The organism is Bradyrhizobium australafricanum (genome assembly GCF_020329495.1).
In the GTDB taxonomy this organism is placed as follows: Bacteria; Pseudomonadota; Alphaproteobacteria; order Rhizobiales; family Xanthobacteraceae; genus Bradyrhizobium; species Bradyrhizobium australafricanum.
Map to the genome: position 1 here is coordinate 107,748 of NZ_JAGKJL010000011.1, position 55,531 is coordinate 163,278.

The window sequence follows — 55,531 nt, forward strand, 5'->3', positions numbered from 1 at the left end:
AGCGCCGCGACCGCCGGCAAGTCCGCGCGCCGCGGCCACTTCGCCCCGAGCAGGACCGCGGCGGGCAGCACGCAAAGAAAGCCGATCGCCCAGCGCAGGATCGCCAGTGTGATCGGGTCGGCATTGCCCGCCAGGTAACGGGTGATCGCCGCGGCGGTGCCGCCGAGGCAGCTCGAGACCAAGGCAATCGCAACGCCGATCCACTCGCCCATCCCGATCCCCATGCGTTTCGCATTCGCTTGTGGCATGTTGCCCAGCGAGATCATTCCGGCAACTACTTCACAGGTATTCATGTCGCAGCAGCGCGATTTTGCAGCCAGCCTGCGCTGGTGGCGGCAGCGCAAGGGCCACTCGCAACTCGAGCTCGCCGGGCGCGCGGATATCTCCCAGCGCCATCTCAGCTTTCTCGAGCTCGGCCGCGCCGCACCGAGCCGCGACATGGTGATCCGGCTTGCCGCGGCGCTCGACGTGCCGTTGCGCCAGCAGAACGCGCTCTTGGTCGCGGCCGGCTTCGCGCCGGTCTGGCGGCAAACCGACCTCGCCGCGCCGGAGCTCGCCCAGATCCGCTACGCGCTCGATTTCATCCTGGCACAGCAGGAGCCCTTCCCGGCGGTCGTGGTCGACCGGCACTGGAATCTGCTGCTCGCCAATGCAGGCGCAAGCCAACTGGTGGAATTCCTGGTCGGGCCGCTGGCGCCAGGCACGGCGGTCAATCTCGCCGACGCACTGGTCGCGCCCGGCGTATTGCGCCCCTATCTCACCAACTGGACCGAGGTTGCCGGCTACTTCGTGCGCAGCGTCGAGGCCGATGCCGCCGCCGACGGCACCACCGCGACGGCGGAATTGCTCAAGCGCCTGCTGGCCTATGACGGTGTCGAGGCAGCGTTGGCCGCGCCTGCGGGGCCCACATCGGGGCCAGTGCTGCCGATGCTATTCCGCAAGGGCGACGTCAGCCTGCAATTGTTCACCACGATCGCGACGCTGGGAACGCCGCAGGACGTCACGCTGCAGGAGCTGCGCATCGAAAGCTTCTTTCCGATGGACGAGGAGACCGCGCAGATTTTTCGAAACTGGTCGAAAGCGAATACCGCCAAGGCGGCTCAGTCGTAGAACTCCGGCGACATTTTCAGCCCGTCGCGCTGCGCCTTGTCGTGGTTGATCCAGAGCTGCGCCTTGTCTTTCATCAGCGTGTCGGCGATCTTCTGCATCGAGGCCAGCGTCTGCTCCTTGCTGGCGTTCATGCTCGGCGCGCGCCGATTGTCCCAATTATCCCTGAAGTGAACGGCATCGCCGGTCAGCACGATCGCACCTGTCTTCGGCAGCTTCACCAGCAGCGACTGGTGACCGGGCGTATGGCCCGGCGTCGACAGGATGGTGACGCTGCCGTCGCCGAACACGTCGCGGTCGCCTTCGAGCTTGGTCACGGGATGCTCGGGCTTGAAGCGCGGCGCGTTGTTGGCGCCGGGCCATTCATATTCCGCCTTCTGCACATACAGCATCGCGGCCGGGAACAGCTCGACATTGCCGATGTGATCGGGATGGGTGTGCGACACGGCGATCGCCTTGATGTCGGACGGCTTGACGCCGAGCTGCTCGAGCTGCGCGGCGAGTGTCTTCGGCCGCCGCCAGGTGACCGCCTTCGGGTCGGCAGGCGCAAGGCCGTTCGGCATTGCCGCCACCGCGTCGGGAATCCCGGTATCCCACAGGAACCAGCCCTGGGCATGCTTGATCAGGTAGCAATTGTCGACGAAGTCCATCGACTTGCCTTCATTGACGCCGGGCGACCAGCGTGAAATGTCGCCGGCAACGCCTTCGCCGCAGTTGAGGATGTAGAGCTTCTCGACGCCTGATTTCGCCGGCTCGGCGTCCGCATGCGGCAGCGCGCCCACGGCGAAGAACAACATTGCAAGACCGATTGCCTTCTTCACGTCGCCCTCCGTTGATTACGCCAGCCATTCGCGCGGTCGCAATGTGCCGTGTCGTCGCCGCCCGTGGAAGACGTGGACATGGGTCGATCGATCAATTGAATGCGAGTGCGTGGCGGCCGCGTCGGCTAGACCATTTCCGCCGGCGCCAGCCGGCAGGTCTCGCTGCTGATCTCGACCTGCAGCGTCGCGTGGTGGATGCTGAACCGCTCCGAGAGCTCGGCGCAGACGTGATGCAGGAAGACATCGTCGTGTCCGCCGGGCCGCACCAGATGCGCGGTCAGCGCGGTCTCGCTGGTGCTCATCGCCCAGATGTGCAGGTCGTGCACCTCGGTGACGCCTTCGAGCGCGGCGAGATAGTCCCTCACCTCTTTGAGATCGATCCCCCTCGGCACCGCGTCGAGCGCGAGGTTGACGCTGTCGCGCGCGAGCTCCCAGCCGCTCAGCAGCACCACCACGGCGATCACCAGGCTGATCGCGGGATCCAGCCACTGCCAGCCGGTCGCCATGATCAGTAGCGCGGCGATCACGACGCCGAGCGAGACGCCGGCATCCGCCGCCATGTGCAGATAGGCGCCGCGGACATTGAGGTCGCTGTCGCGGCCGCGCATGAACAGCAGCGCGGTGCCGCCATTGATCAGGATGCCGAGCGCCGCGACCCAGACCACGGTCCAGCTTGCGACCTCGGCCGGCTCGCGCAAGCGGTTGATCGCCTCGACCGCGATGCCGCCGACCGCGATCAGGAGCAACCCGGCATTGAACAGCGCCGCCAGGATCGAGGCGCGACGGTAGCCATAGGTGTGGGTATCGGTCGGCCGCCTGCCGGCGAGCCATGCCCCGCCCCAGGCCAGCAGCAGCGCGATGACGTCGGAGAGATTGTGAATCGCGTCGGAGACCAGTGCCAGCGAGTTGGCGGAATAGCCGAAGATCAGCTCCGCGACGACGAAGGCGGTGTTCAGCGACGCGCCGACCGCAAACGCCGTGCCGAAACTGTCGGGCGCGTGGCTGTGCCCCGCATGGGAATGCCCGGCATGTCCGTGAGAATGACCGCTGTGGTCGTGGTCGTGATTGTGCGCCATGGCAACCGTCGCCCGATGTCGTCGGCGACGGTTATAGCGCGTTGAAATGTGGATACTATCACACCGCGCAAGTTAACCGCGTAGCCCGGATGGAGCGAAGCGCAACCCGGGATCGTTGCCAAACGCGAAAGCGGCCCCGGATTTCGCTGCGCTCCATCCGGGCTACAACACCGCTACTCCACGCCGCGATTGAACTTGTTCGACTTCGGCAGGCCGTGGGCGAGCCGGCCGGCGTCGGCGCGGTTGCCGCGCCAGTCGGCCAGTTCCTTCATGGTCATGCTGTGCTCGCGGCCGGCGGAATCCTTCCAGGTCAGGCCGGCCTTGGCGTCGAACACCGCAACGTCAGACAGCGACGCGCTGGTGTATTTCTGGAGGCGCACGCCGCGGCCGCGCGCCATCTCCGGCACCTGGTCGAGACCGAACAGCACCATCTTGTGGTTGGTGCCGATCACCGCGACGGTGTCGCCGTTCACGGTCGTGATCGCGCGGGCCTCGTTCGGCATTTCGACGTTGAGCACCTGCTTGCCCTTGCGGGTGTTGCCGACGCAGTCCTCTTCCTTGACGACAAAACCCTGACCCTCGCTGCTCGCGATCAGGAACTTGCGCTCGCCCTTGTTGACGAACAGCGAGATGATCGCGGCATCCTGCTCGAGGTCGATGAACATGCGGATCGGCTCGCCATGGCCGCGGCCGCCCGGCAGTTTTGCCACGTCGAGCGAGTAGAACTTGCCGTTGGTCGCGAACAGCAGCAGCTTCGAGGTGGTCTCGGCAAAGAACGAATGCTCGAGCTTGTCGTCGGTCTTGAAGGCAAGCCCCGAGAGATCCTCGACATGGCCCTTCAGCGTCCGCACCCAGCCCTTCTCTGATATCACGACGGTGCACGGCTCGCGCTCGACCAGCGCCTCCTCGATCGCGGCGAGGTCATGCTCGGGCGCATCGGCGAAGGTGGTGCGGCGCTTGCCGAGCGGCGTCTTCGGCCCGAAGATATCGCGGACTTTGCGCACCTGATCGCTGACCTTGGCCCATTGCTCCGTCTCGGAACCGAGCAGGCCCTCGATGCCCTTCAGCTCCTTGCGAAGATCCTTGTCCTCGGTGCGGATCTCCATCTCCTCCAGGCGGCGCAAATTGCGCAGGCGCATGTTGAGGATGGCGTCGGCCTGGATCTCTGTGAGCTTGAAGGTCTTCATCAAGACCGGCTTCGGCTCGTCCTCGGTCCGGATGATCTTGATCACCTTGTCGAGGTTCAGATAGGCGACGAGGTGGCCGCCCAGCACTTCCAGGCGGTGCTCGATCTGGGTCTTGCGGAATTTGGTCCGCCGGACCAGCACGTCGCGCAGATGGTCGAGCCATTCACGCAGGCACTCGGCAAGGCCGACCACCTTGGGGATGCGGCCCTTGATCAGCACGTTGAGGTTCAGCGAGATCTTGCTTTCCAGCTCGGTCAGCCGGAACAGCGACTCCATCATCAGCGCCGGATCGACCGTGCGCGATTTCGGCTCGATCACGAGCCGGACGTCCTCGGCCGACTCGTCACGGACGTCGGCGACCAGCGGCAGCTTCTTCTCGTTGATGAGTTCGGCGATCTTCTCGACGATCCGCGACTTCTGCACCAGCCACGGAATCTCGGTGACGACGACCACCCAGGTGCCGCGGGCGCCCTCCTCCTGGGTCCAGCGCGAACGGGTGCGGAACGAGCCGCGCCCCGTGGTGTAGGCCTCGACGATCGCTTCCTTGGAATCGACCACGATGCCGCCGGTCGGGAAGTCCGGGCCCTTGACCCATTTCAGCAGCGCCTTCGACTTGGCGTCGGGCTTCTCGATCAGATGCAGCGCGGCGTCGCAGAGCTCGGCGGCGTTGTGCGGCGGGATCGAGGTCGCCATGCCGACCGCGATGCCCTGCGCGCCGTTGGCGAGCAGGTTCGGGAAGCCGCCGGGCAGCACGACAGGCTCTTTCGACTGGCCGTCGTAGTTGAGACGAAACTCGACGCCGTCCTCGTCGATGCCTTCGAGCAAGAGGCGCGCGACCTCGGTCATGCGCGCTTCGGTGTAGCGGTAGGCGGCCGGGTTATCGCCGTCGATATTGCCGAAATTGCCCTGGCCGTCGACCAGCGGGTAGCGCGACGAGAAATCCTGCGCCAGGCGCACCATGGCATCATAGATCGCCTGGTCGCCATGCGGATGGAACGAGCCCATCACGTCGCCGACGATCTTGGCCGACTTCTTGAACGCGGCGCGCGGGTCGAGCCCGAGCAGGTCCATGCCGTAGAGGATGCGCCGGTGCACCGGCTTCAGCCCGTCGCGGGCGTCCGGCAGCGCGCGGTGCATGATGGTCGAGAGCGCATAGGCGAGATAGCGCTCCTCGAGCGCATCACGCAGCGGCACCTCGTGAATTTCGGCCGGCTCTTCCGGCGGTATCTGTCGTTTTCCCATGGGGAGGCGTTAAACCTTGGCGCTGAATCGGGCAAGCCGCGAATCAGCGGGAATTTAAGGCCCGAATCGGCCTTACGGAACCGCGCTCCGGCCCCGTCGCCTCGTCACGGCGTTGATAAATCCGGCGCGGGCGTCGGAATGGCCCTGGCCGCGAGGCTCCAGCACGTGGCGCAGCAGGAACAGGCCGGTGATCTGGAAGCCGTCGAGCAGGTCCTGGTCCGACCAGCTGTTGGCGCCACCCTCGCCTTCGCGCAGGAACGCCGGCAGCGGCAACAGGCGGTCGCGCCACGGCTCGCCGGCGGCGCGCGACACCGCGCCGCCGGATTTCGGCGACACGTAGATCAGGTCGGTGGTCTCCCCGCTGGCCGCGCAGTTTTCCAGGTCGAGCCCGAAGCCGAGCTCGGTCAGCATGGCGAGCTCGAACCGGATCAGGTGCACGGCGGCAACGCCTGCGTCCTCGAAATCGTCGAGCGTCCCGTGCAGCATCCAGTAGATGTCCTCATGCGGATCGCGCTCGGGCAGCAGCCGGGCCAGCGCCGCCAGATGCGTGACGCCATAGACCGCATGCGACGAGCCGAGCAGCGTCGCCGCGCGCAGCCGCGTACCCTCCAGCGCATACATGCCGAGATGCTCGTCGAGCCGCGCCCGCCACACCGCGGTGACGCTGTTGCCGGGCTGCAGCAGCGGCCGCATCCGCGAGCTGGCGCCGCCGCGCACCAGGCCGAGATGGCGGCCGTGCTCGCGCGTCAACAGCTCGACAATGGCGGAGGATTCGCCATGCCGCCGCACGCCCAGCACGATGCCTTCGTCGGTCCATTCCATGCGCGGAGTCTAGCAGGATTCCGCGGATGAACGCAGCTTTCCGCACGCGTCATTCGCTACGCGTTGAACCAGCCCCGCGCGTCGCCGGTGAAGGAATAATACAGCCCGGCCGTGGTTAGGATGCATGACACCACCTCGATGGCGCTGTCGATCTCCATGCCCCTTGCGCCGATGACCTGCAGCAGGGACATCACCGACAAGACGAGCACCGCGAGCAGCGCCCAGCGCGGCCAGTTCTTGCGGTGCTGCGCGGCAAGCCGGACGAAATACATCAGGAGCAGGATCATGCAGCCGGCCGTCAGGGTCTCGCCCATGATCACCTGCTCGGTCTTCAGGACGGTCGGCGTGCGGTCCTGGAACGCCACCGACAGCGCATCCAGCGTCAGCGACAGATAGAGCAGAACCTCAAACCACAGCACGTTTCTGGGCACGTTCATGCAAGCGTCGACTCTTATTCCTTGGGGAATTCCAGTCCCATTTCCTTGTAGCGGTCGGGATCGTCACCCCAGTTCTCGCGCACCTTGACGAACAGGAACAGATGCACGGGGACGCCCATGATCTCGGCGATCTCGGCACGCGCCTGCGCGCCGATCGACTTGATGGTGGCGCCGCCCTTGCCGAGCACGATCTTGCGCTGGCTCTCGCGCTCGACAAAAATCGTCTGCTCGATGCGGATCGACTTGTCCTTGCGGTCGGTCCAGCTGTCGGTCTCGACCGTCGACTGGTACGGCAGTTCCTGATGCAGATGGCTGTAGATCTTCTCGCGCGTTATCTCGGCCGCCAGATGCCGCATCGGCGCATCCGACATCTGGTCCTCGGGATAGAGGAACGGCCCTGCGGGCACCAGCTTGGCGAGCGTCTGGCGCAAATCGGCAACGCCGTCGCCGGATAACGCCGAAATCATGAAGGTGTGCTCGAAGCGCATCCGCTCGTTGGCGGCCTGCGCCAGCGCCAGCAGCTTCTCGCGCTGCACGAGATCGACCTTATTCAGCACCAGGATCTTCGGATGGGCGACGGTTTCGAGCTTGGCCAGGATCGCGTTGGCCTCTTCGTCGAGGCCCGACTTCGCATCGAGCAGCACGCAGACGAGATCGGCGTCGTGCGCGCCGCTCCAGGCGGTCGATACCATGGCGCGGTCAAGCCGGCGCCGCGGCGCGAAGATGCCGGGCGTGTCGACAAGGATGATCTGCGCGTTGCCTTCGATCACGATGCCGCGGATCAGCGCGCGCGTGGTCTGCACCTTGCGCGAAACGATCGTGACCTTGGAGCCCACCAGCGCATTGACCAGCGTCGACTTGCCGACATTGGGCGCACCGATCAGCGCGACGAAGCCACAGCGCGTCGCGTCCCCTTGCCCTTTGGCCTCGTCAGTCATTGGTGCCGACGCCTTCGCGCTCGATCATCGCGGATGCCGCCGCCTTCTCGGCCGCGCGCTTGTTGCCACCGAGGCCCTCGGCGGAGGCCAGGCCCGGCAGGTCGACCGCAACGCGGAATTGTGGATCGTGATGCGGGCCGGTGCGTTCGACCTCGCGATAGACCGGCGTCGGCAGCCCCTTGCCCTGGGCCCATTCCTGCAACACGGTCTTGGGATCGCGCAGCGGCCGGCGCAGCTTGTGCATCCGTTCGGTCCAGTTGCGCTCGACGAACTGGCGAGCGGCCTCGTAGCCGCCGTCGAGAAAGATCGCCCCGATCACCGCTTCGCAGATATCGCCGAGCACGGACTTGCGCAGCCGGGCGCCCTCGACCGCCTTCACCATGCCGAGCTTGATGTCCTCGAGCAGCCCGAGCGCCTTGGCGACGTCGGCGCAGCTCTCCTTGCGCACGAGGTCGGCGAGCCGCTTCGACAATTCGCCCTCGTCGGCCTTGGGGAACGACCGGAACAGCATGTCCGATACGATCAGCCCGAGCACGTGGTCGCCGAGGAACTCCAGCCGCTGGTAGCTGTCGGCGCGGTTGCGGGTGGCGGGCTTCAGCGCGGACACGTGGGTGAACGCAGTGGTCAGCAGCGCGGGATCCTGGAACGTGTACCCGATCCGCGCCTCGGTGCCTGCGATCGCGGCCTTCTCCTCAGCGGCCTTGACCGCCTTGCTGCGCCGCTTCTTCGGCGCGGCTGTGCTGTCGGCGGCAGGCGTCTGGCTCGGCTCGCCGGTCGGCGCTTGATCGTTGATGGATGCGGTATCGTCGTTCATCGCACGATAGAGAATAAGCGATTCCACCGCACGGCAAGCGGCCAGCGCCAGATCATCCAGGCCTGCTCGCCCTCGGCGATCGAGAAGAAGATCATCTGGGCTCGCCCGATGATGTTCTCGAACGGCACGTAGCCGACCTGCGACAGGAAGCGGCTGTCGGTGGAGTTGTCGCGGTTGTCGCCCATCATGAAGAAATGCCCGGGCGGAACGGTGTAGACGATGGTGTTGTCCATGTAGCTGTTGTCGGTGCAGTCCAGCGTCTCATAGCTGACGCCGTTCGGCAGCGTCTCCTTCCAGCGCTTGACGCGGGCGGTCGCATCCGCCGAGCCGCAGGGATCCTCGCCGACGAAATCGCTCAGCCGCTCCCGCTTGATCGGCTCATCGTTGATGTAGAGCAGCCCACTCTTCACCTCGATGCGGTCGCCGGGCAGCCCGATGACGCGCTTGATGTAGTCGGTGGAGTCATCCCGCGGCAGGCGAAACACCACGATGTCGCCGCGGTTCGGCTCCGAGCCGAAGATGCGGCCCGAGAAAATGTTCGGCGAGAACGGGATCGAATAGTGGCTGTAGCCATAGGAATATTTCGAGACGAACAGGTAGTCGCCGACCAGGAGCGTCGCCTTCATCGACCCGGAGGGGATGTTGAACGGCTGGAACAGGAAGGTGCGGATGACGAGCGCGATCAGAAGAGCATGGATGACGACGCGGATGGTCTCGCCCAAGCCGCTTTCAGATTTGGTCCCGGTGGTCACGCTCATTGCTTTCCCAATTCCCGTGGACTGATGTCCACGCGGTGGCAGAACGTTCTCTTCGCGCGAAGCGTTCGGCCTTCGCGTGAGGAAAATGGCCTTGATTCTGATCTTGAGGGCAAATTCCGGCCTAAACCCGGAATCAGCGTCTCGCTCGATATAACCCTGCGGCGTTTTAGACGGTTGTTCGCAGGGGCGCAATCAATCGCCGCCTCAAAACTTCGCAATTCATTGAAATATCAATGATTTTTTAGTTTGCTGAAGTTTTCCGGCAGAATCCGGCACCGCGGGATCATCTGGCGGGGGCAACCGCCGAAATTATGACGAAGGCCTGGGCCAACGGCCAATCGTCGGTGATCGAAAGGTCGATCTGCGCCTGCATGCCCTCGGGCGTCAGTTCCTGCAGCCGGGCCAGCGCCCCGCCGGTCAGCCGCATCGTCGGCCGCCCGCCCGGCAGGTTCACGACGCCCATGTCCTTCCACCACACCCCGCGCCGGATACCGGTGCCGAGCGCCTTGGAGCAAGCTTCCTTGGCGGCAAAGCGCTTGGCGTAAGTTGCGACCACCATCTTCTCGTTGTTGGCACGGCGCATCGCCTTGGCGCGCTCGGCATCGGTGAAGATGCGGTCGAGGAATCGCTCGCCATGGCGCTCGATCACCTTGGCCACCCGGGTGATGTCGATCAGGTCGGAGCCGATGCCGATGATCATGCGCTGACCGCACCCTGCGCCCTGGCGCGGCCGCGGTCCATCGCCGCACGCATCTCACGCACCGTTGCGGCGATGCCGACGAACAGCGCCTCGCCCATCATGAAATAACCGATGTTCAACTCCCGGATTTCGGGCAGCGCGGAAATCGTCTCCGCGGTGTCATAGTCGAGCCCGTGGCCGGCATGGACCTCGAGCCCGGCCGCCTGCGCGAGCTTGGCGCCGGCAACGATGCGCTTCCATTCGGCCTCCGCCTTGTCCTGGTGGCCGTCGACCACGGCGTCGCACCAGCCGCCGGTGTGGATCTCGATCACGGGCGCCTTCAGCTTCGCGGCCATCTCGATCTGCCTGGGATCGGCGGCAATGAACAGCGAGACGCGGATGCCGGCGTCACCCAGCCGCGCGATGAACGGCGCCAGTGCGTTGTGCTGGCCGACCACGTCGAGGCCGCCCTCGGTGGTGAGCTCCTGGCGCCGTTCCGGCACCAGGCAAACCGCGTGCGGCTTGGTGGCGAGCGAGATCCGCAGCATATCGTCGGTCGCCGCCATCTCGAAATTCAGCGGCTTGGAGATCTCGGCCTTGAGCCGCGCCATGTCCTCATCGCGGATGTGGCGGCGATCCTCGCGCAAATGCGCGGTGATGCCATCGGCGCCGGCCGCGATCGCGGCAAGCGCCAGCCGCACCGGATCGGGCCGCGCTCCGCCCCGCGCGTTGCGCAGGGTGGCGACGTGATCAACATTGATACCGAGACGCAGCGGCGGAGACGACATCAAATCACTCTCTGATAAACCAGTTGAACCATCCCCTCATCCTGAGGAGCGGCGTCTGCGCCGCGTCTCGAAGGATGTGGCCCCGTCTCGGGCCGCATGGTTCCCGAGCGATGCGAAGCATCGTCCGGAGACGGCGCTGACGCACCTCCTCACCATGAGGGCCGATGACAGGCGAAACCCTAACCATTGACGCGCTCGACCCGAGCGACGACGGCCTTGGCGCGCAACTGGGCGATGATAGCGCTGAGATGCTTGAGGTCATAGACCTCAAGATCGATGGTCAGCTCCGTGAAATCGGGCGATTGGCGCGACATGTGGATGTTGTCGATATTGCCGTCGTGCTCGGCGATCACGGTCGCGATCTGGGCGAGGCTGCCGGGCTCGTTGACATTGTGGACTAGGATACGGGCCGGGAAGCGCTGCGGCATGGTCTCGTCGATATCCCAGCGCACGTCGAGCCAGCGCTCCGGCTCCTCCTCGAAATCTTTCAGCGCCGGCGACTGGATCGGATAGATCGTGATCCCCTCGCCCGGCGTGACGATGCCGACGATCCGGTCGCCCGGCACGGCGCCGCCGTTCGGCGCGAACTTCACCGGCAGGTCGGAATTTATGCCGCGCACCGGGATCACCGAGGTGGCGCGCGCCGGATGCGGCGGGTTCTGCGTCTTCAGCTTGGCGGCGAGGCCCTTCTTGGCGCCGTAGCGCACCAGCCGCTCTTCCTTGTAGTCGGGATACATCGCGCGTGCGACGTCGGAGGCCTTGATCTCGCCGCGCCCGACCGAGGCCATCACGTCCTCGATCGAGCTGCGCGCGAGCCGCGGCAACGCGCCCTTCAGCTTGTCGTCGGCATATTCGATCTTGGCGCGGGCAAACAGGCGGTCGACGATGCGGCGGCCAAGGCCGGCATACTGGTCGCGCACCGCGTCGCGGGTGGCACGGCGGATCGCAGCCCGCGCCTTGCCGGTGCGGGCGAGCGCCTCCCAGGCCGACGGCGGCGCCGACTGTGCCTTCGAGGTCAGCACCTCGACCTCGTCGCCGTTCTGCAGCTCGGAGGACAGCGGCGCGAACTTGCCGTTGATCTTGCAGCCGACCGCGCTGTTGCCGACACCGGTGTGAACGGCATAGGCGAAATCGATCACGTTGGCGTTGCGCGGCAGCGCGATCAGCTTGCCCTTCGGCGTGAAGCAGAACACCTGGTCGTGGAACAGCTCGAGCTTGGTGTGCTCGAGGAATTCTTCCGGATTGGCGCTTTCCGAGAGGATGCCGATGGTGTGGCGCAGCCAGGCGAAGGCGTTGGACTCGTGCTTCAGCCGTTCGTGCGGCGAGCCCGCGCCTTCCTTGTAGAAGGCATGCGCGGCGATACCGAACTCGGCGATCTGGTTCATGTCCTCGGTGCGGATCTGCAGCTCGACGCGCTGCTTGCCCGGCCCGATCACCGTGGTGTGGATCGAGCGGTAGTCGTTCTGCTTCGGGGTCGAGATGTAGTCCTTGAAGCGGCCCGGCACCACCGGCCAGGTGGTGTGGACGATACCGAGCGCGCGGTAGCAGGCGCCGACATCGTCGAGGATGATGCGGAAGCCGTAGATATCGGACAGCTGCTCGAAGCCGACCGACTTGCGCTCCATCTTGGTCCAGATCGAAAACGGCTGCTTGCGGCGGCCGAACACCCGCGCGGTGATGCCGTTCTTCTGCAGGTTCTTGGAGAGCTGGGTTTCGATCTCGCCGATCAAATTGCGGTTGCGCTCGGCCAGCGAGTCGAGCCGCTGCTTGACCACCGCATAGGCCTCGGGATCGAGCACGAAGAACGACAGGTCCTCGAGTTCCTCGCGCATCTCGTGCATACCCATGCGGCCGGCTAGCGGCGCATAGATATCCAGCGTCTCCTCGGCGATGCGCCGGCGCGAGGCCGGCGGCACGAATTCCAGCGTGCGCATGTTGTGCAGCCGGTCGGCGAGCTTGATCAGCAGCACGCGGACGTCGTCGGCGATCGCAAGCAGCAGCTTGCGCAAATTCTCGGCCTGCTTGGCCTCGCGCGACACCAGTTCCAGCCGCTTCAGCTTGGTCAGGCCTTCGACCAGCGCGCCAATCTCGTGGCCGAACACATTGTCGATCTCGGCCCGCGTCGCCTCGGTGTCCTCGATCGTGTCGTGCAGCAGCGCCGCCACGATCGTGGCGTCGTCGAGCTTGAGGTTGGTGAGGATCGCGGCGACCTCGAGCGGATGCGAGAAATAGGGATCGCCGGAAGCACGGGTCTGCGTGCCGTGCGCCTTCATGGCGTAGACATAGGCGCGGTTGAGCAGGTCTTCGTTGGTGTCGGGGTTGTAGGAGCGGACGCGCTCGACAAGGTCATATTGTCGCATCATTCGCGTCCGCGGCTTGGCCGGCCTCTCCGCCGTGGACGACGTCGGCGCCACCGCGACCGTTTCGGTTGCAGCCTGCATCTGGATGGAACTGAGGCGTCGATACGCCATGAACTCGCTGCCTCTCGCGCGGGACCGGAACGTCCCACCTTTCCTCAATCTAGTGCGCTTTCCAATGAAGCAGCACCCCGCGCGGGCCCTGGAACCATTCAATTTCCCGCGTCCGCGTAGGACGCACCGTAACAGCAAAATTGTCAACAAAAGCAAAGGCCCGGAGCAATGCCCGGGCCTTCGGCGAATCTGTTCGAAACGACGGCGAGCTTACTCGTCTTCCTCGGGCTGCTCCTCCGGGGGCGCCAGTCCCTCGAGGCCCTTCAGCAGCTCTTCCTCGGTCATCCGCTCGACCGCCACCTCGGTGTCGTCGGCGTCGACGCTGGCACCGGCGGAACCGATCAGCGGCACGGTGTCGGGCTCGGGCTCGTCGACCTCGACGAACTTCTGCAGGGAGTGCACGAGTTCCTCTTTCAGGTCTTCCGGCGAGATCGTCGAATCGGCAATCTCGCGCAGCGAGACGACCGGATTCTTGTCGTTGTCGCGATCAACCGTGAGTTGCGACCCCGAGGAGATCATCCGGGCGCGATGCGCGGCCAACAGGACGAGGTCGAAACGATTGTCGACCTTGTCAATGCAATCTTCGACGGTGACGCGAGCCATCTCGAGGCGCTCCGTGGTAAAAGGGACCGAACATGTAGGTTATGAGGGTTAGTTATAGGCCTAGCCCCGGTTTCGCAAGGTAAAATTTGTGATTTGCCTTCCGAACAGGCTCTGATAACCCGGTCTGACGGGGGCCAGAAGGGCCGGAGCGTCTGACGACATGGCCAGGTTGCTGTCCCAGGCGAGTAAATCTCTTCATTGCAATGTCAAGGGTCTAGGCTTTTTGCCCTCGCCTCACCATAATTGCGGTGGTGACTGTCGTGGGGAAAGATTCACAGAACTTTAGGCAGCAACGCCGGAAATTGCGCGCGGTTGATCACCGCCGCGCTAAGAACACTAACAACCACGCGAGAACACTTTGATGTCGTCACCTGTTTCCAACAAGATCGCGCTCTTCATCGACGGAGCGAATCTTTACGCCACCGCAAAGACGCTGGGCTTCGACATCGACTACAAGCGCCTCCTCAAGGAGTTCCAGAGTCGCGGCACCCTGCTCCGTGCGTTCTACTACACGGCGATCATCGAGGATCAGGAGTATTCGTCGATCCGCCCGTTGATCGACTGGCTCGATTACAACGGCTACACCGTCGTCACCAAGGCGACCAAGGAATTCATCGACGCCAGCGGCCGCCGCAAGGTGAAGGGCAACATGGACATCGAGCTTGCCGTCGATGCCATGGAACTCGCCGAGCATATCGACCAGATGATTCTGTTTTCCGGCGATGGCGACTTCCGTTCGCTGGTGGAGGCCGTGCAGCGCCGCGGCGTTCGCGTCACGGTCATCTCCACCATCGCCAGCCAGCCGCCGATGATCGCCGACGAGCTGCGCCGCCAGGCCGACGTCTTCACCGACCTTGTCGAGCTGCAATCCAAGCTTGGCCGTGATCCGTCCGAACGCCCGGCCCCGCGCGAACCGCGTCACCACTCCCCGCAATTCCTGCAGCGCGCGACCACCATGGCCCCACGGGGAGCCGATGACGATTTCGACGAGTAACCTCGTCGCTGCTGCTACGCGCCCCGACAGCAACTGTCAGCTTTGTGTCAGGCTGGCCGACTTCCGCGCGCAGGCGCGCGCACTGCATCCGGACTGGTTCAACTCGCCGGTGGAATCGTTCGGCGATCCGAATGCGCGGCTGTTGATCGTCGGGCTCGCGCCGGGCCTGCAGGGCGCCAACCGCACCGGCCGTCCCTTCACCGGCGACTACGCCGGTGATCTGCTCTACGCGACCTTGCTCGAATATGGTTTTGCCAGCGGCGTCTATCAGGCGCGGCCGGACGACGGCCTGAAGCTGGTCGACGCCCGGATCAGCAATGCGGTACGCTGCGTGCCGCCGCAGAACAAGCCGCTGCCGGCCGAGATCAACACCTGCCGGCAATTCCTCCGCGCCACCATCGCCACGATGCCGAAGCTGCGCGCGATCGTGCTGCTCGGACGAATCGCCCACGAATCGACTCTCAAGGCACTGGATGTTCGCTTGGCGGCCGCACCCTTTGTGCACGGTGCCGTGCATAGTGCGGGCAAATTCAAGCTCTACGACAGCTACCACTGCTCGCGCTACAACACGAACACCGGCGTGTTGACGACCGATATGTTCCGCAAGGTGTTCGCGACCGTGCGCAAGGAGCTCGGCTAGCGCCCCTTCCGGTATCCGCTTTGCGAACCGCTATCCAAAGCCTGCAGATGCACAGGACACTCGCGCGAATTCGGAATAATAGAAAATATCCCTGAGTTGCCCGACGTGTCAAGTTGCCTGGGCGAACGCCGGCCGCCGCCAGCTACTTTGCATGGGGTTGTTCTCGATATTTTGGCAACGCCCGCTGCGACGACCCCATGACTTCTCTAGTCCGTCCGCGGATTGGCCTTCAGCCATTCCAGCACGTCTCCGGCGTTCCGGTCGGGCGGGAACACCGGATAGAACACGTGGCTGATGCGCGCGTCGTCGATGATCAGCGCGAGCCGCTTGATCAGGGTCAGCCCCGCCACCGACATCGTCGGCAACTTCAGCGTGTGCGTCAGTTCCAGCGCTTCGTCGGACAGCACCGGGAACGGCAGATGCAGCCGCGAGGCCATCTCGGTCTGGTACGCATTGCTTTGCGTCGACAGCCCGAATACCTGGGCAGCGCCGGCCGCCTTCAGTTCGGCGAACAGGTCGCGGAACGCGCAGGTCTGCGGCGTGCAGCCGCGGGCGCCCGGGATCATGTCCCAATCGTCGACCAGCCCGATCTTGCCGGGCTCGCCGGTTCGCGGATAGGCGAACACCACGGTGCGGCCCTTGAGCGCCGACAGCGCCACCGCGGTGTCGTCGGTGGCGCGCAGCCTGACCGGCGGGATCGTCATGCCAGCCAGATGCGCCGCGCCGCCGTCATCCGTCGGCGCCGGGATCTTGCTCCAGTCGACGTCGGTGAGGCTCGATTGGCTCATGACCCAAATCTCCCTCGGTCGTCATTGCGAGCGAAGCGAAGCAATCCATAGAGACGCGCACTGGACAGATGGATTGCTTCGTCGCTTCGCTCCTCGCAATGACGACTTGAACGCTATCCCCGCGCCCGCATCAGGCGGCCCTTCTCGCGGCTCCAGTCGCGCTTCTTCTCGGTCTCGCGCTTGTCGTGCAGCTTCTTGCCCTTGGCGACCGCAAGCAGCAGTTTGGCACGGCCGCGCTCGTTGAAATACAGCTTCAGCGGAATGAGCGTCATGCCCTCGCGGTCGACCGCGCCGAGCAGCTTGTTGATCTGCTTGCGATGCAGCAGCAGCTTCCGCGGCCGCTTCGGCTCGTGGTTGAAGCGGTTGGCCTGCAGATATTCAGGAATATTGGCGTTGATCAGCCAGATCTCGCCGTTCTTGGAATCCGCATAGGATTCCGCGATCGTGCTCTTGCCGTTGCGGATTGATTTCACCTCGGTGCCGGTCAGCGAAATGCCGGCCTCGATCGTGTCCTCGATTGCGTAGTTGAAGCGGGCCTTTCGGTTTTCGGCAACAACCTTGATCGGGCGTTCGTTCTTCTCGGCCACTTTAGCTCTTCTTGAGGAGGTCGCGGATTTCCGTCAGTAGCACGACTTCGTCGGACGGCTTCGGCGGTTCGGCGGGCTTGGCCTCATCCTTGCGTTTGAACTGATTCATGAAGCGGACGACCATGAACAGCACGAAGGCGACGATCAGGAAATTGAGCGTCAGCGTCAGGAAGCTGCCCCAGGCCAGCACCGCGCCCTGCTTCTTGGCGTCGGCGAGGTTGGTCGCGTTCACGGCCTTGGAAAGCCCGGTGAAATAGTTGGAGAAGTCGAGTCCGCCCGTGATCGCGCCGATGATCGGCATGATGATGTCGCCGACCAGCGAGGTGACGATCGCGCCGAAGGCTGCACCGATGATGACGGCGACGGCGAGGTCGACGACATTGCCCTTCATGGCGAATTCGCGGAATTCCTTCAGCATGCCCATCCCCTTCTGCTCGACGTTGCGCACGGCACTGTTCACGGCGGTCGCGGTCCGGCTCAGTTGATCAGGCCGGCATGGACCATGGCGCTGCGGACCGCCTGGCGGGTCGCTTCGGTGACCGGCACCATCGGCAGGCGCAGCTTCTCGTCGAGCTTGCCGAGCAGCGACATCGCATACTTCACCGGCGCCGGATTGCTCTCGATGAACAGGTTGGTGTGCAGCGGCATCAGCTTGTCATGGATCTTCAGTGCCGTGGTGACGTCGCCCTTCTGCCAGGCGGTCTGGAACTCCGAGCACAGCCGCGGCGCGACGTTCGAGGTCACCGAGATGCAGCCATGGCCGCCATGGGCCATGTAGCCGATGATGGTGGCGTCCTCGCCGGAGAGCTGGTTGAAATCCTCGCCCATCGCCGCGCGCTGCTGCGAGACCCGCACCATACTCGCGGTGGCGTCCTTGACGCCGGCGATGTTCTTCAGCTCGAACAGCCGCTTCATGGTGTCGACCGACATGTCGATCACCGAGCGCGGCGGGATGTTGTAGATGATGATCGGGATGCCGATCGCATCGTTGATCGCCTTGAAGTGCTGATACATGCCTTCCTGGGTCGGCTTGTTGTAGTACGGCGTCACGACCAGCACCGCGGTGGCGCCGGCCTTCTCGGCGTGCTCGGCGAGCTCGATCGCCTCCTTGGTCGAATTCGAGCCGGCACCGGCGATCACGGGCACCCGGCCCTTGGCCTCCTCGATGCACCACTCGACGACCCGCTTGTGCTCGTCGTGGCTCAGCGTCGGGCTCTCGCCGGTGGTGCCGACCGGCACCAGGCCGTGGGTGCCCTCGGCAATTTGCCAGTTCACGAGGCCGCGGAACGCCGCCTCATCCACCGCGCCGTTTTTGAAGGGCGTCACCAAGGCAGTGAATGATCCCCGGAATTTTGTCTTGGCTGCCATGGACTTCCTCCAAACGCTTCAGGCTAAAGGCTAGGTCGACGGACCTTTGTTGTTGGCGTGCTTCACGTCCGTGCGACCGGCACCCGGTTGATGCGAAACGCCATGAAAGGCAATTCATATCGGGTCTGGCCGACAGGCGAAAGGGCCGTACCGTACCTATTCCCAACGGTAATCTGCGGCGCGCGAAATCGTTTCCAGCCGCGATTTTGCCGTTGTGCTGGCGCAAACAGCCGCACCGGCAGGCTTCTTAGTATTTTGTGTACGTTTTCAATCAAATAAGAACCCATGGCCCAAACGACCAGATGATTCGGGGCCGCAGAGGACTTCTGTGATCCGTTCCGTTCGTGCAGGCACATTGCGGTCGACGGCGCTGGCGACGAGCCTGGCGCTCGTTGTTGGCCTTGCCGCCATCACGGCAGATGCCTGGGCCGCCGAGGATGCTCCAACCGCGAAGCCGGCTGCCCAAGACGCGGCTTCCAAGCCTGCCCCTTCCAAGACCGCGCCAAAGTCTACTGCGCCGAAGGCGGCGGCTTCAAAGCCAGCGGCAACCAAACCCGGCGCCGCCAAGACTGACGCAGCCAAGTCCGACGCTGCCAAGACTGACACTCACAAGACCGAGGCTCACAAGACAACGTCTCCCAAGTCCGGCGCGGTCAAGACAGTCGGAGCCAAGGCCGCTCCTGCGAAGACCGAAGCTCACAAGCCAACGGCTCCGAAGCCCACGGAATCCAAGGGCACCACGGCCAAGACCACTGCGGCCAAGACCACCACGTCCAAACCCGCCGCTCCGGTTGCAACGGGAACTGTATCGAACAGGTCGGTGCCCGCGCCCGCACTGGTTCCGGCAACCCGCCAGCATGCCGCGCCGATCGCGCGCAAGCCGGTGCTGCCTGCGGCCGTGGCCGCGACATCCTCGACGTCGCACTCGGACAAGGAAGCGCTTGCAAGCGTCGTCGAGCTGCTGCGCAAGCGCAAGCCGGCGGACGCCACCGAGGCCGAGGCCTCGATCTCAGATCCGGTCGCGCGCAAGCTTGCCGAATGGCTGATCCTGCGCAGCGAGGACAACGGCGCCTCGGTCGAGCGCTACCGCGCTTTCCTCGATGCCAATCCGAGCTGGCCGTCGCAGACCTTCCTGCGTCGCCGCATCGAGGCCTCGTTGTGGGACGACCGCCGCGACGATTCCGCGGTCTGGGCCTGGTTCCAGAATGAATCGCCGGTCTCGGCCAAGGGCCGGCTCGCGCTCGCCAAGGTCATGATCGGACGCGGCGACCGCGGCAATGCCGAGCGCCTGGTCCGCGAGGCCTGGCGCAACGACGGGATGAGCGAGGACACCGAAAACACCGCGCTTGAGCTGTTCGGCTCCTTCCTGACTGCCGGCGACCACAAGGCACGCATGGACACCATGCTGTACGGCACCGACAACGAGGCCGCCGGCATGCGCGAAGCCAAGCGCCTTGGCTCCGGCTACGTGGCGCTCGCGAAGGCACGCATCGCCGCCACCCGCAAGGGTTCGAACCTGCGCGCGCTGCTGGAAGCCGTGCCGAGCGAACTCTCCGGCGACACCGGCTACTTGTTCGCCAGGATCCAGTTGCTCCGCCGCGAGGAGAAATTCTCCGAAGCCGCGCGGCTGATGCTGAGCGCACCGAAGGAAGCTTCCCGCCTCTACAACGTCGACGAATGGTGGATCGAGCGCCGGCTGCTGGCGCGCAAGATGATCGACACCAACGAGTTTCGCACCGCCTATCTGATCGCGCGCGACGCCGCGCTGCCGGCCCGCGACATCTACAAGACCGAGCAGGAATTCACCTCGGGCTGGATCGCGCTGCGCTTCCTCAACGATCCCGCCCTCGCCGCCCAGCATTTCGCGCGGATCGGCGTCGGCAGCGCTAATCCGACCGCGCTGGCGCGTGCCGGCTATTGGCAGGGCCGCGCCGCGGAAGCCGCCGGCCGCGGCCAGGAGGCGCGCGCCGCCTACGGACGCGCGGCCGAGCAGTCCACCAGCTATTACGGCCAGCTCGCGCGCGCCAAGCTCGGCCTGCCGCAGATCGAGCTGAACAGCGCGCCGCGCGGCCGCGGCGCCGAGCGGCTGGAGATCGTACGCGCGGTAGCGCTGCTCTACGAAATCGACGCGCGCGAGCTCGCGATCCCGATCTTCGGCGACATGGGCGACAATGGCGATCCGGAAGCCCTTGCCGGCCTCGGCGAGCTCACCGCGCGCCACGGCGATGCCCGCGGCATGCTGCTGATGGGCAAGGCCGCGCTCAACCGCGGACTGCCATTCGATCACTACGCCTATCCGGTGAACGGCATTCCGTCGTTCCGCCAGGTCGGGCCGGAGGTCGAGCAGAGCGTCGTCTACGCGATCGCGCGCCAGGAGAGCGCGTTCAATCCTGCGGTGGTGTCACCGGCCCAGGCCTACGGCCTGATGCAGGTGACGCCGGACGCCGGACGTTACGTCTGCAAGCGCGCCGGCATCGGCTTCGACCTCAACCGGATGAAGACCGACCCCGTCTACAACGCGATGCTCGGCGCCGCCGAGCTCGGCGGCCTGCTCGAGGATTATCGCGGCTCCTACATCCTGACCTTCGCCGCCTACAATGCCGGCCGCGGCAGCGTGCGGAAGTGGATCGAGCGCTATGGCGATCCGCGCGATCCCAAGGTCGACGCGGTCGACTGGGTCGAGCTGATTCCGTTCTCGGAGACGCGGAACTACGTCCAGCGGATCATGGAAAACCTGCAGGTCTATCGCGCCCGGTTCGGCGGCGGCACCAAATTGCAGATCGAGGCCGATTTGCGACGCGGCGCCAGCGTGGAATGAGCCGGCGCAACCGGTTTTCAACAGGCTGGGCGACCGCAGCTTCCAGCCTCGACCAAAGGTCCAGCTAATCTATTGTTATATCTTGCATTTTAAGCAACCGCGCGCTCCGATACGAGCCGATCGGCGCGGTTTATAAAGGCTTGGGGACGGCCGGCGGCCGAGCTGCCCTCAAATCACCTTGGCGCAATCTGAATCTGCCGCTTGCGGCTCAGCGCCCTCTCGGGCATATCGGCGCCATTGGAGACGTGGCCGAGTGGCTGAAGGCGGCGGTTTGCTAAACCGTTATAGGCTTGTAAAGGCCTATCGAGGGTTCGAATCCCTCCGTCTCCGCCAGCCAACTATTTGTCCAGCCCGGAGACATGGGTAACAGGTCGTACCTAAGACATGGGTGACAACCTCGTGCGAGAGCATGGTCAAATTCATCTCTCAGAATCGCGCCGATTTTCCGAAACTTGAGACGGCGATCAGTTCGACTGTTACTGCAAATATGACCGCGGCTGGATAAAGAAGCGCCGCCGGGACAATGCCATTTCGAGCCCGGCGGCGTACTTTTGGCGTGCTGAACGGCGCTCCCTTAAAGTTCAATCTCGATCGCCATGTTCGCGCGCACAAGGGTGGTCAAGCCCGCTTTCAATCTCTTCGCTTGCCAGGTCTGGAAAGCTGGATCGGCGTTCAGCTTATCAACCGCCGCGCCATAAGCCGAAAACGTCTCAAAATTTACTGAGAAAACGAAATTGCCGGCTTCACCGACGGCGACAGACCAGAACCTTGGTTTGCCACCATGCTTGCGCCAAAGCCCGGCACTCTCCTTTGCCAATTCCAGTATTCCTGCGAGGTCACCGCCTGGATTCGGCTTGACCACATACTGCACGACTACTGCCATGCTACCCTCCATTGAAATTACAGGAGGAGCGCATGCGAGGCTGTTTCTCGGTCGTTGGGTTTGATCTAGGTCAAGCAATCCAGCGACGCGGCACGGGTACTTAGCCGCCCCGGCGCGAACCGCGATGGCATAGTGCCTGCACTTTTGACCGTGCTGGGGATTTCAGTGTCCCAGTTCAGGAAGGAAACGCCGCCGGGCGTGTATTTTTGAGACCGGCGGCGTACTTTTTGGGGATTCGATCAGATCCGGTCGGTTGCCCAGCCGGGCAGACGGTCCGGAAGCGGCCTATCGAGCAGGCCAGCGACCAACACGGCGAGCGCCGCACCTTCGCCGTCGCTCCATCCGAAATGGAGGACCGCCGAGGCAATCGCCCGCATTCCCTCCAAAACGGTGTTGGCGTGCGACGCGCCGACTGTGACTTTCGAAAGTATTTTCCAGATCTCTTGTTCGTCCGGCATTGTCCATAAGCCACAGAAAAAGCAGCCCTTTACCGCTCTCATGAGCGGCGGTCCCAAGAGGGTCGTCGTGGAGGAATGCCGGCATCGGCCCTGGCCTGGACCGATTGTCACCTCCGCGTGAACGAAACATCATTCCCGGCGCCGCGAAGCGAGCACGCAACAAACCGCGCCCACCATCCCCGCATTGTTTATTTCACCTGAACATTTCCGGGGTAAGGCCATGCAGCAAGACAGTGGCATCCACTTCCAGGATACCGATAAGGTTCTGCGTAACGCCCGGCTTCGCCGATCCGCCGACTTAGGTCCCTGGTTACGGCAGCGCTTCTCATCCAAGGCAGGCAGGCTCGTGGTCGCAACTTCGCTGGCTTGCACGGTTGTTGTACTGGCGATCGCTGCTGCCCCGCGGCCGGTCTCGAGCGCTGCGCTTGGCAGCGAGTGGCAATGTAGCAAGGCTGCGTTTGTCCTGACGACCTGCCGTCAAGCCGCCCCTGCGCGTTCATAGCAAACAGCCGCATCGGGGACGTACGGTAGCGACGTCAATTGGCACTGGTGAAACCATCTGTCCGGCGACTCCGTAACTGGAACGCCGGCCTATTTCTTCCATTTTGGCACTACGGGCCGGCTGGGGCCGTTCGGTCTTTCCCAGTCACGAACGGCCCCACTTTTAGGTCCATCCATGAACCGCGTCAGCTTTCCCTCGGCTTGATTATTTGGCATCAAATGATCAGGGCGCCCGCACGAAGAATCCGCCGGCCGGTCGAGCTCGAGCTGAAGGCGAAGAAATAGATGGATGGCCCAAGTCGCGGTCTCAGGTCAGCGATCTGTTTCGCGCTGGTTCTCGTTCTGCCTGCTGCGCAGACGCCGCCGACGCTGCATTCGCGGGACGAGTGGCGTGTGGTTGACAAGGAATGCCGCGACGTCTTGCCTGCGCAGGCAAAGATACGGGCGTGTCTCAACCTGCTGAGCGATCGACGCCTCCCGACTGCTTATCTTGCGTCGATCACCGGCGAAATATCGAGTACCTTCCAAGGCTTGCGGGACTACGGCAACGCCATCAAGTACAAGAAGATCGAAATTGAACGCACCTCGGCGAGGCAACCTTCTTCGTCGGGTGACGCACTTCCTGCCAGTTTCGGCGCGATGTCTCTGCGTTACACGGAGCTCGGGACACTCCAGGCGCTCAATCGCCAAACCAATTTCGGCAGTCAGTCGGATGAAGCACGCCGAGGCGCCACTGAGGAGCAAAACAGCTACAACCTTGCGCTTCAGTACAACCCGATGAACTACAGGGCATATCGATACCGGGCTGAAATTCGCAGCCAATTCTGCGACAGCGCGTCCGCCGCTCAAGACATGGAAGCAGCGGTCAGGTTTGCCGAACAGGCAGGAGAACAGGACGCCGCGCGAGACTACAAGCGCGTCACGCTAGGTGCTTGCGTTCCGGCGTGGCGGCAAGAATAGTCCGAGCCATCAGACTGTCGCCACCCGGCGGCACACGCCGCGCCGCACCGCCCCGACAGTATTCTTACGGACCCCCAACTGGCAGGGAACTTGCGATGTATCCGTGAATAGTTCGGCGCCAGCTGTTCTCGGTGTGCCGAACTCAGACATTCGGAGCACGCAAATGAACATGCATCATCGTTTTGAGACAGCTGGCGGACGTGGCGGACGCGAGTCGACGGTCAGCAAGATGCTGTCCGATCTCATCCTGGCCTGCCAGCAGATCGAAGCCGACATCGCGACCGAAGAAGCGCGCGTGGGAATTTATGACCGATCGGACGCGAGGTATCCGATTTTGGCAAGGTCGCTCAATGAGCGGCACGCCAATCTCAAGGGAACGATTGCCACGCTCGAAAAGCGTGTCGCCGAGAGATCTCAGCACAAGCTGGTGACCGACGCAGCATAGCTCGGTCCTTGACCAGCTTCTTGCGCGCGGGCAGAGCCATCGACGTAATGAAGCTCAGTGCGGCGGTGACGACGTCAGCCGCTGCCGCGGGTGGATGGATCGAGGTTTCGATTCTCGCCGGGCGGGATCGGGCCAAAGCCCGGATAAACGTACCGGTCCGGAGGCACGACCTGTTCACTTGGACGGATGATGAGGTGCTGTCGCGCACGACGGTGATGCGCTGTTGCGGCGCCGGCAACCGAGCTCCACAGCATCACAAGCGGCAACGTCAAGGCCAAGGAAACAGGCAGGCATAGACGCAAGGCAACACGCATCGCGATCACTCCGTTTCACCCAACAGGTGATCACCGAGCGTAGCGCTGTATTCTGCCCTGGCCTCTCACATGCGATCAAAACAGCGAGATCGGCGATCCGTCACTTCGTTATCGCGCACCGATCGCGGCCTTCAGCGGCCGCGGCAAGGCTTGCGCGCAGGCGACACCGAGCAGCGCGAGGCCGCCGCCGATGACGTGGAAGGGCCTGACCGGCTCGCCGAGCATCACGATCGCGGCCGCGGCCGTCAGCACCGGCAAGAGATTCATGAAGATCGCGCAGCGGTTCGGGCCGAGCTGCGCGACGCCGCGGATCCAGAGGAACGGCAGCACGATCGAGGCGAGCGCGCCGGCATAGAAGATCAGCGGCAAAGTCTCGGCGTTGACCTGACGCAGCGGCGCCGGCGTCGCGAGGAAGGCGGGAAACATCACGGCCAGCGCGCACAGCGCTTGCATGTAGGTGGATTGCCATCCAGTGATCGGGAGATTCCAGCGTTTCAGCAGCACGCCGTACAGCGCATAGACGATCGCGGCCAGCAGCATCAGCGCGTCGCCCGCATGCACGCCGCTCTGCAACAGCGACGACAAGTCGCCGCCGCTGACGAGATAGACGAGGCCCGCAAACGACAGCGGTGCGCCGCAGATCATGCCAAGCGTCGGCGGTTCGCCGAGCAGCGCGGCACTGAGGGCGACCGTCAACAGCGGCGTCAGCGCGGTGAAGACAGCCATGTTGGTCGCGGTGGTGGTTTCGGCCGCCAGATACGACAGGCTCTGGAAGAGGCACATCGCAAGGAAGCCGAGGATCGCGAGCGGACCGAGATGCGGCCAGATCGCACGGCGATTGCGCCAGGCGCCGCGCGCCACAAACGGAGACATCAAGAGCACCGCGACCAGCAGGCGATAGAAGGTGATCGCCTGCGGACCGATCGTGTGCGCCGAGAGGCGAGAGACGATGACGTTGCCCGCCCACAGCACGATGGCAACGAAGGGATAGAGAAGTGCGACTTTCTGCTTGAACATGACCCGGCAGCGCGTTGGTGAAGGACACTCCAGCAACTACCTGTCGCCCTAACGTCCGTCTCACGCTAGAGTGAGCCCACCTAGCGAGATTGGGACATGCGAGACGAAGACGTGTTGGACGAGCTGATCACACGGCACCTCGACTATCACGCCACGGCGCGGCCGATGGCGGCGATGGAGATCGACTATCCGAGCGGCGCGTCGACCGGCCTGCACGCGCATCCGCGCGGCCAGCTGCTCTATGCGGTCGAGGGCGTAATGGTCGTGCGCTGCGCTGAAGGCACCTGGGTGGTGCCGCCCAACCGCGCGGTGTGGCTGGTGGCCGATCTCGCGCACGAGGTCCGGATGTGCGGCCCGGTCAAGATCCGCACCGTGTTCGTGGGCGCCGACGCGGCTCCCGATCTGCCGGAGGCCAGCTGCGTGTTCGCGGTCTCGCCGCTGCTGCGCGAATTGTTCGTCGCCGCGATGCGCGTCCCGCTGGACTATGCGCCCGCGACCTCCGACGAGCGCCTGATGCGCGTGCTGCTCGACCAGCTGCGCGAAGTCGATGTGCTGCCGCTGCACCTGCCGATGCCGCGCGACGAAAGGCTCGCGCGGATTTGCGCCGCGCTGGTGGCCCACCCGGACGATGGCTCCACGGCGGAGCAATGGGCGCGCCGGCTGAAGCTGACGTCGAAGACCATCCATCGTCTGTTCGCCAGGGAAACCGGCATGACGTTCGGCGAATGGCGTCAGCAGGCCCGCCTGCTGTTCGCGCTCGAACGCCTCGCGCGCGGCGCCCGCGTGGTCGATGTCGCGCTTGATGCCGGCTATGCCAGCCAGAGCGCCTTCACCGCGATGTTCCGCAAGCATTTTGGCGTGCCGCCCAACGCGTTCTATCGGTAAGCCGTCCACTGCCGCTGAGCTCCCTCTCCCCGTTCTTACGGGGAGAGGGTTGGGGTGAGGGGCTGCATCCGCAAAACAACTTCGAGTTAGACTCGCGGAGATTCCCCCTCACCCGGATCACATTGCGCCTCGCTCCATGCGATCCGACCTCTCCCCGCACACGGCAGGGCTATCGCATATGGGAGGAAATGGATTTGTCCGCACCGTCATGGCCGGGCTTGTCCCGGCCATCCACGTCTTTCTTCGCCTGCAAACAAAGACGTGGATGCCCGGGACAAGCCCGGGCATGACGAGTTTGTGGAGCGACCGAGCTCATATGCGATAGCCCTGCCGCACACGGGGCGAGATGAAGCAGAGTCCGTTGCTCGACCTGACATAATCTCGTCGCGCTTTAGTGCCCCGCCGCCGACTGAGCCTCCGGTCCCAGGATCCATTCCCTGAACGCCGCGATCTTCGGAAGCGACTGCCGGTTGTCGGGACAGACGAGATAGTAGGCGAACTCCTCCAGATGCGCGGTCTCGAGCAGCTGGATCAGTTCTCCGCTCGCGATCTCATGTGCCACCATCGCGGCCGGCAGCAGGCCCGCGCCCTGCCCCGTCAGCACGGCCTTCAGCAGAAGGCCGCTGTCATCGAACGAGGGTCCGCGCGGCGTGCGAACCTCCGCGATGCCGTTGGCCTGAAACCACAGGCTCCACCCCTTGCGATCGGCGTCATGCACCTGCGGCCAGCCCGCGAGTTCGCCCGGAGATGCCGGCCGGCCAAGTCGCTCCACCAGCGACGGCGATGCGACCGCCACCATCTCCACGGTGACGACGCGGTCGCTGCGCAGCCCCGGATAGCGGCCAAGGCCATGGCGCACCGCGACGTCAACGCCGCTGCGCGAGAAATCCACCACTGTGTTGCTGGTGACGATCTGCAGATCGATCTCGGGATGCGCGCCCTGGAACGAGGCCATGCGGGGTACCAACCAGGCCGACGCAAAGAATGGCGTGACGCTCACCGTCAGCGTACCGACATCGACGGATGCCGCGACGCGGCGCGAGGCATCCGCGATCTGGCGAAAGGCGTTGCGGATCGACGGCAGATAGTCGCGGCCGGCGTCGGTGAGATAGATGCCGCGCGGCACCCGCTCGAACAGCTTCACGCCGAGATCGGCTTCGAGCGTCTTGAGCATCTGGCTGACCGCGCCCGGCGTCACGCATAGCTCCTCGGCTGCGAGCTTCACCGAGAGATGGCGGGCGGCGGATTCGAACGCCTTGAGCGCGTTCAGCGGTGGAAGCCTGCTTTCCATGATTTAGATTTTCTAATCTCAATTGCCCAGCAAATCTGGTTTGCCAACTCGGCGTTACGGGCGCCCTATCAGCCTAATCCGATGCTGAAAGCCGCGTCAACGCAGAGAAAGTCGAACCATGGAACTTAGATTTTCTAACCTTCCTTGCCGCTCCCGACGGCTCCGTTTTCTTGATGGAGCAAGCCATGACTGAGGTCGCAAGCAAGCTTGCCATCCGCGAGATCGCTGCAGGCGGCCAGACCGGCCCGCTCGTCGAGCGCATCAACGCGTCGCAAGCCGGCAGCCTGCCCAGCCTCTTGGACTTTCAATGGCTCGAAGCCGGACGTGGCCACATCCGCGGCCGCTTCGAGATTGCCGCAAAACACTTCTCGCCGCACGGGCTGCTGCACGGCGCAAGCATCGTCGCATTGGCCGATACCGCATGCGGGTTCGGGTGCCTCGCGTCGTTGCCGGACGGCGCCATCGGCTTCGCCACCGGGGAGTTGAAGACCAACTTCATCGGCGCCGCGCGCGAAGGCGGCGTGAGCTGCGAGGCCCGCCTCGTTCACGCCGGGCGCACCACCCAGGTGTGGGACGCCGAGATCCGCAGCGAGGCGACAGGCAAGACCATCGCGCTGTTTCGCTGCACGCAGATGCTGCTCTACCCGCCGAGCACGGCCGGTGGTCATGCGGCACAGGGAGAACGATCATGAGGAATGCCGTCATGCACGCCGGTTATCAACGAGCCAGACCGTTCTACGGCTGGTACGTCGTCGCAGCAGCCTTCGTCGTCACATTGATCGGCTTCGGCAGCGCCTACACATTCTCGTCCTTCGTCGAGTCCCTGCAGCGGGAGTTCGGCGCCTCGCGCGGCTCGGTGTCGCTGGTGTTCTCCTTCGCTGGCTTCCTGTATTTCGGCCTGGGGATGATCTCCGGTCCGCTTGCCGATCGCTGGGGCGCACGCAGGCTCGCTGGCCTCGGAATGGCGCTGGTCGGTCTCGGCATGGTGCTGGCGGGACAGGCCCAGACCATCCTCCAGGTCTATGCCGCCTACAGCATCGGGATCGGCGCCGGCGTCGGTTGCGCCTACGTGCCGACCTTGGGCGCCCTGCAGCGCTGGTTCGTCAGGCGGCGCGGTTTTGCGTCGGGCCTCGCCGTCAGCGGGATCGGGGTCGGCACGCTGGTGATGCCGCCGCTCGCGACCTGGCTGATCACAAGCCTCGGCTGGCGCGATGCCTATGTCGTGCTGGGTGTTGTCGCCGCCGTCGCCGGGATCGGTGCATCGCTGCTGATCGCGGACGATCCGCGCCGCTACGGCACCGGACCGGACGGCGATCCGCTCGAGACGGTTTCGGGCGCGCCGCTCCGCCAGGGCGTCTCGATCCGCGCTGCGGTACGGGGCGCGCGCTTCGCCGGGCTCTATGCCGCCTGCCTGATCAGCGCGTTCGGCGTGTTCGTGCCCTTCGTTCACCTCGTGCCGTTTGCGGTCGATCGTCAGGTCGCACCGACGCTTGCCGTGCTGCTGCTCGGGATGATCGGGGTCGGCAGCACAGCCGGCCGTTTCTTCCTCGGCGGCATCGCCGACCGCGTCGGCCGCGATGCATTCCTGGTCGCGATGTATCTCGGCATGGCCGTCTCGCTGGCGATCTGGGCGATCGCCGGCACCTTCTGGTCGCTCACGGCCTTCGCGCTGCTGTTCGGCCTGTTCTATGGCGGCTGGGTCGCGATCCTGCCCGCTGTCGTCACCGACCATTTCGGTGGCCGCAATGTCGGCGGCATCATCGGCATCCTCTACACCAGCGTCGCGGTTGGCACGCTGCTGGGCCCGAGCGCCGCCGGCTTCGCCTACGACATCAGCCACAGCTACTTCATTCCGGTGGCGATCAGTGCGGCCGCCAATCTCGTCGCCGCCCTCATTGCAATGGCGACCATGCGAACGGCCTCGCCGATCGCCTCGGTTGCGCAGCGGTGACGTCCCATGACGGGCGGTGATCCCCCGTGCTACGCTCGGAGATCACCGCCCCATCGTTTCGAGCCTCTGTGATCACTCGCCTCGCCATGACCAATGCCTGGACTTATCGGCGAACCGACAGGGAAGACATCGTCGAGCTGGCATCGTGGCGCGGCGCCGGCTCGCTTGGCCTCAAGCCGCACTTCCATGACGAGAGCCAGATCGTGCTGGTGCTGTCGGGGTCGCGCGCCTTTCGCATCGGCGGCGCGACCGTCACCGTGCCTGCCGGCCATGCCGCGCTGATTCCAGCCGGAATGCTGCATGCGCCGATGACGATGTCGGACGAGGAAACGGTCTGCCTGAACGCCTACGTTCCTGCCGGCCGCGTCTGCTCATCGGTGCGGATCATCCGTTTCGGGCAGCGTTGGCGGAACCTCGACGAGATCTCGCCTGAGCACGTCAGCGAGATCGCCGACGACATCCTGTCGTGCGCGCCGTCCCACCCCGCCGGGTGCACCGATAGGACGAAGCTCGGCATCGCGCTGACCGAGAGCGTCGCGCCGATCGGCGCGATTGCCGCCGGCTTCGGGCGAAGCCGCGAAGGCTTCAGCCGCATGGTCAGCCGCGAGCTCGGCATCCCGCCGCATACCTTCCGCCTGCTGGCCCGCCTCAATCTTGCCCGGCAATTGCTGCGCGCCGGCGCGCCGATTGCGGCAGTCGCGGCCGATGCGGGCTTTTCCGACCAGAGCCACCTCACCCGGCTGTTTCGCCGCACCTTTGGCACGACGCCGGGCGTCTACTGGCGCGGCTGAAGTGACGTCACAGACGTTCCAGACCGATTGGCGCGCCGCCCGCTAGCCTGCTCACCCTAAAGAGGGTGAAGGATGAATACCCAGACAAGTCTTCTGCTGCTGGCGGCCGGGGTCGCCGGCGGCATCATCAATGCACTGGCGGGCGGCGCGACGCTCATCACCTTTCCGGCGATGCTCGCGGCGGGCCTGCCGGCCGTCATCGCCAACGCGTCGAATGCGGTGGCGATCTCGCCGGGCCATTTGATCGCCGCGCTCGCCGATCGCGGCAAGCTGCCGCCGCCGACGCGGCGCACGATCAGCTTCGTCGTGATCGCCACGGCGGGCGGCGCGGTCGGCGCCGGCGGGTTGTTGCAGCTTCCCGAGCGGCTGTTCCTGCTGCCGGTGCCGGCCTTGATCGCATTTGCAACGCTGTTGTTTGGCTTCGCGCCGCAGATCCAGGGATGGACCGTCGGGCGCGAGAAGGCCGCAGCGCTGCCCTCGACCGGCGCGAGCGGTGCTATCCTGGGATTGTCGTGCATCTATGGAGGCTTCTTCGGCGCCGGTCTCGGCGTCATCCTGACCGCGGTGCTGTCGATCACCGAGCCCAACGACATCAGGGCGATCAAGGCGTTGAAGAACCTGCTCGCGACCTGCGTGTCGCTCGCTGCCACATTGATCTTTATCTTGCAGGGGGCGGTGCGGTGGCAGGAGACCCTGGCGATGCTGCTCGGCGCCATGATCGGCGGCTATGCCGGCGGTTTCCTGATCCGGATCCTTCCCGGCCACATCGTCCGGCAGTTCGTCATCGTGGCCGGAGCGGTGATGACGGTGGTCTACGCGGCGCGATACTGGTTCTAGGTGGAGCGAGGGAGCCGAGGCTCCCATCGACATCGGTTGGCTTAGTGCGTCGTCATCCAGGCGCGGGCTTCACGCTGGGCGGCCGCGATCTCGACATCGGACATCTGCTCGGCGACTTCGCGGCGGTGCGCGATCGCGTCAGTACGTCCCTTGAGCGCCGCCAGGTTGAACCATTTGTGCGCCGCGACGAGGTTGACCACGCCGGAGCGACCGCTCGCCCAATACATGCCGCGTTCGAACAGCACGTCCTGGATCACCGTTGCGGCAACCGGGACAGCGCTTTCCTGATCGATGACCCCCTGAAACATTCTCATTCCCCTTTTTGTTGTTGGCCGCCCTCCCCCGAGCGCGGCCCCCGTCCACTGTTAAAACTACCCTGTCATTCCCGGGCTGATCTCTCGATCATGCCCCGCGCCGATCCTTGGGATCACCGCGTGCCGTTTGCCGGCTTGTTGGGATGATCATGGCCCATCAAATTTGAAGAGCGGTTTAAGTATCGCGATGAACGGGATGTAAATCGGCGTCGCCGAGGGCGCATCGAGGAATCGCAGAAGTGCCTGTGCCGCAGGCACTTCCTTGCATTCGTGAACGCCGGTTTACCCTGGTGTTTGGGACAACGATAACCATGGCGGACATTGGCCGCGGCGCCGGCGGGTCCCACCAGGCAATCAGTTTCGAAATTGACGGAGGGGCGGCGCGACCATGGACGAGCCGCGGAGCGGCGTGCGGTCGGGTGCACAAACAAAAGCAACGCGAGGCCGTCAGGCCCAGCGTCGATCCGGAACGGGGATGGATGGGGAAAGTGGCTGCCGGGCGCGGACTGCGCGGGCCGCCGGAACGAGGGGGTCGGCGAACACGTCAGGACCAGATTTCAGCTCGGCATTCTCGCCGGTGAAATTGCGGAACCAAGCGGGCTCCGCACCGAACGAAGAAATCTCTGTTTCTTCTGCCGGACCGGTTTTGGGAAGGTCGCCCTCTCCGAAATTCGATCCAGCCGTTTGACCTGATGTCTCGCCGACACCCTCTTTCGTCAGCCAGAGCCTTGGGGGTGGGATGTGCCTCTCAGCAGTCCGTCCGCTGGCTCTCGCGACGTGCCGGCGTCAAGCCGCCGGCAATCCTCTCGAGGCGAGAGGCTTACTTCTTCTTGGCGACCTTGCGGGTCTTCTTCGCAGTCTTCTTCACTGCGCTCTTCGCCTTCTTCGCCTTCTTCGCCTTCTTTGCCTTCTTAGCCATGTTGCCCTCCAGTATGTGAGATGGCTCTACTTCGCTGCGTGCACTCGGGAATCGATATGCACTACTTCCCGAATACACCAACAGACCGAAAAAAACAGTGTCCCGCTTAAGGAAGTGTTGACGCAGCGGTGGCAACGCGCACAGCGCGCGTCGCCGTTCAAATCGACGATGCAATCGCGCGACGATGCAAGAAGTGCAACAGCCGCCGACATCGGCATTTGTCAACGTTGCAGGAAACGCTTGTATTGCAGGCCTTTCTTGAATTCGCATTCGAGCGATCGACGCGCGACCGTCATTGCGTTGAGTCGCGAGCGACGACGAAAAGCGGCGCGTCGCCGACGCCGAGTCGTAATTTTTGGCAACGAAAAAATTTTCGTGGGTAAGACGGGTTTTGCCTCGTTTGAGGTCATCCGAACCGGATTTGCGAACGAATCGCGGCTTCGGCGATTCGGCGCCGATGGCGCCGGCGCGCCGCGAACGGAGGGTGTGAGGCAGGATCACGCCGCGTTCACGCGCGCGCGACGACGCCGGAGGTGACGGCAAGGAAGCATGCAAGGGAGCATGATCCGGTTGGATCATGCGCCAAGGACAACATCGTTGTCCTGTTGTTCAGATGCCGAGCTTCGACTTCAAGAGGTCGTTGACCGCCTGCGGGTTCGCCTTGCCGCCCGACGACTTCATCACCTGGCCGACGAACCAGCCGACCAGTTGCGGCTTCGCCTTCGCCTGCTCGACCTTGTCGGGATTGGCCGCGATGATGTCGTCGACCACCTTCTCGATCGCGCCGAGGTCGGTGACCTGCTTCATGCCGCGCGCCTCGACGAGCGCGCGCGGATCGCCGCCTTCCTGCCAGACGATCTCGAACAAGTCCTTGGCGATCTTGCCGGAAATCGTTCCCTCGCCGATCAGGTCGACGATCGCGGCGAGTTGCTCCGCCGACACCGGCGAGGCTGCGATCTCGACGCCTTCCTTGTTGAGACGACCGAACAATTCGTTGATCACCCAATTGGCGGCGAGCTTGCCGTCGCGCGCCTTGTCGGCAAGACCCGACAGCACCGTCTCGTAGAACTCCGCGCTCTCGCGCTCGGCGACCAGCACGCTCGCATCATAGGGCGACAGGCCGAAGCCCGTAATAAAACGGGACTTCTTCTCGTCCGGCAGTTCCGGCAGCTGCGCCTTGAGATCGTCGACGAAGGCCTGGCTGAACTCGAGCGGCAACAGATCGGGATCGGGGAAGTACCGGTAGTCGTGCGCCTCTTCCTTGGAGCGCATCGAGCGGGTCTCGCCCTTGTTCGGGTCGAACAGCCGGGTTTCCTGGTCGATCGAGCCGCCGTCCTCGATGATCTCGATCTGACGCCGCGCCTCGTACTCGATTGCCTGGCCGATGAAGTTGACCGAGTTCATGTTCTTGATTTCGCAGCGGGTGCCGAACGCGGTCTCGCCGTAACGGCGCACCGAGACGTTGACGTCGGCACGCAGATTGCCCTTCTCCATGTCGCCGTCGCAGGTGCCGAGGTAGCGCAGGATCGAGCGCAGCTTGGTGACATAGGCCTTGGCCTGCTCGGCGTCGCGGATGTCGGGCTTGGAGACGATCTCCATCAGCGCAACGCCGCAACGGTTGAGGTCGACATAGGACATCGTCGGCGACTGATCGTGCAGCAACTTGCCGGCGTCCTGCTCCAGGTGCAGCCGCTCGATCCCGATCGTGACGCTGCGGCCGCCGTCGAGCTCGAGCGACACCTCGCCCTCGCCCACGATCGGCGACTTGTACTGGCTGATCTGGTAGCCCTGCGGCGAGTCCGGATAGAAATAGTTCTTGCGGTCGAACACCGAGCGCAGGTTGATCTTCGCATTCAGCCCGAGACCGGTGCGCACCGCCTGGCGGACGCATTCCTCATTGATCACGGGCAACATGCCCGGCATCGCGGCATCGACCAGCGAGACATGGGAATTGGGCTCGCCGCCGAACGCGGTCGATGCGCCGGAGAACAGCTTCGCGTTCGAGGTGACCTGGGCATGGATCTCCATGCCGATCACGACCTCCCAATCGCCGGTGGCGCTCTTGATCAGTTTGTGCGGGGCGGCAGATGCGGTCATGGATCTCGGTTTCCGGATAAAAGGATATCTGGGATGGATTGGGCTTCGCGCAACCAATCGCGCCAGTCAAGCCGCCTTCCTGTCCTCTTGCGGCCCGCCGCCGTCGCCTGCGGCGGGATCAGAGCCCGCGCCGGAACTGCTGGTAGGCCTTGCTCGAGCGCAGCGCGTCGGCGCCGCCCGCGATCAGCTGGTCGACCTGCTCCGGCGGCAGCGACAACCGCGTCGGGATGGCATTCAGGATGCCGGCGCGGTCCGGTCCGAGCCGGTCGAAGCCGAGCCGCTCGACATAGATCGCGACGTCACCGCATTTCCAGCCTGCGCTGACGCCGAGCCGGCTGCGCTCCGCCGCCGACAGCCCGCAGCGCCAGCGCTTCAGCTTGCCGGACCAGTCCTCGGCAAGCGTCGTGAAGGCGGCGTAGCTGGAGCGCACGCTGGCATCGATCGCGGTGTCGGCGGCCGCGGACACCAGTTCGACGCCGCTCGGCCCTTCGAGCGTCTGCACGAAGTCGCCGGAGATGCCGCGGCCGGCGTCGACCACCAGGAACAGAATGCGCTTCAGCTTGGCCGCCTGCCGTTCGTTCAGCGGCTCGTAGGGACGCTGCGCGGCGAGCAAGCCGATGCTCAGCCCCGACAGGCCGTAATTGTCGACGAGGCCGCCATCGAGCAGCTTGACGTAGCGCATCGAGCCGTCGCGGTAATGTGCCTGGGCCTCGGCGTAGGCGCGCAGCAACGGCTGTGCGTTCGGATCGTTGCGCACCCGCTCGAGCCAGGCCGGCAGCGGCGCGGCGCAACCGCTAGGATAGGTTTGCAGCACGATCGGGGCGAACGCCAGCGGCACCGCGGCGGATGCCGCCACCGCTTCGGCGACACGATACGATCTGATGTCGCTGCACAAGGCATCGAACGACGTCTTGCCGAACACGAACGGCGTGCGGTTGTAGATATCAGACGCGTTGATCCAGACCCGCGGCCGGCGATCGTCGGCCAATGCGTCGAACCGCGCGCCGTCGAACAAATTCTGATCGAGCCAGTCGGTGAACTGGCTGTCGTTGACGCCGCCGCCGAGCGCGCGCCCGATATTGCCGAGCGAGATCCGGGTCTTCAGTCCCTCCTCGGCGTTGCGCAGCAGGAAGCGCTGGCGAAAATCGTCGAGCGCCGCGCGGCGCTTCAATCCGAAATAGGCGGCGGTGACCGATCCGCCGGAGACGCCGGAGACGAAGTCGACGCGGTCGAGCAGCGTCTTGGTGCCCGCCGCACTCGAACGCGTGTGGTCAAGCTCCTCCAGCACGCCGAAGGAAAACGCCGCCGCGCGGGTCCCGCCGCCGGAGAACGACAGCGCGAGCAGCAGATCATCTTCGTAGGCCGGAATGTCGCGAGCGCTGCTGTTGTCAGCGAGCGCGGCGCCGAGCGGCACATTGCCGGGCAGATTGTAGACGGAGGCGCAGCCGGCAAGGCCCGCCGCCACCACGGCCATCAGCATTGCTGACAGCCATCCCCCTATGCCCGACCCACGCACGAATACTCTCTTTTGCAGCTGGCCCCCGCCCGGTTCCACTAGCCTATCACGGCCAATCTGGGCGGCGGCATGGCGGCCGAAACAGGGTTAATGCTCGCGGTGCCTCCGCACCGGCGTCCTTTAGCCGCGCTGCGCCAGCAGCGCGGCTACGATCCGCTCCCACTCGGCCTCGAGCGTGTCCTTTGCGACCGGCTGGCCGGCCTGGCGATACCAGTAGCCGGCATTGCCGAGATCGCCCTCGACGCGATGCAGATGGGCATGCACCCAGGCCGAATTGGCGTCGCCCTCATCCTGCACGATGCGGTGCGCCTGGTCCCAATCGCCCTTCTTCGCCCACCACAACGCGGCGAGCGGCGGCGACAGCGCCGCATCGGGCGCGGTGTCAGCGAGACTGGCGCGGAAATCCGCCATCGCTCACCACCATCTAGGCGCCGTGAACCGGCCGGCCGCCTGCTCGATCACCTCGCCGAGCGAGAACAGCGTCTCTTCGTCGAACGGACGGCCGATCAACTGCAGGCCGAGCGGCAGACCTTGCGTGTCCTTGCCGGCGGGCACGGCGATGCCCGGCAGGCCCGCCATGTTCACGGTCACCGTGAAGATGTCGTTGAGATACATTTCGACCGGATCGGCGCCGCCCTTCTCGCCGATGCCGAACGCTGCCGACGGCGTCGCCGGCGTCAGGATCGCGTTGACACCCTTGGCGAAGCAGTCCTCGAAATCCTTCTTGATCAGCGTCCGCACCTTTTGCGCACGCAGATAATAGGCATCGTAGTAACCGGCCGACAGCACATAGGTGCCGATCAGCACGCGGCGGCGCACCTCGTCGCCAAAACCATCGGCGCGGGTGTTCTCGTACATCTCGATGATGTTCCTGCCCGGTTCGCGCAGCCCGTAGCGCACGCCGTCGTAGCGCGCGAGGTTCGACGAGGCCTCCGCCGGTGCCACGATGTAATAGGCAGGCAGTGCGTATTTGGTGTGCGGCAGCGACACCTCGACGAGCTCGGCGCCGGCGGCCTTCAGCCACTGCGCGCCCTCGCTCCAGAGCTTTTCGATCTCGGCCGGCATGCCGTCGAGCCGATATTCCCTAGGGATGCCGATCTTCATGCCCTTCACGGACTTGCCGATCGCGGCCTCGTAGTCCGGCACGGCGATGTCGACCGACGTGGTGTCCTTGGGATCGTGCCCCGCCATCGAGCGCATCAGGATCGCCGCATCGCGCGTCGAGCGCGCGATCGGGCCGGCCTGGTCGAGCGAGGATGCAAACGCGACGATGCCCCAGCGCGAGCAGCGGCCATAGGTCGGCTTGATGCCGACGGTTGCGGTGAACGCGGCGGGCTGGCGGATCGAGCCGCCGGTGTCGGTCGCGGTCGCGCCCATGCAGAGAGCAGCCGCCACCGCCGAAGCCGAGCCGCCGGACGAGCCGCCCGGCACCAGCGTGGTGTTGGAGCCCTCGCGCCGCCACGGGTTGGTGACCGGGCCGAAGCACGAGGTCTCGTTCGACGAGCCCATCGCGAATTCGTCATTGTTGAGTTTGCCGAGCAGCACTGCACCGTCGCGCCACAGCTGCGAGGTCACCGTCGACTCGTAGGGCGGAATGAAACTGCCGAGGATATTCGAGCACGCAGTGGTCCTGATGTCGCGGGTCGCGAACAGGTCCTTGATGCCGAGCGGGATGCCGGCGAGCGGTCCGCCCTCGCCTTTTGCAATTTTCGCGTCGGCGGCCTTGGCCATCTCACGGGCGCGGTCGGGCGTCTCGAGCACATAGGCATTGAGCACGCGCGCGGCTTCGATCGCGGCGAGATGTGCGTCGGTCAGCTCAACGGCGGTGAAAGACTTGCTCGCCAGGCCCTCGCGGGCCTCGGCGATCGTCAGCGATGTCAAATCAGTCATTTATTGATCGGGCTGCAGAAGAACGGAGACAGGGTCTTGTCGTTGGCGGGGTCGTCTTGGCGCGCCAGGTTATTTGCCTTGGCATTTTCCTTGGCGCGGGCGGCGTCAAGCGCCTCGAGATGGTCGAGCACGGCGTCCATCGCCGCGTTGGGATCGGCGACCTTCCCCTTGCGCTCCATGGCATCGAGGAAGTCCATATAGGCCTTGTAGGCCTTCTCATCGTCGCACAGCAGACACATTGGACTTTGTCGCTTTTGTTTGACGCGTTTTCTTCACGCGAACCGGTATCCACTTCGCTCGAAAACGCGATGCTTGCGTTACTCGACCACCTTCGGCACCAGGAAGAAGTCGTTCACGGTGTCGGGCGCGTTGCGGACGATGACGTCGGCGATCTCGCCGTCATTGACCACGTCGGCGCGCTTCTTCATCTCCATCGGCGTCACCGAGGTCATCGGCTCGACGCCGTCGACATTCACTTCCGACAGCTGCTCCACAAAGGCCAGCATCGCGTTCAGCTCGCCCTGGAGATGGGGAACTTCGGCGTCGCTGACCGCGATCCGCGCCAGATGCGCGATGCGGCGGACGGTCGTGGCGTCTACGGACATTATATAGGGCCTCGGGGCTGAAAGGTCAGCCTGCCGTATAGCAGAGGCCGGTTTTGCGCCGCAACCGCGCGAATTTGCCCGCCCAACGGGGCTTTGCAGCCCATCCGGCGACCGGGCAAGACACCCTGCCACGGATTCCGGCTGCGAAACGCGCGACGAAACCAGTTCGCGGCCGCCGCGAAGTCGTCCCGAAACATTCACGGCGCCTACTCGACCCCAAACAGAAAAGTTCGGAGCGCGTCATGTCAATGCTCAACGGCAGCCCTCGCCCGGAGGGCTGGGACCCGGCCCTCTGGTCGATCGGCACGGCGCTGGGGGTCGCGATCCTCTACGTGGCCTGCCTGATCTGAACGAGGCCGCGCGTCAGGCCTGAGACAGAGCCGCCATCCGCGCCAGCGCGGCGCCGGCCAGCGCGCGGGTCAACTCGGCCGCCGGCATTTCCTTGCCCATCCGCACCGCCTGCCCGGCCCACAGATTGGTGAAATCGACCTTCCCCTGTTTTTCGGCAGCCGCCTTCAGCGGTCCGAGGGCGGTCGCTGCGTGCGGGAACGCCGGCGCGTCCGGCGAGATCGGCCCGACCTCGCGCATCACACGGTTGGCGACGCCGCGCGCCGGGCGGCCGGTCATCACATTGGTGATGACGGTGGATTCGTCGCTCGCCTGCGCCAGCGCGACGCGGGCCTGCGCCGTCACCTTGGACTCCGGGCAGCGCAGATAGGCCGAGCCGACCTGCACACCGGAGGCACCGAGCGCGAATGCCGCGGCGATCCCGCGCCCGTCGGCGATGCCGCCGGCCGCGACCACCGGCACTTTCACCGCATCCACCACCTGCGGCAGCAGCGAGAACGTCCCGGGCTGCTCGGCGATGTTGTCGGTCAGGAACATGGCGCGATGGCCGCCGGCGTCAGCGCCTTGCGCGATGATGACGTCGGCGCCGTTCTCCTCGAGCCAGATCGCCTCCTTCACCGTCGTCGCCGACGACATCACGGTGGCGCCGGTGGCTTTCACCCGCTGCAACAGATTTGGCTCCGGCAGGCCGAAATGGAAGCTGACGACCTCCGGCTTCAGCTCCTCGACCACGGCGCAGAACGCCGCGTCGAACGGCGCGCGGTTCGCTGCATTGATCGGCGCATTCGGATCGAGACCATGCTCGCGATAGTAGGGCGCCAGCCGTTGCCGCCAGTTCGCCTCGCGCGCCGGATCGGCGTCGACCGCCTTGTGGCAGAAGAAGTTGAGGTTGACCGGCGCAGAGACGCGCTGGCGGATGATGTTGACCTGCTCGCGCGCCTTCTCGGCCGACAGCATCGCACATGGCAGCGAGCCGAGCCCGCCCCCCTGCGCCACCGCAATCACCAGCTCCGCATCCATCACGCCGGCCATCGGCGCCAGCACGATCGGGAATTCGGTCTTGAAACGATCGATCAATCGACGGTCCGGCCACATGGTGTGTCTCACGCTTGTTCAGGTCAAAGAGGAAAGAGAGTTGCGCCGGCCCTGCAACGACTGCTCGGCCTCGGCGACGATGCGGCCGACGATCTCGGCCGCCGGAACGATATCATGGATCAGGCCGACGGACTCGCCGGCAAACACCGCGGCGACATCGAAATTGGCCGCGGCCTTGGCGGCAGCATACTCCACCGCGACCTCGTCGGCGCGCTGCATCAGCTCGATCTCGCGGCCGCTCCAGCGCCGCAGATGATCGTTGGCGAGCGAACGCGCGGTGAACGGCGCCGGCCACATCAGCTTGCGCGACCAGTCGAACACCACGCCGCGCACCGTCTCGCCGCTCCTTGCCGCACAGATCAACTGCTTGGCCTGCTCGGCCGCGTCGGCCTCCACGCTGGCGTAGAAGCGCGTTCCCATCAGCACGCCGGACGCGCCGAGCATCATCATCGCCGCGAGGCCACGCCCGTCCGCGATGCCGCCGGCCGCGACCACAGGCACGCGCCCCGCCGCGAAATCGATGATCGCCGGCACGATGTCGAGCGTGGTGCGCGATGCGCCGTGACCGCCCGCCTCCGTGCCCTGCGCGATCAGGATGTCGGCGCCGCAATCGAGCGCCTGCCGCGCCATCTCCTCGTTCTGCACCTGGCAGATCAGCAGCGCGCCTGCGGCCTTGATCTTCGGCGCGAACGGCGCGGGATCGCCGAATGACAGCATCACCGCGCGCGGCCGCGCATCCAGCGCGATGTCGATCAGCTCGGGCTGCCTGGCGAGACTCCAGGTGATGAAGCCGATGCCGAACGGCTTTGCAAAACCCTTCAGCTTCGCGGTCTCGGTCTCGAGCCGCGTCTTGTCGCCGTAGCCGCCGCCCAGAATGCCGAAGCCGCCGGCGGCGCTGACCGCCTTGACCAGCCCGCTGCCGGCAATCGTGTCCATCGGCGCGAGCAGGATCGGATGCTCTATGTCCAGACGTGCCGTCAATTCGGTGCTGATCGGCATGCGCTTGCTCCCTGTTCTGGACTTGCTGTTCTGGACTTGCAGCCTAAGCGGGCCTAACATTCTCGGATAATGAATACTAGAGAACGCTACCATCTCTAAATCAGAACGGTGGTCCCAGATGGAATTGACCGACCTGCTCACCTTTTCCACGGTCGCCCGGCTCGGCGGCATCACCCGGGCCGCCGACGAGCTGAACACCGTGCAGTCGAACGTCACCCAGCGCATCAAGGCGCTGGAGGCCGAGATCGGCACGCCGCTGTTCGAGCGCCACAGCCGCGGCATGTCGCTGACCGGTGCCGGCCGGCGCCTGTTGCCCTACGCGCAGCGCATGGCGGCGCTGTCGCGCGAAGCCGTGCTCGCCGCGCGCGACGATGGCGAGCCGAAGGGTCCACTGTCGATCGGCTCGATGGAAACCACCGCCGCGGTGCGGCTGCCGACGCTGCTCGCCGAGTTTCATCGCCGCTATCCCGCGGTGCGCCTGACCTTGCGCACCGCGCCGACCGCCGACCTCGTTGCCGCCGTGCTCGACGGCTCGCTCGACGGCGCCTTTGTTGCCGGTCCGATCGAGCATGCCGAACTGTCAGCGACATCAGCCTTCACCGAGGAACTGGTGTTGGTCACCGCGCAGCGCTGGAAATCGCTGGCCGCCTTGCGCGCCGGCACGCCGGAGTCGGGCCCGACCGCGCTGGTGTTCCGCACCGGCTGCACCTACCGGCAGCGTCTCGAACAGGTGTTTACCGAGTTCGGCTGGCCGTCGGCCGTCCGGTTCGAGTTCGGCACGCTCGACGGCATGGTCGGCTGCGTCGCCGCCGACATGGGCGTCACCCTGCTGCCGCGCGCCGTCGTCGAGCGCGACCATGTCCAGCGCGACATCAACATCCACAAGCTCAATCCGCAGCATGCGCATGTCGAGACGCTGTTCATCCAGCGCCGCACCGCGCATCAGTACAGCGCGTTGCAGGGGCTGGCCGCGTGCCTCGGTGGCGACGAGCGGGTGATCGCCGCCTGACCGGCGGGGCAATCACAATTGGGGGATCGGCACGATCAGTGTCTCCAAAAACTCGTCATGCCCGGGCTGATTCTAACCGAGGCAGACATCTGTTGACCGTGGCGATTTGCCGCTCGTTCCCCGACCGGTCTTCACACAAAACAGAACTACTGCAAGTCTCATTGAGGAGAGGATCCGTTGTCTCTGTGGACGAGCGCCTGGAAGGCGACGGGCGCCAGCCGCTCCGCTCGCAGCCGGCTGCGGTGGCGCGCTCTTGTTCGTTGGACCGCTAACTGATGTTTGCCTGCAGATGCCTTTCGACGATGCTTGGGATGTTCGTCGAGGCAATGGGTGAATTCACGAAGACAGCGATTAAAGTATCATTTGGCGCGAAGGTGACCGAACATTGTTGCGTTCGACTCATGCCATCTGACCAGTAACCGCTCTTCATGAAGCAGTCCTGTACGCCGTCCGAGAGCTGCCACTCCTTCGTGTCGTCAAGACCGAAGTTATAGCGAAGAGCTTGATGCGATGCGGACTTGCGAACAATCCCGTCACCGTCCCAATAAGCCGACATGATGTTAAGAATCTCATCGACAGAGAACCACCAGGCGTCGGTACCGGCACCTAACCAGGGGTCGGCCTTCCAGCCTGGCGCTCGAAGTGATGCGGAATAGGCTAGGCTGTCCTCGTCGGCGGGATGGATTTTTGCAGTGACGGAGGCGGGCCTCAGAATATTGCGGCTCACGTATTTGACGTAATCATCAACCGAGAGGGCGTCCCAAAGCGTATCATGTGCATCGGGGTCTTCTGGAACGCCAAACTCAGCATTAGGATCGATCATGCCTGACATGACTGCCATTGCGATCCGAAGACCGATGAAGTTGCCGTTATGATAACTCCACTGACCGAAATTTGCCGGATCGACGCCGCGTTCGACGTACTGTTTAAAATCATAATAAGTATAGCCGTCGTTTAGTCCTCCATATTGGATCTGGCGAAAGCCTGAAGTCATGGTGAGCAGATGGCGGAGGGTGATCTGCCGCGAGGTCGGAGCAACCCGAAAATGGCGTGGCAGAAAGTTTGTTATCGAGGTGTCGACATCGATACCCTTGTCGAGTAGGAGCTTCGTAACCGCCATCGACGTAACAAGCTTGCTGACGCTGGCCACGTGCATTTTGATAGTCGTGTCCCAGTTCTTTGCATCTGAGTCAGGCGAAATCCTTGCTGACCCGCCATTTAGGGTGAAGACAGTTTGTCCGCGGCGACGCACGCGCATAGAGTACCCGGCGACGCCTAAACCGCTCAGAGCCGCGCTCATGTCGGCCTCGAAATTGCTATCGTTGACGGCACGCCGAGTCTTCGGATCGGTGTTAGCTCCGACGATCGGGAAGTCTGGTTCTTTGACGTTTGGCGGAGTGCTGACAATCGTCGCTGTATCGAACGTATCGCGCGCATCTAGATATCGATCGATGCCTTCTGGCGTTAGATGATGCTTAGAGAGAAACTTTGAGGCTTGCGCTGATCGGAAGGTTTTCCTCAATTCAGAGGATTTGCGGTTCTCAATCATTTTCACTCCTGGAAAAATTATGTGCAAGGCTGCGATTGCTTCAGCACATGACTTGAACTCATCGCGATCGCAGATCTGGAGTCAATCGAAAGTCTACTGCCGGCGAGAAATCCGCCTGCTTGAGACGCGGCTCCGATGCGGTAATGAGTGTCGGCTTGATCAGCATGATGCTCTCCGTTCAAAATCAAAAATAAATAGCGCGCCGCGAAAGCCTTACGAATTCACGTCAATGAAACGACCGGCCGAAACGGGTCGATTGCTGCCCCCGGATCATAACTTGACGTAATATCGTAACAGAAATTCACGCGTATCATGTGACCTCCCTCACAAACTGAACCACAATCACAACGGAAGTTTGTCACAACACGAACGTTTTGGGTGTATGCGGCCAAGCCGGTTGATGTGACCGTGACCCGAGCCGGTCGCCGACTTACGCGGGCCGCCCGCTCCCCGCGCTGAGGCGTTTTCGCATGGACGCCACGGCAGTGCCGGGCTTTGCCTCGGCGCGCGGGTGCGTGCTAAGCGCTAGCGTCATGCCCGCCCCCATCCTTCCCCTGATCGAAGCTGCGCCGCACTGGCCCGAGCGCGGCGCGCTTGTTGGCCTCGACCTCGGCACCAAGACCATCGGGGTTGCCGCCTCCGATCCGGACCGGCGGCTGGCGACTGGCGTCGAGACCGTCCAGCGCAAGCAGTTCAAGGTCGACGCGGCACGGCTGCTCGCGATCGCCGCCGAACGCAACGCGGTCGGCTTCGTGCTCGGCCTGCCGATCAACATGGACGGCAGCGAAGGCCCGCGCGCGCAGTCGACCCGGGCGTTTGCGCGCAACCTCGCCGGCCTCACCGCGCTTGCGATCGGGCTGTGGGACGAGCGGCTCTCGACCGCGGCGGTCGAGCGCGAGCTGATCGGGATGGACGTCAGCCGCGCCCGGCGGGCCGAGGTGATCGACGAGCACGCCGCGATCTTCATCCTGCAGGGTGCGCTGGACCGGCTCGCGAAGCTGCGCGGAGAGCGCTGACCATGGCCGTGGTGATCGCGGCGCTGCTGCCGGTGTTCCTCTTGATCGTGCTCGGCTTCGTCCTGAAGCGCACGCTGATGCCGCTCGATACGCAATGGCACGGGCTGGAGCGGCTGACCTATTATGTGCTGTTCCCGGTGCTCTTAGTGCAGACCCTGGTGAAGGCTGACCTGACCACGGTGCCGGTCGCCGGCGTCGGCGGCGCGCTGCTGCTCGCGGCGCTGGTGATGTCGCTGTTCTGTCTCGCGCTGCGCGGCCCGCTGGCGCGCGCCGGCGTCGACGGCCCCGCCTTCACCTCGATCTTCCAGGGCGCGACCCGTTGGCAGACCTATGTCGCGCTGTCGGTGTCGCGCAATCTCTATGGCAGCACAGGCCTTGCCCTGGCTTCGGTCGCGATGGTCGCGATCATCCCGCTGGTCAATGTGTTCAGCGTCGCCGTGCTGGCGAAATATGCCTCGTCCGAGAAGCGTTCGACCGGCGCCATCGTGATGACTGTCGTGCAGAACCCGCTGATCTGGGCCTGCGTCATCGGGCTCGTCATCAATGTCGCGCACATCCCGCTGCCACAGATCTGGTATGACGTCGCCGACGCGCTCGGCGGCTCGTCGCTGGCGATCGGCCTACTCGTCACCGGGGCCGGGCTGCATCTGGAAGGCATCTTTCGCCCCAGCCTCGCTGCCAGCGCGGCATTGGTGCTGAAACTCGTGCTGATGCCGGTCCTGACCGTCGCGCTCGCGGTGTGGTTCGGCGTCACCGGGTCCAACCTCGCCATCGTCGCGGCCTGCGCCGCAGTGCCGACCTCGCCGTCAGCCTATGTGCTGGCGCGCCAGATGGGCGGCGACGCGCCGCTGCTCGCCCAGATCATCACGCTGCAGACGATTCTGGCCGCGGTCACGATGCCGATCGTGATTGCCGCGGTGCGGCTTTAGAAGGCGCACTCGATCGGCCTTGAATAGCGCCGCGCAATCGGTCGCTACCAGACTTCGCGATAGTTCGCGAACTTGCGCAGGGTCTTGTCATAACGGGCCGGAACTATCCAGGGCAACAGGAGCCTGAAGATCGCGTTCGGAAGCGGAGAGCGAAGCCGCACATAGAGGTCGAGCGGATCGAGGTCATGCCGCATCCGGAATTTCGGTTCGTAGCTGAGACCCGTGCTTCGAAGCCACCTGTAACCGTTGGCGATCGCCCAATTCATCATGTCGCGAATGGTGTAGTAATAAAGATGGAGGTCGAGCGCGACAGCATAGTCGAGGCCGACATACTCCCAGAACAGACTGTCGCCTTCGACCATGCAAAGGCTGAAGGCGATCACCTTCCCGCCACGGCGCCAGATGAAGAAGCGGACCTTGTCCTTCATGTCGCTGCCGAGCCGGCGAAGATAGTCGGCTGTCAGTTTCTCGAAACGGAATTTCGAGCGGTCGAAGACCTGCAGGTAGAGCGGATAGATCTCGTCGACGGCATCCCTTGCGTCGTCGGTGACGGTAAGAGCGATGGTTTCACCGTCGGTTGCCTTGAATTTCTTGCGGAGCTGCCAGCGTGCCGATCGCGGCAGCGCATTTTGCATGTAGGCATCGAAGTCGTCGTGCTCGATATTGAGCGCCGTCATCGGCATGCTCGGCGCACGGGCGAAGCCGCGCCGGACGAAGCAATCCAGCACCGGCCGGTAGCGCGCAGGAAATTCCTTCAGGACGATGAGTTGCGCCCCGCACGATCGGGCGAGCGTGACGATTTCGCCGCAAAGAAGCTCCGCGATCTTGCCGGACGGCACCGTGCTTGATCCGGCAAGATGCCCTTCACCGGCGAAGCATCCGACCATCAGGGTTCGCATTTTGAGAAACCCGGGAACGAAGTCTCGGATGCGCGCCAGCAGCGGCTGCCATTGCGCTCCAAGTCCTTCGAGAACGTCCTGGTCGAGAAGAAAAAACGGCTGGACGGCATGGAGACAGCCTGCCCGGTCGATGATTGCGAAGTACCGATACTCAACGCGCTCGCGGAGCGTATCCTCCAGGATTTCGTAGTAGCGGTGATCCTTGCGCAGGTCGGCGAAACTGGCCTCCCAAGCCGGACAACCTGCGATTTCGTCGCGCGTCACGATCTTTACGCGAAAAGGCGCTGTAGCAGCCGCCGCGTCCGCTACGCTTGTAGTATCAGCCAGACTGACTGCGTCTGACGCCAACGCAATGCTCCAGGTGATGAAAAGTCTTTCAATACAGTATCAATGTACCTGATTTGGCCGCGGCCTCCTGTGCCATCCGCGCAACAAGTCATTACTTTCGAAGTCGCGTCTCTTTCGAAGCCCCGTCGGCGCCGAGCGGCGCGCGCCCTCCCGCAATAGACCGGCCCGCCGGTCCAAGCGACGTAGCACCACAACTGGCCCTTGCGCTTCAGCAAGAGCGAAGGCCTGCAACGATTGGGCGCGGCTTGTGTGCCTTCTCCTGATCGCTGCTATTTCCCGGCCGAACCGGCGAACGCCGTATCGAGCACATCCCCGATCGGCTGCCAGCTACGGCCATCGAACTGAAGCAACCGCAATTGCTCGACCGGTCGGAACTGAGCGGTGTTGATCTTGATGCCGGGGAGCAAGGCGGACGCCTGATAATCCCTGAGCGCCGCGGCCTGCTTCATGACATTCTCGCGCGACAGGTCGTTGCCGCATTGCCTGAGCACCTCGACCATCGTTTCGGCGGCGGCATAGCCGTAGACTGCGGCCGCGTCATCCTTGCCGCCGGCTTTGGTGTACTTGTCCAGGAAGCTGTACCAGGCACCCTGCTCCGCTCTCCAGGCCGGATCGCTCGCATCCTTCAGGAACGCGGCGGTGATGACGCCGGTCGCATTCTCCGTGCCGGCCCGCTTGAGCACCGTCTCGATCGATGACGCCATCTGGTTCACGACGAACACCGGCCGCCAGCCGTGATCGGCCGCGGCGCGGATCACCTTGGCGGCATTTTCCGGCACTCCGGCAAACACGAAGACCTCGGCGCCAGATTGCTTCAGGATCGAGACGTGGCCGTCCAGGTGCTGATCGTCGACATCATAGGCGATGTCGACCCTGATGTTGTGGGCGACGTCGCCCAGCCCTTGCACCAGTCCCTTGAACAATTCGCGCCCGAACTGGTCATTCTCCCAAAGCGCCACGATTTTCTTGCCGGGATAGAAAGCCTGGATGTAGTTGGCGTAGATGCGCCCTTCCTCGCGATACGAAGGCTGCCAGCCCATGGTCCACGGATAGGACGCCGGCTCACTGAGTTCGTGATCGCCGGAAGCAACAAAAAGCTGGGGGATCTTGCGTTCGTTGAGATATTTCCGCACCGCCAGATTCCCCGGCGTGCCGAACGAACCGAACATCAACAGCACGTTGTCGGTCTCGACCAGAATGCGCGTGAGATCCATGGCGTTGGAGGGATCCGACAGATCGTCATAGGACATGAAGCGGATCTTGCGGCCATTGATGCCGCCGCGTTCGTTGATCATCTCGAAATAGGCGGCTTCCGCCTTGCCGATCTGGCCGAAAATCTCCAGCGCGCCGCTATACGGCATGACATTGCCGATCCGGATTTCGGTGTCGGTAACGCCCTGGTCGCGCACCTGCTGCGTGATGGCGCCGAGAGACGCCAGCGCGACGACGCCGGCCAGGATTGCTCGGATCAAGATAGCCATGAGAAGAGCTCGCACGACGGCAGCCGCCGCTGCCTGGTTTCAGTCCGGCCCGCGCTCATTCATTGATCCAGATCATAGCACTCGAGGGGGCCGCTGGCATCCTCCAACCTTCCGATGGCTGGCGACGCACCGGCGCTGGTTCCGGATGATGATCACGCCGCAGACGATCCCGGACATCACGATGCCAATCGTGATCGCAGCCGTTGGGCCCTAGACATACGGGCCTGTCACGAAAAAGATGAATGTGTTGAGGGCGGAATGGATCATGACCGTCAGCCAGGTTGAGTTGCTGCGCCAACGGCAATAGCCCAGCGCCAATCCCATCCCGAATATCTCCAACTTCCCATAAACGTCATACTGTGTGTGGGTCATAGCCCAGACGGCGGCGGTCAGAACGATCGCTCCGATCGGACCCAGAAACGACTCCGACCAGCCGCGATACAAGAAGCCACGAATGAGGAACTCTTCCATGATGGGTCCTGCAATGCAGGTACCGATGAGCAGGATCATCAAGCCGTTCGCGCCCTTGACCACGAAGACCGGGTCCACCGCGGCCCCCTAGCCACCAACACTCGAATTGATGACCGATTCAACGAGCAGAATGCCGGCAAAGATTGCAAATGCGCGCATGGCTTCGGCCGGGCTCGGTCAGTTGAGCGCGAGATATTCCTCGAACCCGCGGCGAGCCTTCCGGATCGCGATCCAGAGCACGCCGATCGTCAAGGGGCTCGCGATGGTAAGGCCAGCGCCGTACCATCGCCCCTGGGCGGCGAAATCCCGCAATTGAGCCGGCGACATTCTGGCTACGCCGTCTTGCGCCGCGATGATGATCGTCATGGCCCAACCTCCAACCAGCGTAAAAACGCCGTAAGCGATCAGGATGACGAATGCCGTCTCCACGAAATCCCAGGTCCGCTGCGGCGGTGCCGGTACCGGCGCGTTGGCATTCTCGAAGTTCGACATATGGGATTCTTCTGCAACAACGTTGCAGCGAAGGTAGGCCTAGCTTCAACCTAGCATAGGGAACTCTCAGCCCGCCAGCCACCAGGTCTGGATCGTCGCAGCGAAATTGTTCAGCCCGTGCAGCAGGATGGTCAGCCAGGTCGAGCCGGTGCGGAAGCGCAAATAGCCGAACAGGAGGCCGATCGTCAGCACCTGGCAGAGGAAAAACCAGTCGTACTGCAGGTGCATCACGGTCCAAACGATCGACGACAGCAGGATCGCGCCATAGGGTCCGAGCGCGGATTCCGACCAGCCGCGGTAGAGCCAGCCGCGTGCGAACAGTTCCTCCCAGAGCGGCGCGGCCACGGCGAAGGCGATCACCAGGAGCCACAGTGCACTGTGCTCCTGCGCCGATTTCAGTACGTCGCCCATGAAGCCCGGCGACACCTCGCGGCCGGCGGCGCGGGACACCATGTCCCAGGCCCCCACCAGCACGACGAGCGCGACGACGCCGATGATCACGTTCTTCCACGACGTCCCGCGCAGCCCGAGATAATCGGCGAACGGGATCCGGGTCCTGCGGATCGCAAACCACAGCACCAGCAACACCATCGGCAGGCCGGCGAGGACCGAGAGCGAGATCGTCAGGCCGTCGGCGACCACATGGGTGATGCCGGCCGACGACACCTCCCCGCCCTGCGCGACGATGCGCCAGACGATGACCGTGACCTGGCCGACGAACATCGCGGCGAAGATCAACAGGCCCCACAGCGCGGTGCCCCAGAATTTCCAGACCCGCGGGGGGAGCGGCGGCGGTTCGATCGCGGCAGTCGCGTCTTGCGGCGTGAGAGAATCCATCAGCGAACCTCGGCTCTATCAATTCGTCATGGCCGGGCTTGTCCCGGCCATCCACGTCTTTCCTTGCCCTGTCGAAGCAAAGACGTGGATGCCCGGCACAAGGCCGGGCATGACGGTGGTCAATGTGGTCATGGCAGCGCCCGCGCCAGCAGCGCGCGCTGATCGGCATCGGATAAGTCCACCGCGCCGTACATGCCGGCGTGGCGTTCGGCAAGCCGTGTCGCCGCGAACAACTCGGCGTTTTCCGGCGAGACCTGGTTGAGCGCCGCGGTTGCCGCCAGGAGCGCCAGCTGCTCGACCGCAAGTCGCGCGACGCGCTCGCTGTCCGGCCGGCGGAACGACTGCCCGATCGAGGCAACGGCCTCGGCGGCGCCCGGCAGGCCCTTGGTCTCCTCGGCGAGCGCGCGCAGCACCGCGAGTGCGGCGTCAGCCTCGCGGCCGAGCGCGCGCAGCACGTCGAGGCACATCACGTTGCCGGACCCCTCCCAGATCGCGTTGACCGGCGACTCCCGGTAATGGCGCGCCAAAATGCCTTCCTCGACATAGCCATTGCCGCCGAGGCACTCCATCGCCTCATAGAGGAAGCCGGGCGCGCTCTTGCAGGTCCAGTATTTGATCGCCGGCGTCAGCAGCCGCATATAGGCGGCCTCGCCCGCATCGGCCGGCGCGCGATCGAAGGCACGGCAGAGCCGCATCACCAGCGCGACGGACGCCTCGACATGCAGCGCCATGTCCGACAGCACCGCCTGCATCAGCGGCTGGTCGGCGAGATGCTTCTGGAACACGCTGCGGTGCCGCGCGTGATTGAGCGCATGCGCCAGTCCCGAGCGCATCAGCCCGGCGGATGCGATCGCACAATCCTGCCGCGTCAGCTGCACCATCTGGATGATGGTGCGGATGCCCTTGCCCTCCTCGCCGATCAGCTCGGCATAAGCGCCGTGGAATTCGACCTCCGACGAGGCATTGGAGCGATTGCCGAGCTTGTCCTTCAGGCGCTGGAAGCGGATCGCGTTGACCATGCCGTCGGGCGCAAAGCGCGGCATGAAGAAGCAGCTCAGCCCATTCATGGTCTGCGCCAGCACCAGAAAGGCGTCGCACATCGGCGCCGACATGAACCATTTGTGCCCGGTGATGCGCCAGGCCTCGACGTCGCGCGCGGCGCGCGTCATGTTGGCGCGCACATCCGTGCCGCCCTGCTTTTCCGTCATGCCCATGCCGAGGGTCATGCCGCGCTTGGTCCACCACGGCGCGAAGGTGGGATCGTAGGCGCGCGTTCCGATCACCGGCATCGTCTTCGCCAGAATGTCCGGCTGCGAGGCCAGCGCCGCGACCGAGGCGCGCGTCATCGTTATCGGGCAGAGATGGCCGGTCTCGACCTGCGCGGCGATGTAGAACCTTGCCGCGCGCACCACCTCGGCCGCCCCGCCGGCCGGCCTGCCGTCGGCGCTCCAGGTCGAATTGTGCACGCCGGCATGCGCGGAGTGCGCCATCAGCTCGTGATAGGCCGGGTGAAACTCGACCTCGTCGCGGCGATTGCCCCTGGCATCGAACAGCCGCAGTTTCGGCGTGTTCTCGTTGGCAACGCGGCCGCGCTCCGCCATGGCGGCGGATCCCCAATGCTTGCCGAAATCCGACAGCTCAGCCGTTGCCGCCGCCCCGCCATTGGCGGCAACCGCCGCGGCGAGCGGCGCATCCACCGTGAACAGGTCGATATTTTCGAACGGCGGCGACTGGTTGAAGACGTCGTGGGTGGCAAACGGAGCCTGCGTCATGGTCTCCTCGGCAACTGGTCTGCACGCATGCGGCCTGGACAACCGGCCTCTTCCGGCCGGGATCACGGGCCAGCCGCGGCGCAATGGAATCGGAGGATCATAAGCCTGCGAGCCGACGCGGGGCAGCGAAAAGTACACGTCCGCTGGATGCTTCCATGCTTTAGATGCTTGCGCGCTTGGGCGCATGGCGGCCGAGCCAGCGGTCGACCCAGTCATTGACGCGGGTCCGGTTCGCCTCCTTCCTGGAAGCCTGGACAGGAAAAATGTCGCCGCTGCTCAATTGCCGGTTATCGGGATAGGCCGCCAACTGCAGGTTGGACTCATGCGCGGCGCCGTCCACCGGCGAGATGTAGGCAAACCGGATCTCGATCTTGTGCTTGATGTCGGCGCCCTGCCACTTCGGATGATGGCGTGCCAGCAGCTCGGTAAGCTCGCACGGCAACAGATCGGAGGTCGAGCTTCGCGACCCCTCGGTCTTCTCCATGTAGCATTGTTCCTTGACGCTGCTGACGCGCGCATCGATCGGCCGGAAGTTCAACCGCTTGTCGAGCTCGCTATAGACATAGAAGCTCGCGACGGTGACAGCGATCATAGCGTAGAGGCCAAGGCGCATGGTTGTGCTTCCGTCGTGTCGAACAGCGGCGGTCAGATCGAACGCGTCTTGTCCGCCTTGGTCTTGGAGGCAAGGACGGGAAACACGTCCCCGGCGCGCAGCGGCTTGCCGTTGGGGAAGTAGGACATCTGCAGGCTCGACTGGTGGGTGGCCCCGTCGACCGGCGAGACATAGACGACCTTCACCTCGATCTTGTGCTTCACGTCATAGCCCTGCCACTTCGGGTGCTCCTTGCGCAGCAGTTCCGCAATCTCGCAGCGGGTCAGATCGGAGGTCGATGTCGTCTTGGTGATGACCCCGCGCTCGACCTTTTCCAGATAGCATTGCTCGCTGACGCCGCTGATGCGGGCATCGACGCGCCGATAATTCGCGCTCTTGTCGTGTCGATCGTAAATCAAGACGCCGGCGACGCCGACGACAACAATTGCAATGGCTGCGAAACGCATGCTGCATGCTCCCGTGTTGCCCGCACTTCATACGGCCACAATTAAGGAGTGTTGAAAGCGCGCTCGGCTACTTTTGCGATGGCAAGCGTCGTCTTGCGAAAATGCTTCGGATTTGAGGAAAATCCTGCCCTAGAGTTTCGGTTCTGATTGAAACAGAATCGAAGCTCCAGTCTCTTGTTCTGAGGCGTTTTCTTCACGCGAACCGGCGTCCACTTCTCGAAAACGCTACCGCGCCCGGACGATCGGGAAGTCGTAGGCCGGCCCGCCTGCCCGCGGCAGCGAAAAGTGCCACCATTCCTTGGCATAGTTCGCGAACCCTTGCCGGGCCATCGCCGCGACCAGCATGGCGCGCCAGCGCTTCTGCGCAGGCGTGATCGAGCCCGTCGCGGTGTGGGCCTTCAGGTCGGAACAATCGTAACCGGTGCCCATGTCGACGCTGCCCTCCGGAGCGCGCGCGGCGGCCGGCGCGGTGCAGTCGGCATAGTCCCTGGACGGATCGAACTTGTGCGAATTGTCGGCACCAAGATCGACCAACGTGAGATCGACCGCGGCCCCTGTCGAATGCCCCGAATGGGTGGCGATGTAGCCGAGGCGGAACAGATCCGCCTTCGAAAAGGCCGGGTTGTAGCGCCGCTCGGCGGCGGTCTCGGTGCCGTTCTTCGACCACGCCACCATGTCGGCGACAGCGCGGGCCGGCCGGTAGCAATCGAACATCTTCAGCGACAGTCTTTGCCGGGCCAGTTTCTGTTGCACGGCCTTGAGCCTGAGCCCGACCTCCCGCTTCACCACGCATTCCGCCGCGCCATAGCCCGCGAGCGGCCGACCCATGAAATTGTTCGCGCCGGCGTAGCGGATGTCCTGGATGATGGTCGGATCGATGTCGCGGAGGAACGCGAAGTCGCCGGGCAAGTTCTGAGCGAAGGCAGGCGAGATCGCCCCCGGGATCAACGCGATGGTCATCCATGCGATCACGACAATTTTCACGAGGTCTCGCTCCGCCGTCACGGCCGGGTATAGCCCCAGGAGGACGGCGTCGCTGCCGCTCCGCCTATGCCCGGCCATCCACGTCTTGTTCCGGAAACCCCCGCAAAAGCAAGGCGCGGATGTCCCGCGGCGAGCCCCGGCAGCACCGCCGGGAAGGCGGCGACATCTTACTCGGGGAAAACTCCCGCGAGCCCTCTTCGCGCTTGCCCCACCGGCCATCCGCGCCTATAGCTCTCGCTTTAATGACCCCATCATTGAAATCGACTTTTGTCCTCGGTCACCGGCATCTGCTGGGCATCGAGGGCCTTTCCGCTGACGACATCACGGGCCTGCTCGACCTCTCCGAGGAGTATGTCGAGCTCAACCGCCAGGTCGACAAGAAGCGCGCCAGCCTGCGCGGCCGTACCCAGGTCAATCTGTTCTTCGAGGCCTCGACCCGGACCCAGTCCTCGTTCGAGATCGCCGGAAAACGCCTGGGCGCCGACGTCATGAACATGTCGGTGTCATCGATGTCGACCCGCAAGGGCGAGACCCTGATGGACACCGCGGTGACACTGAACGCGATGCACCCGGACATTCTCGTGGTACGCCACCACGCCTCCGGCGCGGTCGAGCTTCTGGCGCGCAAGGTTGACGGTTCCGTGATCAACGCCGGCGACGGCAGCCACGAGCACCCGACCCAGGCGCTGCTCGACGCCCTGACGATCCGCCGCAACAAGGGCCGGCTCGAGGGGCTGACGATCGCGATCTGCGGCGACGTGCTGCATTCGCGCGTGGCGCGCTCCAACATCTTCCTGCTCAACACCATGGGCGCGCGCGTCCGCGTGGTGGCCCCCTCCACGCTGCTGCCGCCCGGCATCGAGCGGATGGGCGTCGAGGTCGCGCGCGACATGCGCGAGGGGCTGAACGGCGCCGACATCGTGATGATGCTGCGGCTGCAGCGCGAGCGCATGAACGGCTCCTTCGTGCCGTCGTCGGGCGAGTATTTCCACTATTTCGGCCTCGACCAGAAGAAGCTCGGCTATGCCAAGCCGGATGCGCTGGTGATGCATCCCGGCCCGATGAACCGCGGTGTCGAGATCGACACCTTCGTCGCCGACGGCGCGCAGTCGCTGATCCGTGAACAAGTTGAAATGGGTGTGGCAGTGCGTATGGCGGTGCTGGAAGCGCTCGCCCGCAACCTGCCAAACGCGTGAGACCGATGCTGACCGACCGCCGCCCCATCCTGCTCGCCAACGCCCGCGTCATCGATCCGTCGCGCGATTTCGACGGTCCGGGCGACGTCCTGATCGCCGATGGCGTCATCCGTGACGCCAAGCGCGGCATCGGCGCCGCCGGCGTCCCCGAAGGCACCGACATCGTCAATTGCGCCGGCAAGATCGTGGCCCCCGGCCTGATCGACATGCGCGCCTTTGTCGGCGAGCCCGGCGCCAGCCATCGCGAGACTTTCGCCTCCGCCAGCCAGGCCGCCGCGGCCGGCGGCATCACCACCATCATCTGCCAGCCCGACACCTCGCCGGTGATCGACAATTCGGCGACGGTCGACTTCGTGCTCCGCCGCGCCCGCGACACCGCGATCGTCAACATCCATCCGATGGCGGCGCTGACCAAGGGCATGCAGGGCCAGGAGA

56 protein-coding genes, 1 tRNA gene and 1 pseudogene (2 of these 58 only partly in view) are annotated in these 55,531 nt (G+C 64.4%); 18 read left to right on the forward strand and 40 right to left on the reverse strand.

Annotation, left to right across the window (positions count from 1 at the left end; all coding sequences use genetic code 11):
* Positions 1–212 (reverse strand): annotated as a pseudogene (locus J6525_RS12650) (DMT family transporter) (it extends 668 nt beyond the left edge of the window).
* 79 nt (positions 213–291) lie between these two features.
* Here J6525_RS12650 and J6525_RS12655 point away from each other — a divergent pair.
* Positions 292–1,110 (forward strand): helix-turn-helix domain-containing protein, encoded by an 819-nt coding sequence (locus J6525_RS12655; RefSeq protein WP_092078057.1) that lies wholly within the window; start codon positions 292–294, stop codon positions 1,108–1,110.
* Here J6525_RS12655 and J6525_RS12660 read toward each other — a convergent pair.
* The 12 genes from J6525_RS12660 to rpoZ all read right to left on the reverse strand — a co-directional run bounded on the left by J6525_RS12660 (position 1,101) and on the right by rpoZ (position 13,743).
* Positions 1,101–1,904, reverse strand: a complete 804-nt coding sequence (locus tag J6525_RS12660; protein WP_092078429.1) for an N-acyl homoserine lactonase family protein — start codon at positions 1,902–1,904, stop codon at positions 1,101–1,103. The two genes, J6525_RS12655 and J6525_RS12660, sit on opposite strands and share 10 nt — an antisense overlap.
* A gap of 149 nt (positions 1,905–2,053) precedes the next feature.
* The gene (locus J6525_RS12665; protein WP_092078060.1) at positions 2,054–3,004 is read right to left on the reverse strand and encodes a cation diffusion facilitator family transporter; all 951 of its coding nucleotides are present in this window, start codon (positions 3,002–3,004) and stop codon (positions 2,054–2,056) included.
* A gap of 173 nt (positions 3,005–3,177) precedes the next feature.
* Entirely contained in the window at positions 3,178–5,433 is a 2,256-nt protein-coding gene (parC, locus tag J6525_RS12670) for a DNA topoisomerase IV subunit A (RefSeq protein WP_092078064.1), read from the reverse strand.
* Between the two features lie 72 nt (positions 5,434–5,505).
* Positions 5,506–6,255, reverse strand: a complete 750-nt coding sequence (gene recO / locus J6525_RS12675) for a DNA repair protein RecO (RefSeq protein ID WP_092078067.1) — start codon at positions 6,253–6,255, stop codon at positions 5,506–5,508.
* 56 nt (positions 6,256–6,311) lie between these two features.
* The gene (locus tag J6525_RS12680) at positions 6,312–6,692 is read right to left on the reverse strand and encodes a hypothetical protein (protein WP_092078070.1); all 381 of its coding nucleotides are present in this window, start codon (positions 6,690–6,692) and stop codon (positions 6,312–6,314) included.
* A 14-nt stretch (positions 6,693–6,706) separates the two neighbouring features.
* Positions 6,707–7,630 carry a GTPase Era gene (gene era, locus J6525_RS12685; protein ID WP_016844010.1) on the reverse strand — a complete coding sequence of 308 codons (924 nt, stop codon included), beginning with the start codon at positions 7,628–7,630 and terminating at the stop codon, positions 6,707–6,709.
* On the reverse strand, positions 7,623–8,444 hold the full coding sequence (gene rnc, locus J6525_RS12690) for a ribonuclease III (RefSeq protein WP_092078074.1): 822 nt from the start codon (positions 8,442–8,444) through the stop codon (positions 7,623–7,625). Before rnc ends, era begins: the two co-directional genes overlap by 8 nt.
* Positions 8,441–9,202 (reverse strand): signal peptidase I, encoded by a 762-nt coding sequence (lepB, locus tag J6525_RS12695; RefSeq protein WP_028333840.1) that lies wholly within the window; start codon positions 9,200–9,202, stop codon positions 8,441–8,443. Before lepB ends, rnc begins: the two co-directional genes overlap by 4 nt.
* A gap of 283 nt (positions 9,203–9,485) precedes the next feature.
* Positions 9,486–9,902 (reverse strand): holo-ACP synthase, encoded by a 417-nt coding sequence (gene acpS / locus J6525_RS12700; RefSeq protein ID WP_092078078.1) that lies wholly within the window; start codon positions 9,900–9,902, stop codon positions 9,486–9,488.
* Positions 9,899–10,669 (reverse strand): pyridoxine 5'-phosphate synthase, encoded by a 771-nt coding sequence (locus J6525_RS12705; RefSeq protein WP_225644770.1) that lies wholly within the window; start codon positions 10,667–10,669, stop codon positions 9,899–9,901. The genes acpS and J6525_RS12705 overlap by 4 nt, the downstream gene beginning before the upstream one ends.
* 179 nt (positions 10,670–10,848) lie before the next feature.
* The gene (locus J6525_RS12710) at positions 10,849–13,140 is read right to left on the reverse strand and encodes a RelA/SpoT family protein (RefSeq protein WP_225644771.1); all 2,292 of its coding nucleotides are present in this window, start codon (positions 13,138–13,140) and stop codon (positions 10,849–10,851) included.
* A gap of 210 nt (positions 13,141–13,350) precedes the next feature.
* Positions 13,351–13,743, reverse strand: a complete 393-nt coding sequence (rpoZ, locus tag J6525_RS12715) for a DNA-directed RNA polymerase subunit omega (protein ID WP_016844003.1) — start codon at positions 13,741–13,743, stop codon at positions 13,351–13,353.
* A 361-nt stretch (positions 13,744–14,104) separates the two neighbouring features.
* On the opposite strand from rpoZ, the gene J6525_RS12720 reads away from it, so the two are divergent.
* Complete coding sequence (locus J6525_RS12720; RefSeq protein ID WP_016844002.1) at positions 14,105–14,737, forward strand: LabA-like NYN domain-containing protein; 633 nt, start codon at positions 14,105–14,107, stop codon at positions 14,735–14,737.
* Positions 14,718–15,377, forward strand: a complete 660-nt coding sequence (locus tag J6525_RS12725) for a uracil-DNA glycosylase (RefSeq protein ID WP_225644773.1) — start codon at positions 14,718–14,720, stop codon at positions 15,375–15,377. Before J6525_RS12720 ends, J6525_RS12725 begins: the two co-directional genes overlap by 20 nt.
* 206 nt (positions 15,378–15,583) lie before the next feature.
* On the opposite strand, the gene J6525_RS12730 is transcribed toward J6525_RS12725, so the two are convergent.
* The 4 genes from J6525_RS12730 to dapA form a co-directional block, all read right to left on the reverse strand.
* Positions 15,584–16,165, reverse strand: a complete 582-nt coding sequence (locus J6525_RS12730) for a peroxiredoxin (RefSeq protein WP_225644775.1) — start codon at positions 16,163–16,165, stop codon at positions 15,584–15,586.
* 113 nt (positions 16,166–16,278) lie between these two features.
* Positions 16,279–16,752 (reverse strand): SsrA-binding protein SmpB, encoded by a 474-nt coding sequence (smpB, locus tag J6525_RS12735; protein WP_076834415.1) that lies wholly within the window; start codon positions 16,750–16,752, stop codon positions 16,279–16,281.
* A 1-nt stretch (position 16,753) separates the two neighbouring features.
* Positions 16,754–17,170, reverse strand: coding sequence for a large conductance mechanosensitive channel protein MscL (gene mscL / locus J6525_RS12740; protein ID WP_057020874.1), 417 nt, complete (start codon positions 17,168–17,170; stop codon positions 16,754–16,756).
* Positions 17,171–17,229: 59 nt separating this feature from the next.
* Entirely contained in the window at positions 17,230–18,120 is an 891-nt protein-coding gene (gene dapA, locus J6525_RS12745; protein WP_225644777.1) for a 4-hydroxy-tetrahydrodipicolinate synthase, read from the reverse strand.
* 331 nt (positions 18,121–18,451) lie between these two features.
* Between dapA and J6525_RS12750 the strand changes: the two genes are divergently transcribed.
* Together J6525_RS12750 and J6525_RS12755 are read left to right on the forward strand one after the other, a co-directional pair.
* Complete coding sequence (locus J6525_RS12750; RefSeq protein ID WP_376708491.1) at positions 18,452–20,938, forward strand: transglycosylase SLT domain-containing protein; 2,487 nt, start codon at positions 18,452–18,454, stop codon at positions 20,936–20,938.
* Positions 20,939–21,177: 239 nt separating this feature from the next.
* A tRNA-Ser gene (locus J6525_RS12755) sits at positions 21,178–21,271 on the forward strand.
* A gap of 241 nt (positions 21,272–21,512) precedes the next feature.
* Here the strand turns inward: J6525_RS12755 and J6525_RS12760 are convergent.
* Entirely contained in the window at positions 21,513–21,821 is a 309-nt protein-coding gene (locus tag J6525_RS12760; protein WP_157340985.1) for a hypothetical protein, read from the reverse strand.
* A gap of 239 nt (positions 21,822–22,060) precedes the next feature.
* Positions 22,061–22,279, reverse strand: coding sequence for a hypothetical protein (locus J6525_RS12765; RefSeq protein WP_225644779.1), 219 nt, complete (start codon positions 22,277–22,279; stop codon positions 22,061–22,063).
* An 894-nt stretch (positions 22,280–23,173) separates the two neighbouring features.
* Here J6525_RS12765 and J6525_RS12770 point away from each other — a divergent pair.
* Together J6525_RS12770 and J6525_RS12775 are read left to right on the forward strand one after the other, a co-directional pair.
* A complete protein-coding gene (locus J6525_RS12770; protein WP_225644781.1) occupies positions 23,174–23,740 on the forward strand; it encodes a hypothetical protein in 567 nt (188 codons plus the stop codon).
* Between the two features lie 163 nt (positions 23,741–23,903).
* Positions 23,904–24,185 (forward strand): hypothetical protein, encoded by a 282-nt coding sequence (locus J6525_RS12775; RefSeq protein WP_092078098.1) that lies wholly within the window; start codon positions 23,904–23,906, stop codon positions 24,183–24,185.
* Positions 24,186–24,607: 422 nt separating this feature from the next.
* Here J6525_RS12775 and J6525_RS12780 read toward each other — a convergent pair whose 3' ends face one another.
* Positions 24,608–25,516 carry a DMT family transporter gene (locus tag J6525_RS12780; protein WP_225644782.1) on the reverse strand — a complete coding sequence of 303 codons (909 nt, stop codon included), beginning with the start codon at positions 25,514–25,516 and terminating at the stop codon, positions 24,608–24,610.
* A gap of 96 nt (positions 25,517–25,612) precedes the next feature.
* On the opposite strand from J6525_RS12780, the gene J6525_RS12785 reads away from it, so the two are divergent.
* Positions 25,613–26,401: an AraC family transcriptional regulator gene (locus J6525_RS12785; protein WP_225644784.1), complete on the forward strand. Its 789-nt coding sequence runs from the start codon at positions 25,613–25,615 to the stop codon at positions 26,399–26,401.
* A gap of 391 nt (positions 26,402–26,792) precedes the next feature.
* Here J6525_RS12785 and gcvA read toward each other — a convergent pair whose 3' ends face one another.
* On the reverse strand, positions 26,793–27,692 hold the full coding sequence (gene gcvA, locus J6525_RS12790; RefSeq protein ID WP_225644786.1) for a transcriptional regulator GcvA: 900 nt from the start codon (positions 27,690–27,692) through the stop codon (positions 26,793–26,795).
* Between the two features lie 185 nt (positions 27,693–27,877).
* Here gcvA and J6525_RS12795 point away from each other — a divergent pair, with 185 nt between their 5' ends.
* The 4 genes from J6525_RS12795 to J6525_RS12810 all read left to right on the forward strand — a co-directional run bounded on the left by J6525_RS12795 (position 27,878) and on the right by J6525_RS12810 (position 31,271).
* Entirely contained in the window at positions 27,878–28,384 is a 507-nt protein-coding gene (locus J6525_RS12795) for a PaaI family thioesterase (RefSeq protein WP_225644788.1), read from the forward strand.
* Entirely contained in the window at positions 28,381–29,643 is a 1,263-nt protein-coding gene (locus J6525_RS12800; protein WP_225644791.1) for an MFS transporter, read from the forward strand. The genes J6525_RS12795 and J6525_RS12800 overlap by 4 nt, the downstream gene beginning before the upstream one ends.
* 68 nt (positions 29,644–29,711) lie before the next feature.
* Complete coding sequence (locus J6525_RS12805; RefSeq protein WP_225644792.1) at positions 29,712–30,434, forward strand: AraC family transcriptional regulator; 723 nt, start codon at positions 29,712–29,714, stop codon at positions 30,432–30,434.
* Positions 30,435–30,506: 72 nt separating this feature from the next.
* Positions 30,507–31,271: a sulfite exporter TauE/SafE family protein gene (locus tag J6525_RS12810; RefSeq protein ID WP_225644794.1), complete on the forward strand. Its 765-nt coding sequence runs from the start codon at positions 30,507–30,509 to the stop codon at positions 31,269–31,271.
* 41 nt (positions 31,272–31,312) lie between these two features.
* On the opposite strand, the gene J6525_RS12815 is transcribed toward J6525_RS12810, so the two are convergent.
* The 9 genes from J6525_RS12815 to J6525_RS12855 form a co-directional block, all read right to left on the reverse strand.
* On the reverse strand, positions 31,313–31,579 hold the full coding sequence (locus J6525_RS12815; protein ID WP_225644796.1) for a hypothetical protein: 267 nt from the start codon (positions 31,577–31,579) through the stop codon (positions 31,313–31,315).
* A gap of 1,534 nt (positions 31,580–33,113) precedes the next feature.
* On the reverse strand, positions 33,114–34,601 hold the full coding sequence (gene gatB, locus J6525_RS12820; RefSeq protein ID WP_016843985.1) for an Asp-tRNA(Asn)/Glu-tRNA(Gln) amidotransferase subunit GatB: 1,488 nt from the start codon (positions 34,599–34,601) through the stop codon (positions 33,114–33,116).
* Between the two features lie 118 nt (positions 34,602–34,719).
* Entirely contained in the window at positions 34,720–36,081 is a 1,362-nt protein-coding gene (locus J6525_RS12825) for a patatin-like phospholipase family protein (protein ID WP_225644798.1), read from the reverse strand.
* Positions 36,082–36,237: 156 nt separating this feature from the next.
* Positions 36,238–36,528: a hypothetical protein gene (locus J6525_RS12830; RefSeq protein WP_225158888.1), complete on the reverse strand. Its 291-nt coding sequence runs from the start codon at positions 36,526–36,528 to the stop codon at positions 36,238–36,240.
* A gap of 3 nt (positions 36,529–36,531) precedes the next feature.
* Positions 36,532–38,007, reverse strand: a complete 1,476-nt coding sequence (gatA, locus tag J6525_RS12835; RefSeq protein ID WP_225644799.1) for an Asp-tRNA(Asn)/Glu-tRNA(Gln) amidotransferase subunit GatA — start codon at positions 38,005–38,007, stop codon at positions 36,532–36,534.
* Positions 38,004–38,246 carry a hypothetical protein gene (locus J6525_RS12840; protein WP_028333819.1) on the reverse strand — a complete coding sequence of 81 codons (243 nt, stop codon included), beginning with the start codon at positions 38,244–38,246 and terminating at the stop codon, positions 38,004–38,006. The genes gatA and J6525_RS12840 overlap by 4 nt, the downstream gene beginning before the upstream one ends.
* A gap of 78 nt (positions 38,247–38,324) precedes the next feature.
* Entirely contained in the window at positions 38,325–38,612 is a 288-nt protein-coding gene (gene gatC, locus J6525_RS12845; protein WP_225158886.1) for an Asp-tRNA(Asn)/Glu-tRNA(Gln) amidotransferase subunit GatC, read from the reverse strand.
* 363 nt (positions 38,613–38,975) lie between these two features.
* Positions 38,976–40,055 (reverse strand): NAD(P)H-dependent flavin oxidoreductase, encoded by a 1,080-nt coding sequence (locus tag J6525_RS12850; protein ID WP_225644801.1) that lies wholly within the window; start codon positions 40,053–40,055, stop codon positions 38,976–38,978.
* Between the two features lie 18 nt (positions 40,056–40,073).
* Entirely contained in the window at positions 40,074–41,114 is a 1,041-nt protein-coding gene (locus J6525_RS12855) for an NAD(P)H-dependent flavin oxidoreductase (RefSeq protein WP_225644803.1), read from the reverse strand.
* Positions 41,115–41,172: 58 nt separating this feature from the next.
* On the opposite strand from J6525_RS12855, the gene J6525_RS12860 reads away from it, so the two are divergent.
* Positions 41,173–42,063 carry a LysR family transcriptional regulator gene (locus J6525_RS12860; RefSeq protein ID WP_225644805.1) on the forward strand — a complete coding sequence of 297 codons (891 nt, stop codon included), beginning with the start codon at positions 41,173–41,175 and terminating at the stop codon, positions 42,061–42,063.
* Between the two features lie 268 nt (positions 42,064–42,331).
* Here J6525_RS12860 and J6525_RS12865 read toward each other — a convergent pair whose 3' ends face one another.
* On the reverse strand, positions 42,332–43,612 hold the full coding sequence (locus tag J6525_RS12865; protein ID WP_225644807.1) for a serine hydrolase domain-containing protein: 1,281 nt from the start codon (positions 43,610–43,612) through the stop codon (positions 42,332–42,334).
* Between the two features lie 533 nt (positions 43,613–44,145).
* Here J6525_RS12865 and ruvX point away from each other — a divergent pair.
* On the forward strand, positions 44,146–44,628 hold the full coding sequence (gene ruvX, locus J6525_RS12870; RefSeq protein ID WP_225644810.1) for a Holliday junction resolvase RuvX: 483 nt from the start codon (positions 44,146–44,148) through the stop codon (positions 44,626–44,628).
* A gap of 2 nt (positions 44,629–44,630) precedes the next feature.
* Positions 44,631–45,557, forward strand: coding sequence for an AEC family transporter (locus J6525_RS12875; RefSeq protein WP_225644811.1), 927 nt, complete (start codon positions 44,631–44,633; stop codon positions 45,555–45,557).
* Between the two features lie 44 nt (positions 45,558–45,601).
* On the opposite strand, the gene J6525_RS12880 is transcribed toward J6525_RS12875, so the two are convergent.
* Positions 45,602–46,396, reverse strand: coding sequence for a GNAT family N-acetyltransferase (locus tag J6525_RS12880; protein ID WP_312009787.1), 795 nt, complete (start codon positions 46,394–46,396; stop codon positions 45,602–45,604).
* Positions 46,397–46,414: 18 nt separating this feature from the next.
* On the opposite strand from J6525_RS12880, the gene J6525_RS47255 reads away from it, so the two are divergent.
* Entirely contained in the window at positions 46,415–46,798 is a 384-nt protein-coding gene (locus tag J6525_RS47255; RefSeq protein WP_312009788.1) for a hypothetical protein, read from the forward strand.
* 275 nt (positions 46,799–47,073) lie between these two features.
* Here J6525_RS47255 and J6525_RS12885 read toward each other — a convergent pair whose 3' ends face one another.
* The 8 genes from J6525_RS12885 to J6525_RS12920 all read right to left on the reverse strand — a co-directional run bounded on the left by J6525_RS12885 (position 47,074) and on the right by J6525_RS12920 (position 53,876).
* The gene (locus J6525_RS12885; RefSeq protein WP_225644813.1) at positions 47,074–48,285 is read right to left on the reverse strand and encodes an ABC transporter substrate-binding protein; all 1,212 of its coding nucleotides are present in this window, start codon (positions 48,283–48,285) and stop codon (positions 47,074–47,076) included.
* A gap of 210 nt (positions 48,286–48,495) precedes the next feature.
* Positions 48,496–48,834 (reverse strand): CPBP family intramembrane glutamic endopeptidase, encoded by a 339-nt coding sequence (locus J6525_RS12890; RefSeq protein ID WP_225644815.1) that lies wholly within the window; start codon positions 48,832–48,834, stop codon positions 48,496–48,498.
* A 99-nt stretch (positions 48,835–48,933) separates the two neighbouring features.
* Complete coding sequence (locus tag J6525_RS12895; RefSeq protein WP_225644818.1) at positions 48,934–49,248, reverse strand: hypothetical protein; 315 nt, start codon at positions 49,246–49,248, stop codon at positions 48,934–48,936.
* Between the two features lie 66 nt (positions 49,249–49,314).
* On the reverse strand, positions 49,315–50,085 hold the full coding sequence (locus tag J6525_RS12900) for a CPBP family intramembrane glutamic endopeptidase (protein ID WP_225644819.1): 771 nt from the start codon (positions 50,083–50,085) through the stop codon (positions 49,315–49,317).
* A 128-nt stretch (positions 50,086–50,213) separates the two neighbouring features.
* A complete protein-coding gene (locus J6525_RS12905) occupies positions 50,214–51,857 on the reverse strand; it encodes an acyl-CoA dehydrogenase family protein (protein ID WP_225644821.1) in 1,644 nt (547 codons plus the stop codon).
* A gap of 160 nt (positions 51,858–52,017) precedes the next feature.
* Positions 52,018–52,470 (reverse strand): hypothetical protein, encoded by a 453-nt coding sequence (locus tag J6525_RS12910; RefSeq protein ID WP_225644823.1) that lies wholly within the window; start codon positions 52,468–52,470, stop codon positions 52,018–52,020.
* Between the two features lie 32 nt (positions 52,471–52,502).
* Positions 52,503–52,916 (reverse strand): hypothetical protein, encoded by a 414-nt coding sequence (locus J6525_RS12915; RefSeq protein ID WP_225644825.1) that lies wholly within the window; start codon positions 52,914–52,916, stop codon positions 52,503–52,505.
* A 225-nt stretch (positions 52,917–53,141) separates the two neighbouring features.
* Positions 53,142–53,876 (reverse strand): M15 family metallopeptidase, encoded by a 735-nt coding sequence (locus J6525_RS12920; RefSeq protein WP_225644851.1) that lies wholly within the window; start codon positions 53,874–53,876, stop codon positions 53,142–53,144.
* 266 nt (positions 53,877–54,142) lie between these two features.
* Between J6525_RS12920 and J6525_RS12925 the strand changes: the two genes are divergently transcribed.
* Positions 54,143–55,096, forward strand: coding sequence for an aspartate carbamoyltransferase catalytic subunit (locus J6525_RS12925; RefSeq protein WP_026192854.1), 954 nt, complete (start codon positions 54,143–54,145; stop codon positions 55,094–55,096).
* Positions 55,097–55,101: 5 nt separating this feature from the next.
* Positions 55,102–55,531: the 5' end (the start) of a dihydroorotase gene (locus J6525_RS12930; RefSeq protein ID WP_141341912.1), read on the forward strand. Its footprint extends 872 nt past the window's final position; only the first 430 of its 1,302 coding nucleotides appear in the window; it begins with the start codon at positions 55,102–55,104; its stop codon lies beyond the right edge, outside the window.

What these genes read in the sequence shown, in the direction of transcription:
- J6525_RS12655 (WP_092078057.1), top strand. Translation starts at nt 292, where the DNA reads ATGTCGCAGCAGCGCGATTTTGCAGCCAGCCTGCGCTGGTGGCGGCAG.
- J6525_RS12660 (WP_092078429.1), bottom strand. Translation starts at nt 1,904, where the DNA reads ATGTTGTTCTTCGCCGTGGGCGCGCTGCCGCATGCGGACGCCGAGCCG.
- J6525_RS12665 (WP_092078060.1), bottom strand. Translation starts at nt 3,004, where the DNA reads ATGGCGCACAATCACGACCACGACCACAGCGGTCATTCTCACGGACAT.
- parC (WP_092078064.1), bottom strand. Translation starts at nt 5,433, where the DNA reads ATGGGAAAACGACAGATACCGCCGGAAGAGCCGGCCGAAATTCACGAG.
- recO (WP_092078067.1), bottom strand. Translation starts at nt 6,255, where the DNA reads ATGGAATGGACCGACGAAGGCATCGTGCTGGGCGTGCGGCGGCATGGC.
- J6525_RS12680 (WP_092078070.1), bottom strand. Translation starts at nt 6,692, where the DNA reads ATGAACGTGCCCAGAAACGTGCTGTGGTTTGAGGTTCTGCTCTATCTG.
- era (WP_016844010.1), bottom strand. Translation starts at nt 7,630, where the DNA reads ATGACTGACGAGGCCAAAGGGCAAGGGGACGCGACGCGCTGTGGCTTC.
- rnc (WP_092078074.1), bottom strand. Translation starts at nt 8,444, where the DNA reads ATGAACGACGATACCGCATCCATCAACGATCAAGCGCCGACCGGCGAG.
- lepB (WP_028333840.1), bottom strand. Translation starts at nt 9,202, where the DNA reads ATGAGCGTGACCACCGGGACCAAATCTGAAAGCGGCTTGGGCGAGACC.
- acpS (WP_092078078.1), bottom strand. Translation starts at nt 9,902, where the DNA reads ATGATCATCGGCATCGGCTCCGACCTGATCGACATCACCCGGGTGGCC.
- J6525_RS12705 (WP_225644770.1), bottom strand. Translation starts at nt 10,669, where the DNA reads ATGTCGTCTCCGCCGCTGCGTCTCGGTATCAATGTTGATCACGTCGCC.
- J6525_RS12710 (WP_225644771.1), bottom strand. Translation starts at nt 13,140, where the DNA reads ATGGCGTATCGACGCCTCAGTTCCATCCAGATGCAGGCTGCAACCGAA.
- rpoZ (WP_016844003.1), bottom strand. Translation starts at nt 13,743, where the DNA reads ATGGCTCGCGTCACCGTCGAAGATTGCATTGACAAGGTCGACAATCGT.
- J6525_RS12720 (WP_016844002.1), top strand. Translation starts at nt 14,105, where the DNA reads ATGTCGTCACCTGTTTCCAACAAGATCGCGCTCTTCATCGACGGAGCG.
- J6525_RS12725 (WP_225644773.1), top strand. Translation starts at nt 14,718, where the DNA reads ATGACGATTTCGACGAGTAACCTCGTCGCTGCTGCTACGCGCCCCGAC.
- J6525_RS12730 (WP_225644775.1), bottom strand. Translation starts at nt 16,165, where the DNA reads ATGAGCCAATCGAGCCTCACCGACGTCGACTGGAGCAAGATCCCGGCG.
- mscL (WP_057020874.1), bottom strand. Translation starts at nt 17,170, where the DNA reads ATGCTGAAGGAATTCCGCGAATTCGCCATGAAGGGCAATGTCGTCGAC.
- dapA (WP_225644777.1), bottom strand. Translation starts at nt 18,120, where the DNA reads ATGGCAGCCAAGACAAAATTCCGGGGATCATTCACTGCCTTGGTGACG.
- J6525_RS12760 (WP_157340985.1), bottom strand. Translation starts at nt 21,821, where the DNA reads ATGGCAGTAGTCGTGCAGTATGTGGTCAAGCCGAATCCAGGCGGTGAC.
- J6525_RS12765 (WP_225644779.1), bottom strand. Translation starts at nt 22,279, where the DNA reads ATGCCGGACGAACAAGAGATCTGGAAAATACTTTCGAAAGTCACAGTC.
- J6525_RS12775 (WP_092078098.1), top strand. Translation starts at nt 23,904, where the DNA reads ATGAACATGCATCATCGTTTTGAGACAGCTGGCGGACGTGGCGGACGC.
- J6525_RS12780 (WP_225644782.1), bottom strand. Translation starts at nt 25,516, where the DNA reads ATGTTCAAGCAGAAAGTCGCACTTCTCTATCCCTTCGTTGCCATCGTG.
- J6525_RS12785 (WP_225644784.1), top strand. Translation starts at nt 25,613, where the DNA reads ATGCGAGACGAAGACGTGTTGGACGAGCTGATCACACGGCACCTCGAC.
- gcvA (WP_225644786.1), bottom strand. Translation starts at nt 27,692, where the DNA reads ATGGAAAGCAGGCTTCCACCGCTGAACGCGCTCAAGGCGTTCGAATCC.
- J6525_RS12795 (WP_225644788.1), top strand. Translation starts at nt 27,878, where the DNA reads ATGACTGAGGTCGCAAGCAAGCTTGCCATCCGCGAGATCGCTGCAGGC.
- J6525_RS12800 (WP_225644791.1), top strand. Translation starts at nt 28,381, where the DNA reads ATGAGGAATGCCGTCATGCACGCCGGTTATCAACGAGCCAGACCGTTC.
- J6525_RS12810 (WP_225644794.1), top strand. Translation starts at nt 30,507, where the DNA reads ATGAATACCCAGACAAGTCTTCTGCTGCTGGCGGCCGGGGTCGCCGGC.
- J6525_RS12815 (WP_225644796.1), bottom strand. Translation starts at nt 31,579, where the DNA reads ATGTTTCAGGGGGTCATCGATCAGGAAAGCGCTGTCCCGGTTGCCGCA.
- gatB (WP_016843985.1), bottom strand. Translation starts at nt 34,601, where the DNA reads ATGACCGCATCTGCCGCCCCGCACAAACTGATCAAGAGCGCCACCGGC.
- J6525_RS12825 (WP_225644798.1), bottom strand. Translation starts at nt 36,081, where the DNA reads ATGCTGATGGCCGTGGTGGCGGCGGGCCTTGCCGGCTGCGCCTCCGTC.
- J6525_RS12830 (WP_225158888.1), bottom strand. Translation starts at nt 36,528, where the DNA reads ATGGCGGATTTCCGCGCCAGTCTCGCTGACACCGCGCCCGATGCGGCG.
- gatA (WP_225644799.1), bottom strand. Translation starts at nt 38,007, where the DNA reads ATGACTGATTTGACATCGCTGACGATCGCCGAGGCCCGCGAGGGCCTG.
- J6525_RS12840 (WP_028333819.1), bottom strand. Translation starts at nt 38,246, where the DNA reads ATGTGTCTGCTGTGCGACGATGAGAAGGCCTACAAGGCCTATATGGAC.
- gatC (WP_225158886.1), bottom strand. Translation starts at nt 38,612, where the DNA reads ATGTCCGTAGACGCCACGACCGTCCGCCGCATCGCGCATCTGGCGCGG.
- J6525_RS12850 (WP_225644801.1), bottom strand. Translation starts at nt 40,055, where the DNA reads ATGTGGCCGGACCGTCGATTGATCGATCGTTTCAAGACCGAATTCCCG.
- J6525_RS12855 (WP_225644803.1), bottom strand. Translation starts at nt 41,114, where the DNA reads ATGTTAGGCCCGCTTAGGCTGCAAGTCCAGAACAGCAAGTCCAGAACA.
- J6525_RS12860 (WP_225644805.1), top strand. Translation starts at nt 41,173, where the DNA reads ATGGAATTGACCGACCTGCTCACCTTTTCCACGGTCGCCCGGCTCGGC.
- J6525_RS12865 (WP_225644807.1), bottom strand. Translation starts at nt 43,612, where the DNA reads ATGATTGAGAACCGCAAATCCTCTGAATTGAGGAAAACCTTCCGATCA.
- ruvX (WP_225644810.1), top strand. Translation starts at nt 44,146, where the DNA reads ATGCCCGCCCCCATCCTTCCCCTGATCGAAGCTGCGCCGCACTGGCCC.
- J6525_RS12875 (WP_225644811.1), top strand. Translation starts at nt 44,631, where the DNA reads ATGGCCGTGGTGATCGCGGCGCTGCTGCCGGTGTTCCTCTTGATCGTG.
- J6525_RS47255 (WP_312009788.1), top strand. Translation starts at nt 46,415, where the DNA reads ATGCCCTTCACCGGCGAAGCATCCGACCATCAGGGTTCGCATTTTGAG.
- J6525_RS12885 (WP_225644813.1), bottom strand. Translation starts at nt 48,285, where the DNA reads ATGGCTATCTTGATCCGAGCAATCCTGGCCGGCGTCGTCGCGCTGGCG.
- J6525_RS12895 (WP_225644818.1), bottom strand. Translation starts at nt 49,248, where the DNA reads ATGTCGAACTTCGAGAATGCCAACGCGCCGGTACCGGCACCGCCGCAG.
- J6525_RS12900 (WP_225644819.1), bottom strand. Translation starts at nt 50,085, where the DNA reads ATGGATTCTCTCACGCCGCAAGACGCGACTGCCGCGATCGAACCGCCG.
- J6525_RS12905 (WP_225644821.1), bottom strand. Translation starts at nt 51,857, where the DNA reads ATGACGCAGGCTCCGTTTGCCACCCACGACGTCTTCAACCAGTCGCCG.
- J6525_RS12910 (WP_225644823.1), bottom strand. Translation starts at nt 52,470, where the DNA reads ATGCGCCTTGGCCTCTACGCTATGATCGCTGTCACCGTCGCGAGCTTC.
- J6525_RS12915 (WP_225644825.1), bottom strand. Translation starts at nt 52,916, where the DNA reads ATGCGTTTCGCAGCCATTGCAATTGTTGTCGTCGGCGTCGCCGGCGTC.
- J6525_RS12920 (WP_225644851.1), bottom strand. Translation starts at nt 53,876, where the DNA reads ATGACCATCGCGTTGATCCCGGGGGCGATCTCGCCTGCCTTCGCTCAG.
- J6525_RS12925 (WP_026192854.1), top strand. Translation starts at nt 54,143, where the DNA reads ATGACCCCATCATTGAAATCGACTTTTGTCCTCGGTCACCGGCATCTG.